Source organism: Verrucomicrobiia bacterium (assembly GCA_036268055.1).
Classification (GTDB): Bacteria; Verrucomicrobiota; Verrucomicrobiia; order Limisphaerales; family Pedosphaeraceae; genus DATAUW01.
The window spans coordinates 57,672-115,342 of record DATAUW010000013.1 but is presented as its reverse complement, the minus strand read 5'-3'; the positions used below and the strand labels follow the sequence as shown (position 1 = coordinate 115,342).

Genomic DNA, 57,671 nt, shown 5'->3' with positions numbered 1-57,671 from the left:
CTTTGCTTAAGCTTTTAGCAAGTCCTCAAAAAAGCCTGTTTTTCCTGACCGCGTATACCCCTGAGAGCGATAGTTGACGGTGACGTGTACTGGCGTCATGGTGATTCAAACCAACCAAAGGAATACACATGGAAACCGCCGCTGGCACATTAACCGGAATCGTCGGGCTAGTTCTCGCCGCCTTAGCATTTATCCTCGCCATATTTTGGATTCTGCTTCCGCTGCTGCTGCTGGCGAAGATGGATAAGATTTTGAAGGAAATGCAGAAATTAAATGAAGGCCAGTCCGCCCGTCAGTACGATGTGATAAATAATCTCAACAGCATCGTGAGCAACACCGCCGTGACCGCTGCTGCTGTGAGTCCGCAAACAAAGGTCGGGTAAGATCGAGAGCGGAGGGTTACTTGCGACCGCGAAATCCGCCAGTAAGAAAAATGATCAGGATGATCAGGAGAATCAGTCCGGCGCCGCTTCCGCCAACCACCGGGCCACCGAAATAAAAACCGCCGCCGCCGAACAAGAGCAGTAGAATGATTAGGATTAGCAAAATGTCCATGTGGCATTATGACCGCTTTCGGTGAAGCGCCAAAAAATATTTTGTTCGGCTTGCTTGCCGAGATGCAGCGCGAGGGGAAGTGGCATGAATTAAGTATGAGGGGGTGCGGAAATTGGCTACTGGCTTTCGCCTTTAAGAGTCCCATCAAAATGTCGCAAGTGAATGGAGAGTTTTGTAAAAGCTCACAAAAAGGCTATAAATCAGGCTTGATATGGCGTTTAGCGGGTTTGGTGGAGGCATCGAAATGGGGTTTGATTCTCATTAGGGTCGCCAATCGTTTTCGCTGCGTCCCACGTCCTTTTAGGTGATCCATACAAATACCAGAATATCGGATTTGACATTTTTTTATAGTTGGGGTAAAGGTTTTAGACCTTCCCATTAAGGTTTACCCAAGAAAGCTTCTTTTTATTTCGCGTGTGTGTTGGTTTGGTTCAACCCACCCTTGACGGTTTTGCCGGTTAAAACACGCAACAATCTTGGTTATGATGACAGGTGCAGCCATTGGGGTGACCGTTTTGCTCGCGGGTGTGTATTTCGTTTTGCCGTATCATCAGGCGCATCGGCGGCGAAAGGAACTCGCGCGCAAAATTCAGGAGCGGCAAGGTCGCGCGGCGGGCAAAGACGTTCTCTGAATACCGGCCTTGCATTTTCGTTTGACAAAAACGCGCATGGGGCGAATCTAGCTTTGCCTCAAACTTCATTCGCAAGAGTGATGTAATCCTACGAGGCAGTGGGGAGCCTGGAGGCTCCCCTCCTTTTTTTGGGTGAGAGTTTCAAAACTGCTATTGCCCGAACATTTTATCCGCTTCACTTTTGCAATGCGTTTTCTTATTGTTTGGCCACTATGAAATTTGCCACAGTTGCCTCCCGGCGGTTCCTCGGTTTGATTATTTTGCTGGCTTCGTTGACGGCGGTGCGCGCGGATGCGCCGGCGACGTTCACGGTTGGTGAATTCACTTTCACGCGCCCGGCAAAATTTGAATGGGTCGAGGTCACTTCGGAAATGCGCAAGGCGCAACTAAAAGTTTCCGATCCTGATACCAAGGCGGTCGCGGAAATCGTGTTCTTCCAATTCGGCCCGGGCGCGGCGGGCGGCGTGCAGGCGAATGTGGATCGTTGGATGCGGCAATTCGCTGAGCCACGTGATCAAATCCACGCGGCGAAAGAGGAGGTCACGGTCGGCAAGACCAAGATTACTTATGCGTCCGCCGAGGGGACTTATAAAAGCGGCATGCCCGGCAGCACGCTCACGCCGATGCCGGATTATGCTTTGCAAGGCGCGATCATTGATTCCGATGATGGCGCGGTATTCGTGCGTATGACCGGCCCAAAGGCGCTGGTCAAGGCGTCCACCGACGATTTCAAGAAGATGGTGGAGAGCGGCCCGAAGAAAAACTGACGGACGGCGTGTTCCTTAATCGGAATCGCCCGGCAGAAGTTTTTCGTTGATGCGTTTGCACTCACTGGGAATCAAGCGTCCCTCGTGATCGTAGTGCAATTCGATCACCCAGTTAAAAATTCCCGAAGGCCATTTGCCACCGGGAAAAAGTTTGTTTGGATCTGCGCCGAGACCTTCAATGAGGTCCGGAATTTTTTCATGATGCCAAGCGATGAGAACGCATTTTCCGTGATGTGTTGTGCGAAGGTCTTCGACTTCGTTCGCAAAATTTTTATTCTTAACGTGGTTATCAATGGTCAAACCGAGATCCTGCGCGAGCGGTAAGAGTGTCAAACGTGGGCGGCGGCTTTTCTCCGAGTCTGCTGTGGCAACCAAATAATCCGGCCGCAGTGGCTTTGAATTCACGGTGAAGTTCTTGAAATAGTTCACGTAGGCGATGGCGCGTTGCTGACCGGTGGGCGATAACTCGGCTCCTTCTTCGGGCTTTTCAGCGTGGCGAATAATCAATACGACGGTGTCCTTTAGTCCGGGCGACGGTTCGCTGGCAATCGCGGCGGCATCGAGCGGAACGGAAAAAGACTTGTGAGCGAACAACGCCATCGCCACAACGGTCGTGAGAAGAATAGCTTTTGGAAATTTCATAGATGACCGGGTTATTCGTGTCGAAGCATGGAGATTCGTCAAGTTGATTCGATTAATGTTTTCGGCGTGACATTGCGCGGGGTTGGACGTATTCATCGGCAGCGAGTCGGGTTGCACAAGCGCGCCCGGCTAATGCCTCGGCCATCCGACCGTCGCGGCACGCAATACAACAAAAATGGACGCATATATTATTGCCGTTCGTTATTTGCCCGCTCATTTTTCATAAAATGCGTTAAGGTAGTTGCAATTATCGAAAGGAACTGCGATGGACGAAAAACCAGCGGCGACAGGAATAAAAACTACTTTGGCTGGAGCCGAGCCAGGCACTTTGCCGCCCGCGCCGCCGCCACGCATAAAAAAGAAAAAGATGCCATTTATTCTTGGCGCCGTCGGCTTGATCGTGATCGTGGCCGTCGTCATTTATTACATTCAATGCGTCGCCCCGTATGAATCCACCGACGATGCGTTCATCGAGAACCACGTCACGATTGTGAGTCCGCGCGTTTCGGGACCGGTCGTGAAACTATTGGTGGACGATAATCAAATTGTCCAGCAGGGAGACTTGCTGGTGGAAATTGATCCGAGCGATTACGAAACGAAAGTCACGCAGGCGCAGGCCGACCTGAAGACCGCGCAGGGCCAGCTCGAACAAGCCAAAGCGCAGATCACGGTGGATCAAGCCAAGGCGGATCAGGATCGCGCGCAGGAAGCGGCGTCCGAGGCCGACGCGATCCGCGCCAAGGCGGATTTACAACGCTATTCAACCGTGGAAGCGCGGGCGATTTCCGGCACACAACTCGACCTCGCGCAAGCCCAGGCCAAGGTGACGATTGCGAACGTGAATGTCGCCACCAATCTAACCAAAGCCGCCGACGCGCAAGTCGCGCTCAGCCGCGTGAACGCCGAGACCGCTGAAGCCGTCGTCAAGCAAGCCGAGGCGAAACTTCACCAGGCCGAACTCGACCTTTCTTACACGAAAATCACTGCACCCGTGAGTGGGCGCGTCACCCGCCGCACGGTGGAGCAGGGGGCTTACCTGCAAGTGAGCCAATCGCTGCTCGCCCTGGTGCCGAAAGAAGTCTGGGTCGTGGCGAATTTCAAGGAAACGCAATTAGCCAACATGCGTCCCGGCCAGCCGGTCACGATGACGATTGATGCCTATCCCAAGCGGAAATTCAAAGGCAAGGTCCAGAGTTTGCAGGCAGGAACCGGCGCGCGCTTCAGCCTTTTGCCGGCGGAAAATGCCGTAGGTAATTATGTGAAAGTGGTTCAACGCATTCCCGTCAAAATTGTTTTCGATGAACCGCTCGACGCGCAATTAGATATTGCGCCCGGCATGTCGGTCGTGCCCGAGGTGAAAGTGAAATGAGCGCGGCTGCCGCCACTGCCGGGGAAATTCACGTACCGGTTGCGGAATGGCGTCCACGCGTCAATCCGTGGTGGATCGCCGCCGCGGTCATGCTCGCGACGTTCATGGAAGTACTGGACACTTCCATCGCCTCTGTCGCGCTGCCCTACATCGCGGGCAACCTTGGCGCGAGCCGCGACGAGGCAACATGGGTGCTGACGAGTTACCTTGTCTCAAACGCGATCGTGCTGCCAGTGAGTGCGTGGTTCTCAAATTATTTCGGGCGTAAACGATTTCTTATCGGCTGCATCATCATTTTTACGCTGTCCTCGTTTGCGTGCGGCGCGGCGACGAACCTCGGAATGCTGATTCTCGCGCGCGTGATCCAAGGGGCGGGCGGCGGCGCGTTGCAACCGCTTGCGCAGGCTATTTTGCTCGAGAGTTTTCCACCGGCAAAACGCGGTGTGGCGATGGCTGTGTATGGCCTCGGTGTGATTTGCGCGCCGATCATCGGCCCGACGCTGGGTGGCTGGCTTACGGACAGCTATTCGTGGCGCTGGTCCTTTTATATTAATATTCCGGTGGGCGCGCTGGCGGTATTTCTCATCTCCATGTTTGTGGAAGATCCGCCTTACATCCGCAATGCGAAGCGAACACGCTTTGATGCCATTGGCTTCGGGTTGCTCAGCATTTGGCTGGCGACGTTGCAAATCATTCTCGACAAGGGGCAGCAGGACGATTGGTTTGGAGCACTGTGGATACGCTGGTTTGCGGCGATCTCGGTGATCTCGATGTTTACGTTCGTATGGAGATCGCTGAGCACGTCCTCTCCGATTGTGGATTTGCATGTGCTAAAAAATCGAAATTTCGCGATCGGTTGTCTACTGTTTGGAATGTTCGGCGCATGCTTGTACGCATTGATCACACTGCAACCTTTGTTTCTTCAAACACTCTTGGGATATACAGCGCTGGACTCCGGGCTCACTGTAAGCCCGCGCGGGCTGGGCGCGGTCGTGGCTTTGTTCCTGGTGGGTGCGCTGGTGCAAAAGGTCAATCCACGTTTTTTGGTGGCGTTCGGTTTTCTGATTTTCGGGATCGCGAGCTTTTTGTTCAGCCGATTCACGCTGGATGTTTCAATGCGAAATATCGTGCCGGCGAATGTGCTGAATGGGTTCGGCACCGGTTTTATTTTCGTGCCGCTCACCGGACTGGCTTTGGGAACGCTCACCAACGAACAAATCGGCAGCGGCACCGGCATTCAAAACCTCGCGCGCAACATCGGTGGCGGCATCGGCATATCCTTCGTCTCGACCATGCTCGAACGATTTGCGCAGGCGCACCAAGTTTTCATGGTGGGACAGGTGACCCCGCTCAATCCGCTGTATCAACAACGCCTGCTGGCGGCACAGCACGTTTACAGCGCCAGTTACGGTGTGCCCGACGCGCTTCAGCGGGCGCAAGCCTCGATTTATAATTTGGTGCTGCAACAAGCCGACTACTGGGCCTTCATGCAATTATTCTATGTCATCGCGTGGGTGTGCGGCATTTCGATCGTTGGCGTGTTGCTGTTAAAAAACGTGAAAGGCGGACGCCCAGTGGCGGTGCATTAAATTGTGAGCTAAAATCATTTTAACGATAAACCATGAAACGCATTTTGGTCATCGAACGGGAATACGGAGCCGGCGGCAGCGTTATCGCGGAAAAAGCCGCGCAACGGCTCGGCTGGAAATTGCTCGACCAGCAACTGACCGAGTCCATTGCCCGGCTCGCCAAGGTTTCGCCTGAAGATTGCGCGAAACGCCAGGAACGCATGGACCCGTGGCTGTACCGTTTGAGTAAAGTTTTCTGGCGCGGCAGCCACGAGCGCAGCGTGGAATTTGTGGATGCCGATGTGCTCGATTCGGATTGCCTGATTCATTTTACAAAAAAAGTTCTCGAAGAAGCGGCAGAGGCGGGCAACTGCGTGATCGTCGGCCGGGCCGCGCCTTATTATTTGCGCAAACGGCACGACAAATACTGTGTGTTCCTTTACGCGCCACGCGATTACCGGTTTCATCGGGTGATGGGAGACGTAAAAGATGAAGCCAAAGCCGTGGACCTCGTGGACAACGTGGATGCGGAGCGCGCGGAATTCATCAAACATTATTTTGGAGTGCAGTGGCCGTCGCGCCCGCTCTACGATTGCATGCTCAACACTTCCATTGGAGACGATGCCACCGTGGAGACGATCCTGCATTTGATGGATCAAGCCAACCAGCGCGAAGCCGCTATCAAATCATGAAAGCGATTTTATTCATCGTCGCAGCATCATTGATTTTCGCCGCAGGTTGCAGCGTGGGGCCCGATTATCATCCGCCCAAAACGGACACGCACGCGGAATGGGCATCGCCCTTGGCCGGAGGAACCACGAATGCGCCGATGACCGATACCAACTGGTGGAAAACCTTTCACGATCCGGAAATTGATTCGCTCATCGCCCGCGCGGTGCATTCAAACCTGAACTTGCGCGTCGCCACGGCGCGCGTCCACGAAGAGCGGGCGGCGCGCGGCGTAGTCGCGGCGGATTTTTGGCCCACGGCCAATGCCAGCGGCTCCTATACACGCGAGCGCTTGAGTGGAAATGGTTTTCCTGAATTCCCGCCGGGTGAACCGCTCGAAGCAAATGTTTATCAGGCGGGCTTTGACGCGAGGTGGGAAATAGATGTATTCGGCGGCACGCGCCGCGCGGTGGAAGCGGCGACGGCCGAAATTGGCGCGGCGGAATTTGGCCGGCGGGATGTGCTTGTGTCATTGCTCGGCGACGTCGCGCGCAGCTACGTCGAGGCCCGCGGATTTCAAAAGGAAATCGCCATCGTCCAACAAAATATTAAAGCGCAACAGGACGTCCTTGAACTTACCCGCGACCGTTTTAAGTCCGGCCTGACGAGTGATCTCGACGTCCAGCAAGCCGCGGCGTTGCTTTCGACGACTCAGGCACAAGTCCCGACGCTCGAAACCGGATTTCGCCAGTCAACTTACCGTCTCGACGTTCTCATCGGCCAGCGGCCCGGGACCTTGCTCGAAGAATTATCCGCCGAACAACCCATACCCTCCGTGCCGCCGCAAGTGCCGATCGGTTTGCCCGCTGATTTGCTGCGCCGCCGTCCCGACATTCGCCGCGCGGAACGGCAACTCGCGGCCTCAAATGCGCGCATCGGCGTGGCCGTCGCAGATTATTTTCCAAAATTCTCGCTCACCGGCGACGCTGGATTGCAAAGCGTCAGCGCCAGCGATTGGTTCACTGGCGGCAGCCGTTTCTGGTCCATCGGTCCGACGGCGCAATGGCGAATATTCGATGGCGGCCGCATCCGTTCCAATGTGAAAGTTCAAAACGCACGCGAAGAACAAGCGCTCGCCACCTATGAACAAGCCGTCCTCGGCGCGTTCCAGGATGTCGAAGGCGCCTTGGTCGCTTACGCGAAGGAACAAATCCGCCGCCAATCATTGATCGAAGCCGTGACCGCCAATCAAAACGCAGTGGACATCGCCAACCAGCTTTACAAAAATGGATTGGCGGATTTTCTCCGGGTGCTCGACTCGCAACGCTCACTTTACGAAGCCCAGGATGCCCTGGTCCAAAGCGACCGCACCGTCAGCGTAGATTTGATCGCCCTCTACAAAGCCCTGGGCGGCGGCTGGGAAGAAGTCGAACGCGAAGCGATGAAGTAAGATTGCGCGCTGATGAAACCCGTCTTGGTTTTCCTAATGAAATTCCACTGCGTGTCGTAAGATGTTTTCATAATGCGGATTCCAGTCTTCCAAAATGCGATGCTCGCCCGTGACATGCGAATTGAAAAGACCTCAGATCAAGGTTGCATAAACTTATTCATCTGCTGAGCCACGTCCCGCACCAAGGTGTTCAAATCAGCCACCTGAATTTCCTGCCCGGAAATGCACTTTGAGGCCTGGCATTACGCGCTGCGATGCGCTCGTTGGATTCGTCAGCGGGATGGGGCGAATTTGAATTTCTCAAAGCGGTTGTTGACGCACTGGAATTGATTTGGGCGTTCCGGTTGGTACGGCCAAGTGGCAAGGCGCGGATGAGTGTCTACGCAAAGACTAATCATAGTACCCTGATGAAGCGAATGCGTCACCGCACAAATGCCTTCATAGTCGCATAATTTGAGGTAGCCGATTCATGCTGCGGCCGGATGGAATAGGGTCCCACCTGGGCGGGCACAATGAAAGTTTCAGCATAGTGAACTGTGAAAGGAGCAAAAGCGTTATCGGGACTTTCCACCACTGCTTCGTCTCCCTGCACCAGGTTGAGAACATTTACAGTGCCTTTCGTATCGTGGGTTACCTTTCGGTCAAACCAATGCCGCCGCGTTTCAATGAAGTGTCCTTCCTGCAGTCCGGTGGCTTCCTCACGCCAGCCTTCGCCCGACGCCAAAGGCCGGATGTGATTAATCAAATTGCGCTTCACCCAAAGTGGGGTGCGCTCCCAATTAATGTTGTCAATACCATGCTGCAAGTGAATCGGACGGGGGTGGCCATCCAGGCCCATGCGGCCCCAGTCCCACATTTTAAACGTGAAAATATAGGGCGTGGCGCTGATCTCCAACACCATGGAATTCGCGCCGGAACAATGCACGGTCCCCGCCGGAATCAAATAATGATCATGCTTTTTGGCGGGCCACGATTGTGCATATTTCTCGACTGGGAAGGGGCATTGGCCATTTTGGGCCGCCTTTAGATCGCGCAACATGGATGGCGAATCAATCCCGCTGCCAAGGCCGAGATAGACTTTTGCATTCGAACCGGCGTCGAGGAGGTAGTAGCTTTCGTCCTGCGTGTAGGGCATGCCAAAATGTTTTTGGATATATTCAGCCAGCGGATGCACCTGAAACGAAAGATTTCCGCCGCCCATAGTATCCAGCAAATCAAAGCGAATGGGAAATTCTGCGCCGAATCGCGCGTAAACCGCCGCGCCCAATAAACCCAGTGGCTGATCAAAAACCAAATTAAGCGCGGGAGTTTCAAAATGGATGTTGTCAAAGCCAAGCAAAAGGCTGTTCTCCTCCGGCACGCAGTCGAAGCACCAGCCATAGTTTGGATTGCTTGGATCGAGGTCAAATTTTTGTTTCATCCATTGGCCGCCCCACGGTGCCGGGTCAAAAAAAGGCACCACGCGAAATGGCCTCGTCACAGCGTGTCGCAATCCGCTCCGCACGGCTTTCCCGCTGGCAAGTTTCGGCTGGGACGGTTGGTTGGTATCCAGCATGAAGTCGCACGCGCCGATCAGGTCGCGCTTCCAACGATCCGCCACGCGCCAATCCACAAAAAACGCGCGGCGATACTTTATGCTGGCTGGCTCAAGCCGGTTTGGAACACCTAAATTGCCGATTTCATTCCGGCGAAAACGCTGTTGGATCTCCCAGCGCGCCAAATCTGCGTAAACCAAGATGTCACCGTCGGCGAGCAGGCGGGCGCCGCAGCCAACGATTAATATCAACCCCTCGGTCGTTTGCGCCACTTGCCGTTTCAACGCTTGAATTTTTTCACTGTCGAAAAATTTTTCGAGAGTCAGGTCGGCTAGAAAACCGAAAACCGGTTCATTTTCGCGAAGAAACGGGGCAACCAGCGATTCTATCGTAGAGTGAGACAACATGGCCTCGCTGGCGCGCAAAACCAATTTGGCGGACAAAGAAATTGCCAAGCGCTCCAGCAACTCCGTTTCATTCACGCCGGGGTAACAATCAATCAACAAAACCGTCCGGCGCGCGGATCTTTGGGTAATCGCTTGCCGCAATCGTTCGGTGCAGCCGTCCCATCCGGCGACGCATTCGCCTGCGGCGCCCGGTACCGCCACCACCGGGAATTTATCGTAATTGGATTTCATGCCGCCAGGTAATCCTCCAACAACCATTCACCGGCCAGCAGGGCGGCCTTTTCGCCCAGAGACGAAGCGGCCACGGTCACTTTGCCCCACGGCGTGTGGGCGTGGCGATTTACGTAATCCTGGATCTGCGGCAAAATGAGGTCCGCGCTGCCCATGACTCCGCCGCCCATAATCAATAATTCCGGATCGAATACATGGATCAAACTCACCGCCAATGCGGACCAAACCTGGACGCTATGGTCGGCCAGGGCCTTGGCCCGCGGATCACCCTCGGACGCGAGACGAAAAACCGCCGCATAATCCACCAGTGATTCTTCGGGAATTATGTTCGCGTGCGTTGCCTTTTCCCGGAACTTTTTTTCCAGCACGGAAGTGGAGGCCTCCGCTTCCGCACAGCCGATATTTCCGCAAATGCAAGCGCGGCCAAGGTGATTGACGGTAATATGTCCGCCGAGAATTCCGGCCTGGCCATGCGCCCCGCGCATCACTTGGCCTCCCAGCACCGCCGAAACGCCGATCCCGGTGCCAAGGGTGATCATCACGATATCATTGCAGTCGTTCCATTCTCCATAACGCCATTCGCCGATGAGTGCCATGCGGGCATCATTGTCCATTGCCAGGGGCAATCCAAAAGTGCGTTCAGCCCATTCGCGAAAATTAAACGAACTGCCGTCGCTGAATTTGCCAAAGTGATCCAGGATACGCGCGTTGGCCGTGTCAATAATGCTGGGATACGCGATCGCCAGCCCATCGCACTCGCGAGCCGTTGTTCCCGCATCGGCGCAGAGTTGGTGAAGCGCGTCGGCCAATGAATCAAGGCGGTCTCGCAAAGGTTTCTCAGCCTGGGCGGCAATGATTTTTTGCGCCAAAACTGTTCCATTGCAAATCAAGCCAAGTTTGATGCGCCGCCCGCCGAAATCAACGGCCATCGTTTTCATGGTTCGCTGCGGCGCATATCCAGCGAAAGCGTGAAGCGAGAACTGACGTAGCAGACTTCCGCAAATTCAAACGGCCGGTTTCCCGGATCATAAACGGTGTGGCGGCGAAGCAAAAGCGGTGTGCCGCGGTTCACCCGAAGCAACCGGGCGATCCGCGTTTCGGCGCTGACTGCCAGAAATTCCTCCCTGGCATGGTGCGGGCGCACTCCTGTGTGCTTTTCCAGCATTTCGTAAAGGGGCAGGTTGATCTGCTCATCACCGGATAATTTAAGCCGGGGATGGAACCACGAGGTCGAATGGAGAACGGGCTGATCGTTCCATCCGCGCACCCGCTCCAGGCGCAAGATCGGCGTGCCCTCGTCCAGTTGCAGGGCTTGGGCGGCGGCTTCGGTCGCTTTCGCTTGCTGATATTTGATGCTGAAATTCTGCACGGTGATCCCTTTGGAGGCCATTTCGCGTGTAAAGCTGCGCCACTCTTTTATTCCCGATTCAGGCTGCTGGCCGGAAGCGCGCGTGCCGACGCCGGCCTTCCGTTCGAGGATGCCCTCAAAAACCAACTTGCTGATGCCGGACCGGACCGTGCCGCGGCTGACGCCTAATTGCGCCGCGAGAGTAATTTCATCCGGCAGCAAATCGCCTCTTTGATAATTGGCTTGGCGAACCAGGTCGCGCAGCAAAGCTTCAACCTGCGCGCGCAGAGGCAAGGCACTTTTGTGGTCAATCGAAAGCATATTTAATTGTATAGACAATTAAATAAAAATTGTCAATCCGAAAAAAATTGAGATGGAAAGGCAACCTGGGCCACGCGGCAAAAACGCGTCCGAGACCCTCCGGTAAAAATAAAAATACCGGGGGAGGATGGATCTTTGCGCCATTTTCAAGCTCTTGGCGGGATGAAGAAGCGCGCGGCCCGCTTGAGAATATCGCGCATTTCATTTCGTGACGGGCAGGGCAGGCGTTGAATCCTGATCTTTCCCGAGGCGCGGTCCGCCACTGTCCAGGGAGGCAAATGGTCTCGCAAAAAACCCGCCGGATTCCGGGGCCGGAAAAGCGGTGCCAATAAATTTTTAGAAAAAGCTTGATTTTGTAAGTATCAATATATATATGTTTAAACAATTCACTCGTTAAATGTTGTTCGCCTTGGGTGGGCCGCGGTCCCGGCAAGTATTCCGATATGAAATTTGCGCAACCTGATCATGCGAACCCCGCTGAAATAAAACAGGCGGGAGCAGGCACGGGCCTTGGCGTCGGATGGCGGCGGTTCGGTTATAGATTTGGCGCTCGCGCGAATGTGCGCGAATGCGCGCGCTAAATCCTTTAAGGAAGCCAATTGTTAGCGATATCAACCCAAAAAACGAAACCTATGAAACTATCTTTTCCACGCTGGATGCGCCAGGCCGCCTTGCTGGCACTGTTTTCCCTGTTCATTGTCGCGCGGGCAAAAGCCCTCGATCTCATCGGCCCGGATGGCACTATTTATTCCGGCATTTCTGATAACACCCATTATAACGATTCATATTCCAGCGCTAATCTGTTCAATGAGAATTTGACCGGGGTCAGTGTGGGAGCCACCCTGGGCGATGGCAATGAATATGCCACGGCGAGCGTGGCTGATGGTTTTGTCGCGTTTCAACTGGATCAAAATTACACTAATATTGCCTCAGTCTTTTATGCCCAGCGGGGAGGTAACGATCCCAATGCGGATAAGATCCAGGAGATTGACGTTTGGAGCAGCGTGAGCACGCCATTTACGGCTGCGGATCCGGGCACCGCGCCTAATGCCGTGGTGACGGTCACGAACAGTTCTGGCGCCATTTGGTCGGAATATCCCCTGACCAATATTATTTCTGGCCAATATTTTTTAGTGAAGTTTCATCAAAGCACCTTGAACGGCAATCCCGGTGGACGGGAGTTCCGTTTTGGCGCAAACCTTTCGCAGCCACCGGGCGCTCTGATAACTCCGCTTGCGGATAAAAGCGTGTACGTCGGCGGCTCCGCGTTTTTTAGCGGGGTTGTCTCGATCGGAACTGCCCCATTGTTTTATTCGTGGACTCATGGAAGTACGGTTTTGACGAATGGCGGTTCCATTTCAGGGGCGAACACGGGCAACCTCGTCATTTCCAATGCGGCGCTAAGTGACGCCGGCGCTTACACGCTTACAGTTTCAAATAACTTCGGCTCCATTACTGCCTCGGCCAATCTAAGCGTCCTCGCCGCGCCGACTGAAGCCGTGGAAGCATTGATGGTTTCCAAAAAACCGGTGGCCTACTACCAGCTCAATGAGTCCTTCGGGCCGGCCGCTCTTGACCTGGAAGGAAGTTACAATGGCGTCTATGGCGGGGATTCCCTTCTGGGAGTGGCCGGGCCGCAACCCACATCGTTCCCCGGTTTTTCGTCAAGCAATACCGCGGTGCAAACCACCGGCTTTGATATCAACTCGGCGGTGACCTTGCCGCCGCTCAATCTAACGAACGCCAGCACTACGAACGCCGTGTCCATCGTGGCCTGGATTTATCCCGATGATTCAGCCGGCGCGCAACAGCCTTACACTGGCATCGTTTTTTGCCGCGGGTCGGGGACTGCTGCCGGAATGATTTGCTCCGGCGACGGCACCCAACTGGGCTATCAATGGAATGGCAACCGTTATGCCTTTAATTCCGGTTTGGTTCTGCCCGCCAACCAATGGACGCTGGTGGCCCTGGTCTATACGACTAACTTCACCACTCTCTATATGGGGTCGAGCAATGGTGTGGTGCTTTCGGCAGTGGATAATTTTAAACAAGCCGGTCAGACCTTCGCGGGGCCGACTTCGATTGGGCTGGATACTGATGTGGGCGAATCCGCCCGGACGTTCAACGGACGCATTGATGACGTGGCGTTTTTTAATCGCGCTCTCTCCTCGTCTGACATCAATGCGCTCTATGCGACCGCCGTGGGAATCAATCCCACCGTGCAAATTCTAAGCCAAACGACAAATGATTCCGCGGTTTTGGGCGACGCCATAACTCTCTCCGTGACGGTGAGCGGATTGAACCCGGTATTCCAGTGGTACAAGAACAATGCGGTCGTTTCCGGCGCCACGAACGCCTCATTTACCGTTACCACCAATGCCGTGTTGAGCGACGCGGGGAATTATTACGTGCTCGCCTCCAACCAGGTCAATTCCGTTACCAGCGCCGCCATCAACGTGGCCGTGGCAAATTATTCGATCCGCCCGCTGAGCCCCACGGGATCGCTCTATACGAATCTGGTTGAAAGCGGCGAGTATCCCGATTCCAACTTTAGCTACACCTCTACCAACTTGTTTGACAGCGATCTGACCGGCGTTCCGCTGGGTACAATCCTTGGCGGGAATGATTGGGCTATCTCCGGCCCCGGGCCGGCTTATCTGAGCTTTCAGGTTGATAAATCCTATGCGGTGAATGCGGTCTATTACGCTCAACGCAGCGGCAGTGATCCCAACGCCGATAAAATTGACTTCATCAGCTTGTGGGCCAGTGCGACGACTCCATTTGACCCGTTAAACCCTCCGGGAACTCCTCCCGATGCAGAAGTTGCCGTCCCGGATCCCTCCGGAGCCACGCTGGATCGCTACTTATTGCCCGCGACCATCACCGGGCAATATTTTCTGCTGGAACTGAAGCAAAATCCAGTGGATACCGCCGCCCCCAACAACAATATCGGCGGCAAGGAATTCCGTTTGGGCGTCCCGACCACCCCTCCGGTGCAGTTGGGCATCTCTCAATCTGGCGGCAAACTGACGCTGACGTGGCCATCCGGGATATTGCAGCAATCAACAAATGTTTCCGGACCTTTCGCGCCGTCCAGCGGCATTACCAGCGGCGTGCCGTTTACTCCGACCAATTCGCAAATGTTTTATCGCATCCACTAATTGCCGAGCCATCTCAGCCTAATGTCGCCGGGAGCAGGAACTCCCGGCGACAATCCTTTGAAAGGCATTTTATTATGAAAAGCACAACGATTAAACATAGCGAAGCGGGGAATGGTTTTACCCTGATCGAACTACTGGTCGTCATCGCCATCATTGCCATTTTGGCCGGGTTATTGCTGCCGGCGTTGGCGCGGGCCAAAGCCGCCGGCCTGCGCACTCAATGTATCAACAACCAACATCAAATTGGTCTGGCTTGCAATATGTACGCCACCGATAACAGTGAATCCTTTCCGGTGCATTCCGGTTGGGCGACGCTCGGGGGCCAGTGCCCCACTAATCCTTACATAGCAGGACCCGCGAGTTACTATCGGGGGCAGGACTCGGAAGCCAGTCGGCCCCTCAATAAGTATCTCGGCAGTGTAAATGTGTTTCACTGTCCGGCCGACAAGGGAGATCCGATCAATCCTGTCTCGTCTGGTGGTCCAAAAACCTGCTGGGACGGGTGGGGGAACAGTTATTTGGTTGAATGGTCAGGGGACCTTTTCCGAGTCGCAAAAGTGACGGGCTGTGATGGCAAGTATTTCGCCGCTTCCGCCCCGATCAAGGCTACGACCGTGGCGCAGAGGCCTTCGACGAAACTTATTCTTGGCGATTGGTGCTGGCAGGGCAATCGTGATCCTTATAACCAGGGCGCAATCTGGCATAACAACAGCGGCCAGCGAAACGAAGCCGTTTTGTTCGGAGACGCGCACGTCGAGTTCTATAAATTTCCCGCCGACCTGGCGGCCAACATGAACACGGTCCCCGATCAAAATTATCTCTTCTGGTGAAAATCTGAAAATCTTAACTCAACAAAAAATGGCTGTGGCGATTTTCGAGTGTCCAACCGCTCTGCAGTGGCATGGTGACTTTGGCTGTCCTTGTGTTGAATATCGTTTTAGAATGCCGACCGTAAAATGAACACCACGACGACGACCAATTCGATTTGGTTTGTGGCGTTCGTCACGGCCGTCACGGCCATCGGTGGTTTCCTCTTTGGATACGATACGGCCGTCATCAACGGGGCCAACTCCTATCTCAAGGCAAACATGCATCTTTCGCCCAGCCAGGAAGGTTTTGCCGGGGCCAGCGCGATTCTTGGCTGCATCCCGGGAGCCATGTGCGCCGGTTTCCTCAGCGACCGGTTCGGGCGAAAAAAACTGCTGCTGGCCTGCGCCGCGCTCTTTGCCATCAGCGGTTTGTTGTCCGCTGTGCCGCGCACTTTTGAACAATTTCTGACCGCCCGCTTCATCAGTGGGCTCGGCATCGGCTCGTCGTCCATGATATGCCCGGTATATATCGCCGAGATCGCCCCGGAAAAATGGCGTGGGCGGCTTGGCTCACTATTTCAGTTGGGAATCGTCTCCGGTATTTTCCTGACTTTGTTTATCAACAAGGTCGTCCAGGGGATGGGGAACGAAGCCTGGAACATCGCCTCGGGCTGGCGTTGGATGCTCGGAATGGAAGCCGTTCCCGCCATTATTTTCTTCGGCCTGCTTTTTCTAGTTCCGGAAAGCCCGCGCTGGCTGGCGCAAAAAGGCCGCGAACAAGAAGCTCGCCAGGTGCTGTCACACGTGGGTGACGCCGCCTATGCCGAAACCGAGTTGACTGCGATCAAATCCGCGATTTCGAGCGAGACGGGAAAACTTTCCGAATTGTTTTCGCGAACTTATTCCCGGCCGCTGGCCATTGCCGTCCTATTGATGGCTTGCTCCCAATTCTGCGGGATCAACGCCATCATGTATTACTCCTCACGAATTTTCGAATCCGCCGGGTTGGCTAGGAATTCGGCTTTTGCTTCTTCCATCTGGATTGGACTCATCAATTTGCTGTTCACATTCCTGGCGATTTTTTTTATAGATCGAGCCGGTCGCCGGCCTTTGTTGCTGATTGGCACCGCCGTGCAGGCCGTTGCGCTGGGGATGGTCGGCTGGATGTTCCATTCCGGACATCACGAGCTGGCGCTGTTGCTGTGGGTACTGGTATTCATTGCGGCGTTTGCCATGGCCATGGGACCGATTCCCTGGATCATCTGCTCGGAAATATTTCCCGGCAAATTACGGGCGCGAGCCATGTCGGTCGCGACACTGGCGATTTGGAGTTCGTGCTACCTCGTGGCCCAGACGTTTCCGATGCTTAATGATGACCCGATGATTGGCCCGGCGGCGACCTTCTGGATTTACGGCGCGGTGAGCCTGTTTTCCTTTTTTTTCGTGCTGACAATGATCAAGGAAACCAAGGGCAAAAGCCTAGAAGAAATCGAAAGCGAATGGAAACGCGCGGCGGTTTCTACCGTTTAACCTTGTGAACGGACGATTTTGAGATGGCTGATTAAAATGGATTTATCGTCGCGAGTAATATGTATATGTTTATACAAGTAATGATCCGCTCGCGGCGGCTCCATCTCGCCACCACGTGTCTCGGCAGTTCATTTTTTTACTTCGTAACCATCCTCGATCCAATGGAACGCAAGGGGGTGCGCATTGCCGTCATCTTCTTCGGCGCCATGCTTTTTTGTGCCCGGCCGGCGGATGCGTTGTATGTGATTGGCCCGGCGCCTGGACTCTATTCCGCGGTGAGCGATAGCAGCCATTACGATTCAACCTATACTGCGGCCAACCTTTTTAATTTCAACGTCACTGGGCTCCCGCTCAACTCCCAGTTGAATGATAGCGCGGAATTTGCAAAAAATGGCGGTGGCACGAGTTACGTTGCGTTTTCGCTTGATCAGGTATACACCAACGTCGGCTCGCTTTTTTACGCCCAGCGCAGCGGCGGCATTGCCTCGGCGGATAAAGTTTCCCAGATCAGTGTTTGGACCGGCAGCACTCCCTTCGCCGCGATGGATCCCGGCACTCCCCCCAATACCGTCGTGACCATTACCAACGCGCAAAGCGCCATTTGGAACGAATATTTGATGACCAATCTTATCGCGGGCCGATACTTTCTATTGAAATTGGATCAGGCCGTTGACGATGGCAATCCGGGTGGGCGCGAATTGCGCCTGGGTTCCACAACTCCCAACACAAACACCGTCCCTCCGGCGGCGGAACTCTGGACCACGCTGGGCATTTCGGAATTCATGGCCGACAATGAGCACACGGTGACCGATGTGGATGGCGATTACTCTGGTTGGGTGGAAATTTTTAACCCCACCCCAAATGATTTAAGCCTCGGCAACTGGTTTCTAACCAGCAGCTCCAATAATCTCACCCAATGGCAGATTCCCAATGTCACCGTGCCGGCCAACGATTACATCGTCATTTTTGCTTCCGGCAAAAATCGAACCAATATTACAGCGGAACTGCACACGAATTTTGAACTCCTCGTGGGCGGCGGTTATCTGGCACTGGTGGATGCAAACACCAACCTCGTTTCGGCGTTCGACCATTATCCCGCGCAAACTGCCGATGTTTCTTACGGCCGCGATGCGATCAGCGTAAATGCCACCGGTTACTTCGCCAATCCCACTCCGGCGAATGCGAACTCAACCACGGGCTCCAATGCCGCGCCCGCAGTGGTGTTCTCCCAAGCCGGCGGCACGTTCACGAATTCGTTTCAATTACAGATCACCGATTCCGTTACAAACGCGGCGATTTATTACACGCTCGATGGCACACCGCCGACAGTCGCTTCACAGCTTTACACCCAGCCCATCACGATAAACAATTCAGTGCAGGTTCGTGCGCGCGCGTTTGCGACAGGATTGATGCCCGGCGCTCCGCACAGTGAAACCTATCTTTTGCTGGCGGGCGATCTGGTGAACACCAATTCGGATTTGCCCGCGATTGTCATTTATAATTTTGCCGCCGGCAGCGTCCCGCAGGGCGGAAATCAATTTGCCAACATTGCTGTCTATGAGCCGAGTAATGGGGTCACGTCACTGACCAATCCGCCGACTTTCAACACGCGCGCGTTGATCGAGGTGCACGGCTCATCCACGGCGGCTTTTCCCAAACAGGCATTTTCCGTTGATTTTGTTGACGATTTGAACAATGACGCGAATTACACGCCGCTGGGATTGCCGGCACAATCCGATTTTATTTTGTATGCCCCTGATCCTTTCGAACCGGTTTTGATTCACAATCCGCTCATCTACCAGTTGAGCACTGATATCGGCCGATATGCGCCCCGCACCCGCATGTGCGAAGTATATCTGAATACCACGGGCGGCAGCCTGAGCGCCGCAAATTATAACGGTATCTATGTTTTGGAGGAGAAAATCACCTGGGACCAAAATCGGGTGAACATCAACAAAATTCATAACGTGGATCAACTGCATCCCAACGATAATACCGGCACAAATGTGACCGGCGGTTACCTCATGAAGATTGACCGCCTGGACCAAGGCGAATCGGGATTTAATTCCGCCGGCCAGTTGATTGTTTATGACAAACCGAGCGAGGATAATATCACGATGCCGGAGCGCATTCCGCAGCAGCAATATCTCCAGACTTACATGGATTCCTTCGGCGACGCCTTGATCAGTTCTTCCTATACTAATTTGCTCACCGGTTATCCGGCCTATGTGGATGTGCCGTCGGCTCTTGATCATCACATCCTCAATGTGATGGCATTCAATGTGGATGCGTTGCGATTGAGCGCGTTTTTTTATAAAGACCGGAATGACAAAATTTTCTTTGGGCCGATTTGGGATTTTGACCGTTCCCAAGGTTCGACCGATGGACGCGATTTCAGCCCGCTCTATTGGAGTTCGCTGTCGCCGCCGCCGGATTTCGGGACAGATTTTTTTAATTACAGTTGGTGGGGGCGGATGTTCACCGACATTGATTTTTGGCAAGCCTGGATAGATCGCTACCAGGATTTAAGGACTGGGCCGCTCTCGACCAATCATATCTATTCGGTCATTGATTCGCTGGTGGTCCAGATACAACACGAACAACCCCGCGAAGTAGCGCGCTGGCCATCCTTGACCACGCCCCGGTCAGGAACGGTGACGATCTACAACTATACCTATAATTTTCCCGGAACCTATCAAGGCGAAGTGAGCTTTTTGAAGAAATGGTACGCCGACCGTTTGAATTTCATGGATACCAATTTTCTGGCGCGCCCGCTGCTCAACCGCAGCGGCGGCGGTTTCGCGCCGGGATTTTCCCTGGTCATGACTTCACCGGGTGGCGGCAGCATTTATTACACGACTAATGGACTTGATCCCCGCATTTCTGGCGGAACGATCCGGCCCGGAGCACTGGCTTATACCGGGCCGATTCCGCTCGCTACAAATACCACGGTCATGGCACGCGCTTTCAATCCGGCGCATCAAAATCTGACCGGCACGAATAATCCGCCTTTAAACAGTCCGTGGTCGGGACTTGTTCAGGCCGTTTTTGTTCCCGCAACCGCGCCAACGATAACTCAAAGTCCGGCGAGTTTGGATGCCTACATCGGCCAAAGCCCAACCTTCACCATTCAAGCAGCCGGCAGCCCGGCTCCCGGTTACCATTGGGAATTCAACAATGTTAGTTTGGCCGGTCAAACCAATTCGCTATTGACGCTGCCAAACGTACAAACAAATCAAACGGGAGTTTATTCGATTGTGGCCAGCAATAACTATGGAAGCGCGACCGCATCATTCACGCTCAATGTGACGATCAAGCCAAACCTGGTTATAACCGAGGCGATGTCCAGCGAGTCCAAGGGGACAAATAATTCCACTCTTGATCACGAAGATTGGTGGGAGTTAAGCAACCTCGGCGCCTTCGCGGTAAACTTGCAGGGATATCGCTTTGATGACAGCCATGATTCCCTGACTAACGGAGATGTCATCACGAATGCGGTCAGTATCGCTCCGAGCGAATCCATTGTGCTGGCTGAAGACATGACGGCGGCGCAATTCCAACTCTGGTGGGGCTTGGCCCAACTTCCCGCCCATCTGCAAATCATCACCTATCCCTCCATTGGTTTCAGTGCCAGCGGCGATAATATTTATTTATGGAATGCCGCCGCCACGTCGGTGACGGATACCGTGGCCATGGCTGCCTTTCCAGCCGCAGTTCGCGGTGTGTCCTTTGGCTATAATCCCGACACGCAAATGTTTGGCCAACTAAGCACCGTTGGAACCCGTGGCGCTTTTCCGGCGGCGGTGAATGGCGACATCGGGTCGCCCGGTTACTTCATCAACTCGCCCCAGTTCACCCAATTAAGTTTCAACTTGGCCAGTGGCCTTAGGTTGAGTTTCTCCGCCCAGCCGGAACGCAGCTATACTCTGCAATACAAAACCAATCTGGCCGATCCGGTCTGGTTAACCGCGACTAACATTACCGCGATTTCAAACTCCGTCACCCTTCGCGACCCGGCCACCAATTCCTCCCGCTATTATCGTTTGGAAACAAATCCCTGACGAACTCAAGCTGCGCAACTCGATCACAAAATATTATATGAAAAAATGGATTCAATACTTTCTGGCAATCATGGCGTTCCCGGTGTTGTGCACTTCAGCCGCAGACGCACATTTACTCTGGCAAATTGGCAAGCCGGACCGCGACGGCTCCGAATTCGCGCTGGCGCCAAAAGGCTATGGGCAATTCAAGGCGGACGGCTTGTTCATCGTCGGCGCATCTGACGCCAAACGTGATTGGCCATACGTGCAGCCGGGACCTGACGATGCCTGGGCCGGCAGTTCCAGGCATCGTTTCAAAGTGATTTTCGGCGTCCGGCAGCCGGTTCAAACGGGCAACTGCGAATTGACCGTGGACTTGCTGGATACGCAATCGCAGACGCCGCCGAAATTGCATATTGAAATTAATGGCCACGCATTCGAGCGGCAGATGCCCCCGGGAGGAGGAGATGCCTCGATCGAGGGCGATTTTGCGAGCGGCAAGCCGTATCAATTCAAGGTGGAATTTCCGGCCGCGCTGCTTAACTCCACCAACATCATCAGCATCGCCAGCGTTTCGGGAAGCTGGATGCTTTACGATTCTTTGTCGCTCACAGTACCGGCGGAAGTTGAGTCCGTCCCAGTGACCAGGTTTGCATCGCTGGCTTCGTTTGATATCGAAAACGCGTTGGTTGAGCAGGACGGAAAACTTTTTCGACCGATGACAGCATCGCTGGTTTACGCCGGGCCGGAGCATGAAGTGTCAGTGCGCTTGGGTGGGACGGAAATCAGCCGGCAACCGCTGGTCAAGGGGCTTCAGGAAATCAAGGTTTTATCTCCCGAAGTCACTAGCGAAACCAAAACAGTTTTCTCGCTCGTTGCCGGTGAGGAAACTTTGGCCAGCCAGTCGGTGACCTTTGAGCCAGTGGGGCATTTCACAATTTATCTATTGATGCACTCGCACAATGACAATGGTTACACCGACGTGCAACCCAACATCGCCAAAAAACAGGCCGGCAATGTGAAACGCGCACTGGAACTCATCCGCCAGACAAAAGATTATCCGGCCGGTTCCCGCTTTAAATGGAATCTGGAAGTTTTTTTGCCCGCGGACGATTTTTATGCGACCGCCACCCCCGAACAAAAAAAGGAATTTGAGGAAGCGGTTCATGATGGTGACATCGGCGTTGACGGCATGTATGGCAACCTGCTGACCGGGTTATGCCGCCCGGAAGAATTGTTGGAACAGTTCACCTTTGCCGCCGAACTAAACCGCCGCTGCGACGTGACCATGGACTCGATGATGTTAAGCGATGTCCCGGGTTTGACCTGGGGCGTTGTCCCGGCGATGGCGCAAAATGGAATAAAATATCTTTCAGCCGGGCCCAATGAAGGCGACCGGATTGGTTACATCCGCGAACAGTGGGAAAATCGGCCATTCTATTGGCTTTCCCAGTCAGGGCAGGAGAAAGTGCTTTATTGGGGTTCCCAGGGGGGATATTCCATGGGCCACCATTACTCCTCGCTGCTGAAGGCGCTTCCGGTCTTGTTGCGAAACCTTGAAACAAAACATTACCCTTACGAATTTGTGCAATTGCGCTGGACCCGCGGCGACAACGGCGGTCCTGACGAAGCTGCGATGGACGAAGTGCGCCAATGGAACGCGGATCATGCCTGGCCTAAGCTTGTCATTGCCACTACCAGCGAGGCGTTCCACGCTTTCGAGCGGCGTTATGGCGCCACGCTGCCGACCTACCAGGGCGATCTCACGCCATATTGGGAGGATGGCGCGCCTTCGAGCGCCAGCGAAACCGCGCTGAACCGTCATTCCGCGGATCGCCTGGTGCAGGCCGAAACGCTTTGGGCTTTGTTGGATCCTACTCCTTTTCCCGCCACTACTTTTGGCGCCGCGTGGAAAAATGTCGTCCTGTGGAGCGAGCATACGTGGGGCGCTTACAATAGCATTTCCGAACCCGATAAACAAAGCGTGAAGGACGAATGGCGCTACAAACAAGGTTATGCCTTGGATGCCAGCGAGGAATCGCTGAAACTATTGGCGGAAGCATCCTCCCGGCGCGGCGCGGCGGTGAAAGACGCTGTGGATGTTTTCAACACCGCTTCGTGGCTCCGCACGGATTTGGTGACGCTGCCGAAGGAAACAAAGGGTGACGGCGTAAAAGAGGAGAACGGTCAAGCCGTCCCGGCGCAACGGCTTTCAACCGGTGAATTGGTTTTTTTGGCCCGCGACGTGCCACCATTTGGTTCCAAGCGTTTTGTCATCGGCGCCGATACAGCTCCGGCCGGGATGGCGCGCGCGGAAGGTGCGACTTTATCCACGCCATCATTGACGGTGAAGTTGGACACCGCAACCGGCGCGATCAGCAGTGTGCGCCAGGCGGATCTGGATGTTGAATTGGCCGGCGGCCAGATCAATCGTTACCTCTATTTGCCTGGCCGCAATGTGAATGATGCCCAACCCAACGGCCCTTCAAAAATCACCGTCAAAGAATCCGGCCCCTTGGTGGCGTCATTGCTCGTCGAATCCACCGCTCCCGGCTGCCGCGGGCTCGCCCGTGAAGTGCGATTGGTTGATGGCCTGGACCGGGTTGAAATCAGTGACGTGGTGGACAAGGAAGCGGTACGGGCGGTGGAGGGCGTGCATTTGGGATTTGAGTTTAACGTGCCCAATCCAGTTGTGCGCATCAATAGCCCGGGCGCCATCGAGCAAACTGAAAAAGACCAGCTTCCCGGCGCGTGCAAAAACTGGTTTTCGGTCGAGCGCTGGGTGGATATTTCCAACGATGACTATGGCGTGACCTGGGCCACGGCGGATGCGCCACTCGTGGAAGTCGGCGGATTGACGGCCAACCTGCCGCGCGGCCAGGGAAATCCCAACGCCTATCTCAAAACGATCCAACCCTCGTCCAAAATCTATTCCTGGGTGATGAACAATCATTGGCATACGAATTATCGGGCCGAGCAGGAAGGGCCGGTCCGTTTCAATTATGCTTTTTTCGTGCACGCGAGGTATAATCCAGCCGCCGCCATGAGATTCGGCATCGAAAGCACCGAGCCTTTGATCGTAATTCCCGCCGCCGGCAATAAGCCCCAGCCTTCCCGATTGCGCATCGAACCGGACAGTGTTTTGGCCACGGTTCTGAAGCCAAGCGACGACGGCAAAGCTCTTATCATCCGCCTCTTCAATGTCTCCGCCAAGCCTGAGCAGGCAAAGCTGATTTGGGGCGAGCAGCCGAAGTCCATCTTTTTGAGCAACGCCAGCGAACAATCCCTGCGACCGGTAAATGGCGCTGTGAAAATTGCCGGTTGGGACACCGTCACTTTGCGTGCCGAGGGTTTTTAAAAGGTCTTTACTGCTGGTGTTATAGCGACGTGATTGGAAACTGATTCGGCTTGCGCTACGTCGGCCGCCTGTTCATTTTTCTAACTCACGGAACGGTGCCGCGGAAGAATCGTCCCGGCTCACCTTTATTGGTCAGAATAATTGTCTGTGAACTATTCGTGAGCGTGATTTGACTAAGTGGAGACCACACGGCGTTGGTTCCCAGAGCGGATGAAGTTTCAAGACCATAAAGTGTTCCGGGGAAACCGCTCAGTTGCAAACTCAGCAGCGTATTGCTGGTGCGATTGATGGACAGCATCGGCGGCGGCGCTTTCACTTCCAGTATGTTGAAGAAGGCTTCCGGCAAACTCGAGTTGGACAGTGACAACGTCATCGCACGGCCCGATTGCACGAATTGTTGAATTTCTGTCCAATGGTTCGTCGCCAGATTCGTACTCATGAGCAATCCGTAAATCGCGCCGGGACGTCCGTAAAGTGTCAGTGATGGCGGCGGCGCATTGCTGTTAAGATCGAGCAATGAAAGTTTCGGCGGCGTTCCTGCTTTGATGCCGAGGACAGGTTCACGGCCCACAATGATGACTTGGCCGTTGATGCCGGTTGTGTTCGTGATTAATTTTCCCGTCGTATCTTCTCCCATGACCTGATTAGCGCCCAGTTTGGCGACGGAAGAATGATAATTCGTTATCGTCTGAAAATTAAGCGTGGCGAGCGAACGCGTGCTCGCCGTTTGCAAGGCGGGATTAAGATTGAAACCCACCGTATAAGTATTGGTTCCATTCGGGATGAGGCTGATGCCGCTGACTTCCGCGCTGATTCCCCGCAGCGCGAGATTCGTCAACTGCGATCCCGGCGCGGTCAGTTGCAGATTCACGTTGGTCAGTTGCAAACTGTCCGCCAGCACGACGGGCACGTTGTTACTCTCGCCGGCGAACACATTCGTCGAACCGATCGAAAGCGTAATGTCGCTTAGCGTATCCAGCACGATTACGGAGAATGTCTGCGTGGCGCTCAATGACGGAACCCCGTTGTCGGTCACAACCACTTTGATGAGGTTGGTGCTGGGGCCTTGCGTGTCCGTCGGACGCCACGAGAAAATGCCAGTGTGTGAATCAATACTCGCGCCAGTGGGCACTGGATTTCCGAGACTGAAGGTGAGCGCGTTGGTGGGAATGTCATAATCCACCGCGCTATTTGTTATTCGCAGGAGAAAACCTTCAGCAATGGTGTAATTGCCAATCGGCGAAAGTATCGGCGACTGGTTCACTTCATTTACGATCACCGTGACGCTGCCCGTCGAACTTAGTGGTGGAAAACCATTGTCAGTGACAATCACATTGATGGTGTTCGTGCTTGGCCCATCAAGTTCCGTCGTCGGCCACATGAGGATGCCGGTGGAGGAGTTGATCGTCACATTCGCCGGCGCCCCGGAACCAAGCTTGAATGTAAAGGTTTGTTGCGGCACGTCGGAATCGCTTACGCGCGGCGTCAGCGAAAGTGTATCGCCTTCATTGATCGTCACGCGGTTGCTGGCGAACGAAATGGTAGGCGGCGTGTTCGAGAGCGAGACGGTGGTGGTGGCATCAGGTGTTGCCGGCGGCGCTTCGACATTGCCAGCAGTGTCGGTGGCGATGCTGTAGAATGAATACGTATGGCCCGGCTGGCCCGAGTAAAGCGCGCCAGTCTGCGTCGTGTGCGGCTGCCAGACGGTGAACGGTGAATTATTATCGGACGCGTAAATATCATAGAAGGCGAGGGGAGCTTGGCCTTCCAGATTAGCGCCGCTCCAAACCACGCCGAAAGTGCTTGGACTGAACGGTGGCAGCGCAAACACGGCGCTGATCGGGGCATTCGTCTGCGGGATGCTTGATGGCAACGCATAGACGAGAATGTAAGTGTACGGGCCGGCGTTGGTGTGATAATCCATCAGGTGCAATAGATTTTCGTGAATCGGCGGTTGACCCAAACCGATGAAGGTACGGTCGGTCGTCCAGAAATTATTCGTGTTCATGTTGGTGCCATTTGAGTGAATGACACCGACGAGCGGGAATTGTCCATTCGCGGGGTCAGGCACTTGCACATAGGTGAAACCTGACGGAAACGTCGCGTTGAGTTGCACCTGCAAATGGTTGTTGCCCGCGGGCGCGTCAGGCGTGGCTGTCTCCACGACGCTCACCGGTTCGATGCGACCATCGCTCAGATAAAGTGTGTCGGGCAAATAATTGAAGTCGGCAATGTCGTTGACGAGAAAATCCGGGAGGCCATCGTCGAACGCGCCTTCCGCCTGCACAAGATGATTCATCTCGTGAATCTCGACACCGTCAATCAGTGAGAGACGAGGATTTCCCAGCGGGTCCACATGCTCGAACGTCGCGCTGTAATTGATGAACAAACCTTGCAAGGTCGAAGTCAACAGCCAGCGTCCAACCACGGTGTCGTTCGGAAGAATGTCGCCAAAATCCACCGTGAGCGAAGGCGATACCGGCTGGTTGCCAACTTGCGCCCCGATGATCTGGAAGTTCACCAACAACCCTTTTTCGTTATCCACGATCTGCGGCTGCGCGGAGGTGATATGGAAATCATACGCCGTGCCGTAACCGCGGTTTTGAACCATCACTGCGAGCGAGTAGGGGATCGAAGGCTCGATCTGCGGAGTCGTCGGATCATCCGCATAGACATCACGTTGATGGAAATATTTCACATAAAGCTGCGGATTCGGCTGCACAGAAATGGAGGCGGGCGAAAGCGGCAAACTGACCGCGACACCATTGAGCGTATAATTTAACGAGCCGCTGACGAAATAATTTGTCGGTGCTTGCGGCGCCGCGTCAATCGTTGGGATCAATGTCCACTGGGCCGTGCCTGCGCTGTTGGGCAGAAGTTCGCCCGTGCCGTTCACGGCATTCAACTCGCCAGTCAGCGTAGGCGCTTCAATGCCGAACAGGCTGGACACATCCTGCCCGGCGGCGTTTTGGACGACAAGATTGACCTTCACATTTTCCAACGGCGTGCCGCCGCTGTTGTTCAGTTGCAGCGTGGCGCTGAAAGCATCGCGCGTCAGCACGGCGTCCTGGTCAAGTTGCAGCACGACTTTCGCGCAAGTGCCTTCGCCGCCGAGCATGGATTCGGCGCTTTGCAGCGCGCCAAAAAATCCCGCCACCGGATCGGCATAGCCCGCCGCTTGCGACGCCTGATATTGCTGACCGATGTCCAAGGCCAGCGCGGACATGTCGTAGAGTGAAATAAAATTGGTGTTTCCACCGGGAGCCACATTCGTCGGTGAATAGACGCCCGCCACCCAGTTACTGATGCTGAGATTCCAGCGGTTGAGCATGTTCACGACGTCCGCGCCGCTGACCGTGCTGGGAACCTGCATCGCCATAAGGCTGTTGAACTCGTCCGGCGAAATGAAGATGCCGGAGGGACTGTCAGATTGTATGGCCTGATTGAAGGCACTGAAAAACGCGCCGAACGCGCCACCGGAACCGGGCGCGAACCAATGCCCATCCGTGTCATTGATGATCATCTGGATCATCTGAATGCTCGAATAACTTCGTGCAATATAAACATCCATCGGATCCACCGGCGACAATCCTTCGCCCGTCGTCAGATCCAGCGGGCGCGAACCGCCGCCCAACGCATGCGAAACACATGACGGGACGGTGGACAGCGCGCCGCCACATTTGCAACGGAGAATGCTCCACAAACAAGCGACGGTATTGCCGATTGGTCCCAGGCAACCGACGCCTTGCACGACACAATTCTCACCCGTGGTTGCATTAAAACCTTGCGTGGCCAATCCCGCAAAGCAACTCCAGCCACCGTAAGCGCAACCAGCCGGGGTATAGCCGATGCCGCATTCGACAATGGCCTTGGCCAGGCATTGATCGCACGTCGAAGGCGACGATTGTCCTGGTGGAATATTGATTGGGCCGCCAGTGCAGCCGTCGCATCCTACGAAGACAATGGTGCCACCAGCGCCGCCGGTCGGCGTGCCGCAATCGCCAGTCACATTGAACACTGGAATCGGAATGCCCGTGCTGATATCATATTGGCCGCAAAGGAAAAGGTAGCCGATGCTGATGGACACTTCGCAATCATCGTCCGTGGGACGAAGGCCGGTATTGGCGACGCGCGTGATGCGCATGGGAACCGTCACCGTGCCGTGCGCGGGCAAGTCGCCGATATTCTTCGTCAGTAAATCGAATTGGTAATTCGGATTGTCCGAGATGTTGATTGTGACGCTGTGGACCGCGATCAAGCCATAGTTGGCCAACGTCAGCGGCACGTCCATGAATTGTCCCGGCTGTTGCAATGAAGCGAGATCGAGCGATGCCGGTGTGGGCACGACCACTGGCGCGGGAACATTCGCCTCGAATTCTGCCTGCACGGTGATATGAGTCACGTCCTGAATCTGGGTCGGCACAACGGTCCACGTGTAAGTCACCGTTTGCATCGAGAGGAAAGTTTCAACGTCCGTGGTCGTTCCCGCCGTCACCGTCGCCGAGCCTTTGAATGAAGCATGCTGCGTGGCCGTGACATCGAGTTCATAAACGCCTTCCATAACATTCGACGCGATGAATTGGCCGGTAGCATCCGTGACGCCCGTGGCAACGACGCTTCGGCTCAACGGATCAATGAGCGTGACGCTCGCGTTGGTTAGCGGCGGCGAATTCGTGGCGAAGAAAGTCAATTCATCCACCGAATGCACGCGCAAATTTCCGTGGCCGTCGGACACGCAATTAAAGGTGAATGGCACCGTGACGCCAATGCCGCTCCCGCTGACTGTGAGCGCACCGGTATAAGGTCCGAGCGCGAGATCGGTCGTGGGCGTCAAGAGTACCGTGACCATGTTGGAGCCGCCGGGCGGCAGCGAGGGCAGGGGATTGGTCGTCGCAATAGTCAGCCAGGGCGCGGCGGGCGCGCTGACGGTCAACGGCCCCGAAGCCGCGCCGCCAAGATTGAGGATTTCAAATTGAACCGAAGTTTGCGCGCCGCGAAGCATGGCCGAATTGAGTTGCGAAGGGACGACGGAAAGTTGTGCCACCAGCGGCACCACCGTCACATTCACCGGCAAGTCCAGCGCCACGCCTTCCGTCGAGGTGATATGCACATTGAATGAGCTTTGCCGAATAGTCGAATCGCTGGCTGAGACGTGAATGATAAGCGTCGCCGATCCTTGACCTGTCAGGAAATTCGGAGTGAACATGGTGCTAGCCGTGATATTCTGCGCCGTGCCCGAAATGCTCGCCGTCAAACCGGTCAACGGCACCTCACTCAAATTCTGCACCGTGACCGCGCTGCTTGCGCCGCCGCCTTCCGTCACTGATAGCGTCACCGGATTCGGGGTGAGCGACACACCAAGAATTGTGAACGAATCTTGCGCGGGCGCGCTGGTGATTCCTGGCGCGACTGCCGCGATGGTGTACATGCCCGCCTCAGTCTGGAGCGGCGTGAAGATCGTGCTGAAATCGCCATTGGCATCGGTGGTGACGCTGATGGTGCGTTCAAAGCCGCGGACGGTGAGGAGAATATTTACCGGTTTGTTCGCCGCCGGACCGCCCGCGACCAGCGTGGCCGAACCGGACAACGGAACCGGCGTGCCCGCAGCCACGTTGGTGACACCCGCTTTCACGGTCGCGGTATATTCGCTTGTGATCACCACCGGCGTGGAACTGATTGTTTGATTATTCAACTCGTTTAACTCCGTGGCGTTATTGCCGGCGTCAGCAGCTACGACCACGTAGTAAGTTCCCGGCGGCGGAACGGCAGTTCCAGGAACGACGACAAATTGATCCACAAATTGTCCCGATTGCAATTGGCTGCCGTAAGTCGCCGCGCCCACGAGCAGGTTGGTTCCAGAATTCACGGCGGGAGTGAGATAAACATTTTGCGCGACTGAATTCGTCAATGTCCCAAGCCCCTGGTTCAACAGGCGGAAACTTACGGTAAGTGGTTCGCCCGTGAACGCCGTGGCGGGCGCGGTGACGCTGTTGATAACCAGATCTGGCAAGCCGAGGTCAGTGACCATCATCACGGCCGTCGCGCTCGCGACATTGGTCGCGCTGGCGTTGATGGCAACGGATTGGTTCGTGTTCGAGAGGCCGTCGTCAAGTGAAGCGATGGGGAAGGTGGCGCTCGATTGGCCATTTGAAATAACAACCGTGGCGGGAAGAGACACTTCGTTGCTCACACTCAAAGACAAGTGAACAACCAGATTGCTCGTCGCTGGAGTATTGCGTGAGACGGTTGCCGTCGTCGCCGGGTTAAGGCCTTTGCTCACGACTCGATTGGCGATGGTCAATCCGAGTGCGGGACCATTGGTATCCTGCACCACGAGTTCCTCCGTGGCGATAAAACCAGTGGGATTGCTCGCAACGTCCAGTGATTGTGCCGAAAGCAAAGTCAACTTCGGCCCGGTCACAATATTATCCGCGACTGCCACCACATAAAATGTCCCCTGGCTTTGCAATGCAGGAATGGTCACGGTGGCGGGCACTGTCGCAGCCGCAGTATTGCTGCTTGCCAGCGCTACGGTGACTGGCTGATCGGTCACGGGTATGCGCGTGATGGTTCCAACCGCAGCGAACGGCCCGTCACCTTCGCTGATGTTCGTGCGATCCAAAGCCAGCATGAGCATCGGCGCGTCGTTATCCACCACGCTCAAATTGGCCACGGCACTTATGAATCCCGGAGCCGCTGCGGACAACGTCGCCGAGGTTGGCGGATCAATCGTCGTATTATCCACTGCAAGCAACGTGAAGCTGACTGAATTTGAACCCGCAGGAATCGTCGCTGAAGCCGGTGTGCTCAGGCGGCTCGGATTGGAACTCGAAATAGCCACGACCACCGGTTGTGTCATGGTGGTATCACTTGAAATCGTGACATTGATGGTTTGGCCTTCGGTGATTTGTGAGACCGGTGAGAGAGACAAATGCGGCGCATCGGTATTCATCACGAGCACTTGCGAATTGGCTTGGACGAAACCGGAAGCTTGCGCGGAAATCGTCACCAATGCATCGGGATCAGCGATGCCATTGTCGAGCACCGTCGTATTGAATGAAACCGAGGTTGCGCCCGCCGCAATCGTCACAATCGCAGGCACGCTAAGATGGCCGGGCGCGCTGCTCGAAAGTGAAACGACCAGGGCGGACGCCGTCGAGCCGTTGCGTTCCACCAGCGATGTCAGATTGGGTGAGGAAGTATTTTCAGCTACGTTCGTGACGGGCAACATCAGCGACAACGCTGCCGGCACGGTGATGATATTTTGCGCGAGCGCGATGTTGTTGGATTCGTTCTGTTCGGGAATCACATTTTCGCTATCCACAAATACGGCAACGCGCAAACCTCCCGCCGGTCCAGCCTGCGGAATCGCCGCTTGCTCATTTCTCGTGACGCTTCCGTTCGCAGCAAGGTCATTCGTGTAGGTAAACGAACCCAGCAAGGGGTATGCCGAGAGATTCGTCGAGAATTGTCCGAGCGTGAGACTCGACGGAACCAAATAAACACTTTCGCGCCACGAATTGCTCAACGTGGCCACGCCGATATTCGTAACGGACCACGAAATCGGAATCGTCGCGCCGATTGAAGCCTGCGACGGCGCGGTCACTTGTCCCACAACCAGATCCGGCAGCGGCGGAACGGTCAGCGTAAGGGCCGAGGCGAGAATGTTATTTGCCTCCACCGATTCCGTGATGGAGTTGTCCGCGTCCGCTTGCACGATCAGCCAATAACTGCCCGCCTGCGATTGCGGCGTGAACGGAACCGTCACACTGGCTGAATTGGTGTAACTGCCGCCCGCCGCCAAAGTGTTTACCGGCGAAGCCACGGTTTGCAACGCCACCGCCCCCGGTACCAGACTGCTGCTGGGCGAAAGGAAGATACGGTCATTCCAGCCCGAGAGCGCCGTTCCGTTGCCTTTATTCGTGATCACGTACGATACGTTGAAGGTCTGACCAAGCAATGCGGTGCCGGGCGTGGTGAATTTCGCCACGCTCAAATCCGGTGATTGAATCAACACTGGTGTTGGAGCGACAAAGTAGTTGTTGCCTTCATTTCCTTCCGTCACCTGGTTCGCGCTATCCACCAGCACGGCCAGCCAATAATTTCCCGATAGCCCCGCAGGAAGAATCACCGTTGGTGAGCGCGTGACGGCATTATTCGCAGCCAGGGAGTTTGAGGAAGTGATCGTGAGCACTACGGTTGCATTCGTGCCCGCAGGATTATTGGCGACCAATAATTCCTCCTGCCACGGCGCATTCGCCATAGAGAAACCGCCATTGGTAATCATCCACGAAACTGCGACCGGTTGGCCCGCGAGAATGGTTGAGGGCGATTGGATACCGGTCACGAACAAATCCGGCGGCGGCACGTTGACGGTGAGCGAGGCCGGCATGCTGTTGTTCAACCCGGCGATATTGCTGACCTGCACGAAATAATTTCCCGCATCGGAAAATTGCACATTCGTCAGGATGAGGGATGAGTTCGTGGTAAACGGCAAACTCATCGTTCCGTGGAACCATTGGAAGGCCAGCGGCTGCGAACCTTGAGCGGTCACGCTGAATGAAGTCGTCGCGCCTTCAAAGACGGTTTCGTTCAGCGGTTGCTGAGTGATCGAAGGCGGCACGGGCGCGCTCACTTCAATCTGATGCAACGCCTCGGCGATGTTCGTGCCCTGATCCAGATTTTCAAAAACGGCGTCACCGGCATCGGTCATCACGAAGACATTAAAATCTCCCGTCAGGTTTGCCGGTATTTGAACCGCTGTGATTCCAATATAACCATGGGCAAAGCTTAACGCGCCGGAATGCGTGACGTTCGTTAAGATCACATCATCCGCATCGCCAAAAGTATTATCTGAGGAGAGCACTACGCGATCATTCCAGGCGCTTACCGGTGAGCCATTCTGTGTCGAAGTCGAGCCCGCGCCGATGTTCGTCACCGCCCAACTAATCGTGATGACCTGGCCGCTGTAAGCTGTCGCGGGCACGATGACATTGGTAATCGCGAGATCGGCAAACGTGCCTGCAACAGCATTTGGCGCGGCGGACACGGATTGAACCACTTTATTTTCTCCGCCATCAATGTTCACCGCCGTCACCGCGAAGAAATAAGAAGTGCCATTCACCAGACCGCTGACATCACCGCGTGTGCCGCGAGTCGTGACGACGGGCGATAGACCCGTGACGTTCGTGAAGGCGGTCGGGGATTCATAGACATTGTAGGCCTGCACGAGATTGTTCGGTTCAACTTGCAGCCACGTCACTCGCACGAGATTGCCCAATGATTCGGTCACAACGGGCGAAGGATTGTTGAGCAGGGTCGCACCGAGCACCGAGACGCCTGCGCTCTCCGTGCCGAAAGTATCCACGGTCGTGATGCGGAAAGGATAGCCGGTGGCAAATTGCAGATTCGTCGCATCGTAAGAAGTGGTGGTCGCGGGCAGCGACAATGGGTTTGTTGCACTGTTGAAATAAATATTGTAATGGGCGAGAAACGCATCCACTTGCACCGGCACAATCCAGGTGAAGTGCAATGAATTCGAAAACGAAGTCGCGCTGACATTTTGCACATCACCCAGTGCGCCAACCGATGCCTGAGCCGAAACCGCTCGAACCGTAGGATTAAAATTCCCCACGGCGCTCTCCGCCACGACCGCCACATAATAAATATCGCCGCCGTGTAAACCCGTCACCGTGAAGTGAGGATTTCCCGCTGGCGCGAATTCATACGGCGTCATGTCCGACACATTGGTAAAAAAGGAATCAGCCACATACACGCGATAACGCACGACATCGTTTTCAATCGCTTCATCGTAACTCGACCAGTCCAGATCAATCGCGCTGAAAGCTGACACGGAAGTATTCGCCATGAAACCACTGCTGATGCCCGTCACCGGGTCCGGCACGGAATTATCCGGCACGACTATTGAGGTTTCCCTTGAAATGGCTTGCGGATATGGATCGGCCCCATTGCCACCGACGAAGACATTATACTCTCGCGAAAAAGTCTGCGCTGTCAGCACGTAAGCCGCAGAATAATTAACCGCTGAAATCAGTCCGCCCTGCGCATCCACCGCGACCACTGCAAAATAATGATCTTGAAACGCCGTGAGATTGCTGACCATCACCGCAAACGTGCCCGCCGACACAGTGGTATAAGGCGTCAGCCCGGATACGTTGGTGAACGGCTGCGAAGAAATATAAATGTTATAGCGTACCACATCTTCCTGCAGGTCTTCGTCGTAAGTGCTCCAATTCAAGGAAGCGCCGTCGCCAGTCGGTGTGGCTGTGACGGTGATCGGCACGACCGCCGGGGGAGCAGGAGTAGATATGACGGCGCTGACTTCACGAGAAACAGTTTGTGGATAAAGATTGCTCTGGTTGCCTCCCACGAACACGCAATATTCGCGCGAGAACGCCTGCGCGGTTAATATATATGCAGCCGCGTAGCTCACCACCGGGTTGTAATTCCCCAACTCGTCCTCCGCCACCACGGCGAAATAATGGTCCTGAAACACCGGCAGGTTTGTGATCGTCAATAGCTGCGTTCCCGCGGGCACTCGCAGATAAGGCGTCATCCCGGTCACATTGGTGAACGGCCCGTTGGATAGATAAATCAAATAGGTGACAACGTCGTTTTGCGAAACTTCATTGTAACTGCTCCAATTTAGCGTGGCGGAATCGCCTGTCGGACTGACCGTGACGAGCAGTTGCGAAATCGTGGCGGGAGTTGCCGGAGTGGTGACGACCAAACTTGTCTCCCGAGAAATCGCCTGGGGATAAACACCGACAGGGTCAGTGCCAATAAATAGCGAAGTATCACGCGATGTGATTTGTTTGTCCGGCGTCGTCAAATCATCGCCCACAAAAACCGCATACTCGCGCGTGAATGTTTCTTTCAGCAAAAGCTGGGTTTGGGCAAACGACGAAAGTGTCGTCATGAGAAGCAAAAACAGTGCAACCAGACCCGGCATCTTCCCGGCGTCAAAAAGACAGCCGGTGAACCGCTCGCCAGGGCGGAGTGATTGCGTCTGCGCTTTGCCTGAAGGCTTGGTCATGGTAGCAAGACCACGAAAGTTATTTTGCGCCGTTGATGTTTCCCTCGCGGGTAAAAACCAGCCGTCCTACGGGCGCACCACGCGCACGATGACCGACGAATATCCGTCCTGCACCGGTACATTGGTGGCAAGCCACCGGATAACCATTGGGTTCGTGCTGATGATTTGATTCAACCCGGCCACGACTTCCGTATATTGTGCGTTTGCGCGCGGCGAAACCCGCACATTGACGATCGCGGCGGTTTCGACATTGGTCGTCTCGACAAGCACCTGCGTATTGGTGACTTCAGGCAGCGCAACATCCGGTCCGAACGTGCCAAATGACGCGCGCGGATCGGCTGGCGCAGTCACATTGCCGATGGAAATAATTTTTGCGGAAGGACCCGTGCTCGGAGGCCAGATCACCGGAGTAGATCCAGCTTGCAGCGCAAGAATGCTCGGGTCGGGATTGACCTGGCTATTATTGTTATTTGTCACGCGCTCAATTCTGATGCGACCCAACCCGCCAGGATGGTCGCCAGCACCACCGAGAGCTTGAATGATTCCGCTGCCGCTAAATGTATTCGCCACCAAACGTATGCCGCCGCCGCTGCCGCCGCTGGCGCCTTGTTGTCCGTAACCGCCGTTCGCTGAAACTGTTCCCGCGACTGTAAGATTGCCGCCGCAGGCCACCAAGACCGCGCCGCCGCCGGCGCCGCCGCCGTTTGGAAAATTATAATATCTTCCCGCGCCGCCCGAACCACCTATCAACGGTATCAGCGAGGCATTTCCATACGCGGGCGAACCAAGGCTTCCCACCGTGCCGTAGCTGCCGCCCGAACCCTCGTCGCCACTGGTATAAGGTTGCCCACCACCCGGTCCAAATCCCGGCCCGCGATCCACACCCGGCGTATAGTATCCCGTGCCGCCCCTAAAACCGCCCGGCCCCGGCTCGGCGAGTCCTGGCGCAGCCAGGCCCGGCTGGCCGTCCAACACCAGTGACCCGTTGATCGTCACATCACCAGTGACGAGCCACACCAAAGGCGCGTGGCTGCCATGATTGGTGAACGTGAGCGCCGCGCCATTTGAAATCGTGACGGACGAATATTTGAATACGACCGCCCACATGTTGGAATCGTAAATACCCTTGCCGGCATTGGCGGAATCATTGTCATTCCAATTTCCCGTCACCGCGCGGGACAGGTCAATGACGGTGTTGGAGGCGATAACGAGCGCGCCATCCGAACCGTCGCTGGGGATGGTCAGTTGCGCGAACGCAGCGGGCGCGCACGCCGCGATGATGGCGGCAAACGCAGCCGAAATAAGTCTGCTAGTTTTCATGGTTTGTGGTTGGTTGGTTTTGCAACAATACGAACGATACGTTTACGAATTGATCATGGATGCATCGCACCGTAAATTTTTTTTCGGACATTTTCCCCGCCGAAATCTGTAAGAATGATTCAGCCCCCGCCGCAGGATTTCAATGAAGCCAGGATTGCCAGGACCGCTGTACGAAATGGGAGTCCGGTTTCAGTTTGGAACGACGGCAAATGAGAACATGCTCATTAAAAAATGTCAATCCAAGTTTGGCTGGATCAGCAATTTTTATGCGACAATTTCACTGAAATCGAGAAAGTGCTCCAGCGCAAAAACTAACACGTTCTATGTCAGCGCTGTGTCATTGAATCCCAAATCTTTTCGATGCGTCGAAAGCGTGACGACCGTGTGATACTTTGGTGACGATGCGCTCGAACTATTGACTTCAAGTATTATCTTGGCCCAGTTTGAAAGAATATGAGTATGAAACAGACCCGACGTGAATTTGTCCGCACCCTTTTTATTGCCACCGCCGCCAGCCAGCTTGCGCCTGGCAAACTTTTTGCCGAATCCACGCCGCCGATTTCTCCCGATGATTTTAATTTCCAGATCTTCGGTGATTGGGGACGCCGTGGCGAACGCGACCAAACTGAAGTCGCCGCGCAGATGGCCGTTTCCGCCAAAGCCACCAATCCGCGCTTCATCATATCCGTGGGCGATAATTTTTACGAAAACGGCGTTGCTGATGTGAACGACCCGCTCTGGAAAGTTTCCTTTGAAGATGTTTATAGCGATCCCGCCCTCCAAATTCCCTGGCATGTGATCCTTGGTAACCACGATTATAACGGCAATAGCGCCGCCCAGTTGGAATACGGCCACTCGCATCCGCGCTGGAACATGCCCGCCCGTTACTATTTACAGACGCATCAGATTGACGAGAAGACGACCGCCGATTTCTTTTATCTGGATACGTCGCCCATGATTCACTCGTACCGCGTCTCGCACAGCAAGCTCGGCGTTCACGTTGCCGAACAGGACGTGCCTAAACAACTCGCGTGGTTCAAGGAAGCATTGGCCGCTTCCAAAGCGCAATGGAAAATCGCCATCGGCCATCACCCGATTTATTCCGGCGGCGAACATGGCGACAGCAAGGATCTGGTGCGCGATATTCTGCCACTCCTTCACAAATATAAAGTCCAAGCCTGGTTTAACGGTCACGACCACGACTTGCAACATCTCATCGCCGGGGACTTGAATCTTTTCTGCTCCGGCGCCGGTTCGCAAGTCCGTCCGACCGAAAAAACTGTTCACACGAAGTTTGCCGAATCCCGTTCAGGTTTCACCACGGTTTCGATGCAATCCGATCGCATGTTCATTCACATGACGGATAATCACGGCAAATTGGTTTACACAAAGACCGTCCCGATCAAGGTTGCTTAGTTTTCCGTTGTGCGGGCGCTTTTTCAAACGGCGCCCATCTCAAGGCGACGATTGGCAGCACAAGTAAACTGAGGATTGTTGAAGTCACCAGCCCGCCCAGAATGACGACGGCCATCGGGCCTTCTATCTCACGTCCCGCCTCGCCAGCGGTGATCGCCAGCGGCAGCAAGCCCAGCCCCGTGACCAATGCCGTCATCAGAATCGGCAACAATCGCTCCGTCGCGCCGCGTTCCGCCGCTTCGGCTCCCCACGTCATATTTTCCTCGGCGATCAAATGTTGATAATGCGAAATCAGCAGAATGGAATTGCGCATGGTGATGCCAAACAAAGTTACAAAGCCAACCAGTGTTCCCAACGAGAGCGTCGCCTCCGCGCCAAACCATTTGCTGATGACGAGCGCAAAAACTCCGCCCACCAGCGCAAACGGCACGTTGATGATTACCAAAATTAAATTTCTCACATTGCCAAAAAACAAAATCAGCAGCAGGGCGATGCCGATGGCGGCGATGATCGCGTGGAGCAGAAATTCGTGATTGGCCTTTGCCTGCTGCTCCGCCGCCCCGGTGAATTCCAGATAGGTCCCGCCGGGCAATTTTACCGTCGCGGCGATTTTGCTTTTCGCTTCGGCAACAAATGAAGCCACGTCCCGGCCTTGCGGGTTGCACGTCACCGTTTGCCGGCGGCGCGCGCCATCGTGAAAAATGGACTCGCGCCCTTCGGTGAGGTAAACATCCGCGATCTGATTCAGCGGCAATCGCATGCCTTGTGAATTCGATATGAACATCGCCCCGACTTTTTCCGGGTCCTGCCGTTCCGCTGGCGGCAAAATTAAATTTACATCGAACACCCGGTTCCCCTCGTAAGTCTGCCCAACCACATGGCCCTGATAGGCGGTTTCCAGTGTGTCCAGGATTTCTCCCGGGCGAAATCCTAACTGAGTCACGCGGTCCTTCCTGAGCCGGATGGCCAGTCGCGGGGCGGTCGAGAATTCCCCCAACTGCACATCCGCCGCGCCAGGAACCGCCGACAACGTGCGGGCAATGTCCTTTGCCGCTGCATCCAGATCATCCAGATCATCGCCATACACGCTAACGACTACTTGCGCCGTCTCGCCAGAAACGGTTTCGCCGATGCGATCTCCCAAAAATGTCAGCACTTCCGATTGCAATCCGGGAAACGACGACAGCACCTCGCGAATTTCATCCTGCACCTTCGCCTGATCTTTGCTTGCCCCCGGTTTCAATTCGATGTGGAATTCGCAAATGCTGGGCGGCCAGGTATCTTCGCCCCGTTCGGCGCGGCCAATTTGCTGGGAGACGGATTGGATCGTGGGATTTTTCAATAATTCGCTGGCGATGATTCTTCCGACGCGGCGCATTTCCGGCAACGACGTGCCCGCCGTCATGGAAACCTGCGCCACGAAATGGCCTTCGCGAAAATCCGGCAACAATTCACGGCCGAGAAATGGCAGCACGGCAACCGACGCTGCAAACGCGAGCGCGGCAAGGGCAATGGTCATTTTCAGATGGCGGTTCACCAGTCGCAATGCACGCACATGAAACTCACGCATTCGCAAAATGAAACGCGGTTCCTCATGTTGTTTGATTCGCGAAAGCACTAGCAGGCACAGGGCAGGGGTAACGGTGAGCGCAACGGCCAGCGACGCGAGAATCGCCAAAATAAAAGCCAATCCCATTGGCGCAAAAAATTTTCCCTGCAACCCGGACATCGTTATCACCGGCAAAAATACCAGCACCAGAATCAGCGACGCATAAACCACCGGGCTTCGCACTTCGAGCGACGCGTCGAGCACAACGGCAAACAAAGGACGGGGATTGGCGGCCGTCAAATTCTGCCGCGCGCGCCGCAAAATATTTTCCACGTCAATGATGGCGTCGTCCACGACCATGCCGATTGCCACGACCAATCCGCCGAGTGTCATGGTGTTGATCGTCATCCCAAAATGGTCCAGAACCATGATCGCCGTGAGCAGTGAAAGTGGAATTGCCGTGAACGAAATGAATGCCGTTCGCAAATCCATCAAAAATAAAAACAAGACCACGACGATCAGAATCGTTCCGGTGAGCAGCGAGCCTTTTAGATTATGCAGCGCCGTTTCGATGAAGGTCGCGGGGCGATGCAGCGCGGGAATATATTCGATACCCTGGCTCGCCAACACCGGCTTCAATCCGTCCAGCGCTTGCTCGACCCGCCGCGTCACTTCGAGTGTATTGGCGCCATACTGGGATGCCGTCGTCATGAGGATGCCCGGTTTTCCATTAATCAATGCGTCGCCAAATTTGGGCGCGCCCGCCTCCACCACCTCCGCAACATCCCGCAGACGCACCGTCGCGTCCTCATGTTGAGTCACCACCGTTTCGCCTAATTGTACGGGCGTGAGTGATTGGCCGTCCGGCTGAATTACAATGCGTTGCGCGGGAGTTTCGATGAAGCCTGCGCCGCGAATTCCCGTCGCGCCATTAGCCGCCGCCAGCACATCCTGAAGCGACAGATTCAACGCGACCAGACGTTCGGGTCTCACTTGAATTTGGGTTTGCTTCACTTCGCCGCCAAATACTTTGACGCCCGCCACTCCCGCAACGGCGAGCAATCGCGGTTTGACGACCCAATCGCAAAAAGTCCGAAGTTCCATCGGCGATAATTTGTCCGAACGCAAACCGAACTTGAGCAGGTCCATCGTTGAGGACGTCAGCGGCGACATCGTCGGTTCTTTAACGCCCGCGGGAAGTTGACCGCCCAGTTGCGAAAGATTTTCAGAAAGCGATTGGCGGGCAATGTAAACATCCGTGCCTTCATTGAATACCGCCGTGACAACGGACAATCCCTGGATGCTTTCCGAGCGAATGGATTGCAGATTGCCTACGCCGCTCAACACATTTTCAATGGGGCTCGTCACCAGCGCTTCAACTTGCTCGGGCGCGAGCCCGGGTGCTTCCGCTTGGACCGTGACTTGCGGTTGGACGAATTCAGGGAATACGTCGAACTTCGCGTTCGCCGTCACGTAACATCCGTAACCAGTAAGCAGCAACGCCAGTGCGCACAGTACGCCTCGATGCCGCAAGGAAAGTTCGACGATTCGCTTTAACATGCTTAATCGCCGCCTCGCGCGGGATTGTTCTGGTTCATCTCGTCGGAAAAAAGAATCTGCGCGCCAGTGACCACGATTTGATCATTTGTCTTCAAATCGCCTGCCACGAACCACCCGTTTTCGAGTGGTGTATCGAGGGTTATACGTTGGCGGAAAAAATTGGTGCCGCCGGTTTGCAAATAAACCCACGGCTCGCCTTCCTGCCGAATCACCGCCGAACGCGGAACGACACATCCATCCCGTTCGCTGGAATCTTTCGCCAGATAAACCGTGACCGCCTGCCCGGGAGTAAGCGCGATGGAATTGGAGCGAACGATAAAAAGATAGCTCCGACTTTGGATCAGCGGATCGGTGGAGGTCGCGGGGCCAAGATTTTCGGCTTCCACACTTTCATCGTTCAAAGTCACGACTCGCGCCGTTGTGGGTTTGGCATCCAGACGCTCATTGATTGGAACTTCGGCCCGCACGACTGCGGAGTTCAACGCCGCCAATGACTCGGCCAATTCAGTCAGGTTGGTCCGATTGGCAATCGCTGTTCCCCAATCAGAAAGAATTTTCAAGCGCGTGGCCGAAAGTTGGGCCATGTCATGCGCGGCAGTGGCTTCGGCGGTTTGTACGGCGCGGGCCGAGGCGTTGTCCTGCGCGGCCAGTGATTGCAATCGCTTCAGTTCGGCCTGTGAGGCGTCGCTCATCGCTTTCGCTGCGATGAGATCGCCCGCCATTGAAACCAGCGAAGACGGATCAACCACCTTTCCATAGCATTTTAACTCGGGCGCAATCTGAATGCCCTTCACACTTTCCACCACCAAACCAATCCGTTTTTGTGTCTCAAGATCGAGGCTGATTTTGCCCGAAACATCGTTCGTGGTTTCCGCTTTATCCGGCGCGGCAGGTTTATCATCCGAGTCGGGTTTCTTGCATCCGAGAATGAGAAGGCTCGTGATGATCACGAGAAAAATAGATTTCATGGCGTTCTTTTATTTGCGGAAAGATTTCTGACACGCTCCGATTCCTTAAGCACAAGCGAGAAGTTGAGATTGGCGTCCAAACTGGTTTGCAACGCGGTTTCCAAAGCGCCGAGCGCCTGCTGCAATTTTAATTCCTCATCGAGCTTCACCAATTCCGCACCCGCGACATCCGCTTGCGCCATGAATAATTCAGTCCGTTCTGCTGCGCCGGCTTTGACTTGCGCCTGAATGGTGTTCTCCTGTTTCCTCGCAGTGTTCGATAAATTTCGCCCCGTCTCCAACTGTTCGAGCGCGATTTGGTAATCCGTCGTCGCGCCGTCAATTTGATTGATCACCTGCGCCTGAAGTTCCTCGAATTTCGCCGCTGCCGTTTTGCGGCGCGCGGCAGTTTCAGCGACCGGACCTTCGTTGTGATTAAGAATCGGCAGTTCCACGATCAACCCAAGCGACCATTTATTATCGCCGAGATCGAATTGGTAACCCGGGTCGAGGTGAACGTCGGGGTATTGTTTGGCGATCTCGAGATGATAACCTTGTTCGGCGGCTTGGTAATCCGCCAGCGCGCTGAGAATGTCGGACCGATGCGTCAAGGCAATGCGCCGAATGTCGGCGGATAAAATATTGGCGTCACCTTGGCGCGAAAAATCAAATGCCAGCGTGGCCTGATTCAACGCCACGATCGGAATGCCAATCGCCAGCGCAAGTTTCGCTCGCGCATCCGTCTCGCGCAAATGGGCATCGTCCAAATCAACGCGCGCGCGATCAGCCGACAGCCGTGGAGTGATGAGTTCGTTGCGCGAAATCTCGCCCGCATCCGCGCGTTGCTCCAATAATTTGTAAGCCTGCTCTTGCGCATTCGCCTGCTGTTTTAAAAGCTCGCTGCGTTTTTGCGCGGCGACGCTTTCCAATAAACTCGCTCGCACTTGTTCGCGCACTTGCCACGCGGCGGTGATGACGGCCGAGCGGCCTGAGAGCGAAAGATTAGTCGCTTGTGCCACGCGAATTTTACGTTTGCCGGCGGTTTCCAAAGGAACATCCAAAAACTCCAGCGGAAACCACGGCGTCATGCCGGCGGGCACGCTCGTGTCATAACCCGGCGTGACATTGAGCGTGGGATTCGGCCGCTCGTTCGCCGTCTTGATGCCCGCACTCGCTTCGAGCCATTGCGCGCGCGCCACTTCAAGACTCGGTTGAAAATAAAATGCGGCTGCCGTCAGCAATTCCTCATTCCAAACTTTCGGCGGCCATTCGGGAAATTTCTGATTGAGAGCTTTCTCGGCAAAATTTTGCAGTCCGGCATCATTCAACCGGCGCGAATCAAAACGATCAGCGCTCTCCATCGGTGCGATTGGCCGCGGGTGATAATGCACGCAGCCGGCCAACAGCAAGGTCATGAAAACAAAAAATATTTTCACGTCGCTTCCCCATTGTTGGCAGCTAGCGGCAACCGCACGGTAACGATCGTTGACGATTTGCTGGATTCGATTTTAATCGTTCCCTTATGAGAGGACACGATCCACTCCGAAATTGCCAGGCCAAGTCCCGAGCCTTCGATTTCCGCGTTATGAGAGGGATCGCCGCGAAAAAATCTTTCAAACACGCGCGGCAGGACTTCCGCCGGAATGCCCGCGCCGGAATTGGAAATCGTGTACTCGGCAAAACCATCCACGCGGCGAAGCGCGATCTGAATCCCGCCTTCGGCCTGGTTGTATTTGACGGCGTTGTCGGAAAGATTCAGCAATAACTGGCGAAGGCGATGCTTGTTGCCAGCGACTTTGACCGGATCGCATTGCAACAATTTGACATCAAGGCCGGCGCTGGCGGCAAGCACGCTCGTGTCCTCAAGATTTTCATGAACGATCTCGTCAAATTGCAACGACTTCAATGCCAGCGGAACCAGCCCGGCATCGGCCTTGGCGAGCAGCGTCAGGCCGTCAACAATTTTGCTGAGACGCCGCAACTCTTCCAATCGGCTCGTGGCATGCTCGCGTTGCGCGGGCGTCAGCATGTCATCGCGCAAATAAATTTCTGTCTCGCCGCACATGATGGTGAGCGGGGTCTTCAGTTCATGAGAAGCGTGCAAAGTGAAATCGCGCACCCGCACAAAAGAATCGTTGAGCCGCCGGTTCATCGCGTTCAGGACTTCAGCCAAACGATCAAGTTCATCCCCGTTTTGGGAACGCGGCAACGCGGTTCCTAAGGTGTGTTCATTGATGCGTTCGGCCGCCTCGGTGAGTTCGGCCACCGGCGCCAACGCGCGCCGGGTGAGAAACCATCCGCCGGCCAGCCCGAGCAAAACCGCGGGTACGCCGACGGGAAATAAGAGTTCGCTGGTTTCTTTCAGTGCATGCCAGATTGGCTTTTGGCTGTGGTCGTGCTGGAGTTGCTCGATAAGTTCCTGGAATGTGCCGCCGCTGATGATCAGCAGCGACACCATCAGCACACCCGCATACCAAAGGGCCAATCGCGTGCGGATCTTCATGGCGCGCTTTCCCGCAAGACATAGCCCGCGCCGCGAACCGTGTGGATCAATTTGCAGTCGAAATTGGAATCTATTTTTTCGCGCAGACGTTTCACGTAAACATCTACGATGTTCGTCCCCGGATCGAAATCATAATCCCAAACTTTTTCCAACAGGATCATGCGGCCACAGAGCCGATCGTGCGAGAGCATGAGGAATTCGAGCAGGCGAAATTCGCGCGTGGTAAGTTCGATGTCGCGCCCGCCCCGGCGCGCCTGGCGGGTCATCTGGTCGAGCGTCAAATCGGCGACGCGCAGGACGGTGGATTTATTTTCGCCACCCCGGCGAGTCAAGGCACGGATGCGCGCCACGAGTTCGACCAATTCAAATGGCTTGGGCAAATAATCATCAGCGCCGGCATTGAGGCCTTCCACGCGCTCATTCACTTCGCCGCGAGCGGACAGCAGCAGCACCGGCATGGTGTGATTTTTCTTCCGCAAAATTTGCAAGGCACTCAACCCGTCGCGGCCGGGTAGCATGATATCCATCACCAGGATGTCGAACGGCGTACTCGTAACGGTGGCAAGCACATCGTCGCCATTGGCGATCGTGTCCACGGCGAACCCTTCCTCCTGCAGGGCCTTGCGGATGAAGGAGGCGGTTTTCTTTTCGTCTTCTACTAAAAGGACGCGCATTTGTTTTATGAATTAAGCTGCGAAGCTAGCCGCGCCAAATGAATCTGTCATAAATCCTAAATGACAATTTTGTAATCTTATCGCAATTCCTTGAATTCACCTTGCTCGCATTGTTTCGCTATTTTCGCGCGACAGTTGGAACTGTTTATGCTATAACGCGCGTAGAGGCTCGGCCAGAGCCGGGCAGGGTGCTTGATCGCGCGCAACCATCATGCGCGGTCTGGAAAGAAAAGTCATGAAAATGATTCAACCCAACTGCCGCGTTCAGTTCACGGCCCAGGATGTGGACTTCATTTTGCAAGTCCTCGGGCGCAAAATCGGCACCGCCGATTGCCTGGTCAAACTTCTTGCCGATGAGGACTCCCGCGACCTGATTCTGGACGACGAAACCCTTTTTCACGCATTGATCGAACAGCGCGGATGCCTTCGCGTATCGTCGCGATTTTATTTTTACATGCTCGTGCGGCACGTCTTCAAACGCTCAGACCTCAACGACCGCGCGTTGGCAGATTACGTCGCCGAAGTCCTCACCGCATTTTCCGAATCGCGGCAGAGCGAATGTATCCTTCCTGGTCAAATCAATCCACTCGACTACTTCTTTGAAATGGTTTCGGCGTTGCAAACGGCGGACGAACGCACCAGTTTTCAACTTCGTTTGCACATCGGAAACCATTCGTTGTTTCTCGCGGGCGTTTTCCCCGAGCGCATTCGCGCGCGCGCTGAGACCCGTGGTTTCCCGAGCTTGCGATATTACGAACAACTTGGCCGCACGCATTATCGCATTGCCGGCGAGCATCGGTTGGCCCAGCGTTACCAGCTCGACAATGTCCTCTGCACGCTTTCCGAGCGTTTTCAATCCGCCCGCCGCGCGCTCAATGACATGGCTGACCGGCTCTTCTCCATCGGCGAAGGCGATTATCCGCTGCACCTGCTTTTCAATCCCAACAAGCCGGAGTAACTGGTTCCACATTTGGCAGACGCTCCAATCCGTGCTAGGATGCGTTAATCAGTCTTCCAATCCATTATGTTAGTCCATTACATCGTGAACTTTTTTGCCGGTGTTTTTATTTGCAACTGCATTCCGCACCTTGCCGCCGGTTTGCGGGGAGAAGCGTTTCCTACGCCGTTCGCGAGTCCGCCCGGGCGCGGGCTTTCCTCGCCCCTGGTTAATTTTCTTTGGGGAACGATTAATGCGGTGATTGGAGTAGCGTTACTGGCATTTCGCCCGATCGTGCTGCGCATAAATCTGGAAACAGGTTCCTTTCTCATCGGCTTTATCTTGTTGGGAATTTTGCTTTCCGTTCACTTTGGAAAAGTCCGGCGGGATAATCCTGGAAGATAATCCACCACGTTTTCCGGGATTTTCGCGCACGGTTAAATCTTGATTTTTTTCATCAACTTCGGCATCGTTTGTCCCGGAGCGGCTTGGAACCGTTCCAGATTGATACACTTGGACAATGTCCGTTCACTGATTTGACTTATGGATACTCCAGTTTCTTACGTGCCGTCGCGATTGCTCACCGGGGACACCGAAATTCTTCGCCAGCATAGCTTCACCCGCTGGATGTCGCGCGACCTGATGCAGGCCGCCGGCGACTTCAACCGCAATCTTGGCTTGGTTCCGGTTTATTCCGAAACTTCGCCCGATCATCTCACGCGTTATCTATTTTGGAAATTGCCGCATGGCGCGCTCATCGAAGTGCGTTCGGGCCGCGCGCGCGAAAAGTTCGAGGAATTCGACCGGGTGAATCACGAGCGCAAATGGAAATTGCTCACGTTGCATGTCAACGAGAGCGATATTTATTCCGCCGTGTGGATCTCGCAGGATTACTTTGAAGTCGCCAAGACTTTTCTGCTGTCGCATGGCATCTCCGTGGCCGAGCGCAAAGTTTCTTGAAACAGTTCTCGATTAATCAGCGCGGCAACGAGCGATCGTTGCCGCGTTTTTTATTTTCGGTCGCAAACTAATTCGCGGGCAAGCCCAGCGCGCTTAAAGCCGCCATCGTTTTCTCCGGCGACTCCTGCAAAACCACCTGCCATCCCCGGCCCGCGCCGGCTTCGATATTCTCCGGCCGGTCGTCAATATAAACAATCTGCGAGCCGTGCCGGTTGGTGATGCGTTCAACCACTTCGTAAAGTTTCGTGTGCGGCTTCATCGCGCCGTGTTCATAGGAAAAAATATAGCCATCGAACCCGGCGAAAAATGGATGCGCCCCGCGGATATGGCGGATTCCCAGTTCATTCGTATTTGAAAAAATGAACGTGGGAATCTTGCTCTGCTTCAGCCTCGCGTGCAGCGCGATCATCGGCTCCATCGGAGTAAAAATATTTCCGAACAGTTCAGCGAAGCGTTCAGCCGTACCGCTGAATTTTGTTTCCGCGCGAAACTCCTCGAAGAATTCGTCTGTGGTCATCAACCCCGTTTCGTAGCGAAAGAGCAGGGGAGATTGGTTGATGAATTTATGGATGACTTCGGCCTTGCTGCCGCTGTGCGACGCCAAATTTTTCGCGGCGATGGCATAATCAAAATCCAACAGCACTTTGCCCAAATCAAAAACCACCGCCTCGGGTCGAATCATAAAAATTCCGTGTCCAATCTACATTTCGCGACGGCCCGCGAGCGCGTGGGTCAAAGTTAATTCATCCGCGAACTCAAGCCCGGCCCCGGCGGGCAACCCGTGTGCGATGCGCGTAATTTTTAGACCCGGTCGCGCGAGCCGTTTCGCCAGATAATTACTGGTGGCATCGCCTTCGACATCCGTGCCGAGCGCGATGACGATTTCCCGCACCGGCTCTTTTTCCAGACGCGATTCTAGTTGCCCAATCCGTAAATCCTCGGGACCAACCCCGTTCAACGGCGAAATCTTTCCGCCCAGCACATGATATTTCCCCCAAAAGGTTCCCGACTTCTCGATGGTGATGATGTCCACGGCGCGCTCAATGAGACATATCAGGCTGCTATCGCGGCGAGTATCGCTGCAAATCGCGCACGGTTCGACCTCCGTCAATGAGCCGCAAATCGCGCAAGTGCGGATGCGTTCACGCGATTGCAAAAGCGCCTGGGCAAGTTGCTTCACTTCACCGGCGTCGCTTTGGACGAGATGCAGCGCGAGCCGTTCAGCCGAACGCGGCCCGATACCCGGCAGTTTGCCCAGCGCGCTGATCAGGGACGTAATCGGTTCGGGAAGGGAAGACATGGGCGCTAATTTTAACCGCGGAGACGCGGAGACGCGGAGGTCCTTGCGGACGGCGAATCGGAGAAAGAGTCACGGATGGAACACGGATTAAACACGAAAAAAAGTTTTTCAATCGGTGTTTTATCCGTGTTCCATCCGTGGCTAAAAATTCCTATCATCCGCGCCTCCGCGGTTAAATCAGTCTGCATAATTACATCAACCCCGGCATGCTGAGGCCGGAAGTGACTTTGCCCATTTCCGTATTTGAGATGTCGCGGGCCTGCGCCAGCGCCTGATTGGTTGCGGTCAGCACCATGTCTTCGACAATTTGCGCATCCGATGGATTCAATGCCTGCGGATCAATCTTGATCGAGGCGATGGTTCCGTCGCACTTCGCCACGACCTTCACCGCGCCGCCGCCGCTGGTGGCTTCGACCGTTTGCGCCGCGAGCCGCGCTTGGACTTCTTCCATTTGCTGCTGCATCCGCGCCGCCTGTTTCATCAATTTGCCAATGCTCGACATAATTTAATTTAGTTTGAGTTGAGGGTGTTCGTCACGCCCGCACGTCCACGATTTTGCCTTTAAAAACCTCAAGGGCTTTTTGGATGAGCGGATCGTTTTTAAAATCGTCTTTGCTGAATGCCACCGACGCCGGTTTTTCTTTCGCGGGTGGCGGAGCTGCGGCGGCTGGGGCAGCTTGCTTTTGCGTGGCGACTGGCGCCGGGGCGGGTTTCGGCGGTTCCGGTTTTGTTTCGATCACCGGTTGCGCCATGTTTGTGGGCCGTTCCGCCTTGATAAATTTGATCTGCGTATTCGGATGCCCGAGTTCGCTCAACTTCGTTTGCAGCAACGCATGATTCTTGGAATTGTCCACCAGTCCGATGTGGTCCTCGAATTCCGGGTCGAACCCAATGATGAATAAATTTTTCGCCAGCGAAACCGGATGCGCTTCGAGCAAATACGTGCGCGTAAACGGGCTCGCGCGCCCAACCGATTCCACCAGCTGCGCCCAAAGTTCCTGCAAGCTGCCATTCGCGTTCACGGGTGAACCCATCATCGCAGTGCGAGGCGGCGGTTCGGACTCGACCGGCGCTGAATCGCTCGTGATTTTAGGCTTTGGAGCGGGCGCGGCGCTCGCCGCTGGAGTTGAGCGCGCTGGGGCAGGGGATGGCGACGCCGGAGTTGGCGTGCCAGTGCCGCTTCGCAGATTTTGTAATTGCTGCAACACCGCATCCAGGCTCACCGCCCGCCGGGCTTCGATGGCTTTCAGCAACGCGACCTCAATCAGAATTTTTTTCGAAGCCGCATCGCGCAGGCGCATCTCGCAATCGCTCATCACTTCCATCATGCGCGTCAACGCATCTGTGCCCACGCTGGTCGCCTGTTCTTTCAACGATGCCGCTTCCGATTCTGAAACTTCGAGCATCCGCAAATCGCCGCGCGAAACCTGGTAGATTAACAGATTTCTAAAATGCCCCAGCAAATCTGAAACGAGCCGTCCCAAATCTTTCCCATTTTTCGCCAGGTCATTCAATTCGCGCAAAGTAGTCTCTGCTTCGCCGGCGAGAACCGCGCGCGCCAATTCCAGAATCTGGCTTTGCGCCGTCAGGCCGAACATGGACAGCACATCCGCCTCCTCGATTTTCGCGCCGCAAAAACTGATCAACTGGTCGAGCGTGGACTCGGCATCGCGCATGCCGCCTTCGGCACCGCGCGCGATGGCTTCCAGCGCGGCCGTTTCGATCTCTACATTCTCTAATTTTGCGATGTGCGCCAGATGCTTGATGATCAGCGCTGAGGGAATGCGCCGCAAATCGAAACGCTGGCAGCGCGAAAGAATTGTCGGCAGGATTTTCTCCGGCTCGGTCGTTGCAAACATGAACTTCACGTGCGCGGGCGGTTCCTCAAGCGTCTTCAACAGCGCATTGAACGCCGCGGTCGAAAGCATGTGAACTTCGTCAATGATGTAGATCTTGAATTTCGACGACGCGGGAACGTATTGCACCGTCTCGCGCAATTCGCGCACTTGCTCCACACCGTTGTTGCTCGCGCCGTCAATTTCAAGGACGTCCATCGAGCGGCCTTCAGTGATCTCGCGGGCTTTCGGATCGTCCTCGGGAAAATCCACCTTGGGGCCGCCGGTGCAATTAAGGCACTTCGCAAAAATGCGCGCGATGGTCGTCTTGCCCGTGCCGCGCGGACCGACGAATAGATAAGCGTGCGCGATGCGATTTTGCGTGATGGCGTTGCCGAGGGTTTGCGTGACGTGCTCCTGTCCGACGACATCCGAAAACCGTTGCGGGCGATACTTCCGGGCTATGACCTGATAAGACATGCTGGTAATTGGCGATTCTGTCTGCGGCTACGAGCCGCGAGTAAATCAAAAATGCCAGGGTGACCACGGCGGATGCAGAGCAAACTGCCGTTGCTGCATTCCTGCCCTGGCGGGGTTCGTAAGTCCACATTCCATGGGCCCTGGCACTCGTCAATTTGCCGCACCTCATCCCGGGCTTCAAGGAGAAACCGTCTCATTTCTCGTTTGCAAAAAACCTGGCTCGCCCGGCCAAATTTGACGAATGACTTTCGACGGGCTAAGCTCAATTCACTCGAACCAAATCATCACGACCGCCCCACGCTGAATTGAAGTGAAAACCCCATCTGTCTTCGTTCGCGCTTCCTGTGTTTTCGTCGCTGGCTTCTTTTTACTGTTCGCTCTTGTTCCCGCGTTCGCTGCCCAGCCTGAACCGCTCGATACCAACGCCATTGCCCAAATCGCCGCCATCTATCGTGAGAAACTTTCCTGGACACCGGCGCAATGCAAGCTCGAGTCGCAACTGATTCACGCGATGAAAAATCACCGCGGAGAAACTTATGCGCCCGGCGCGCCTGATTTGGAAATGGACGTTAAGCTACGCACCGACGGTCGGGTGCTGGTGGATATCAATGCAACCGTCACTCCCACGCTCCTCCAACTGATTACTAATGGCGGCGGCACGGTTATCAATCAATTTCCCAATTTCCATGCGATCCGTGCCATCGTTACACTCGACGAATTGGAGACACTGGTCAGTTCTGCCGACGTTCGCACGATCCGCCGCGCCACTCAGGCGCGGCATCATACTGGCGCGGTGAATTCCGAAGGCGATACCACCCATCAGGCCATCGAAGCTCGCGCGACTTTCGGTGTGACTGGCGCGGGCGTAAAAGTCGGCGTGCTTTCCGACAGTGTGACCACCAGCACGAATGATTTTCTCACCGATGCCCAGGCCACCGGCGATCTTGGCCCCGTCACCGTCCTGCAGGATATCGCCGATGGAACCGGTGAGGGCGCGGCAATGCTCGAAATCGTTCACGACCTCGCGCCGGGCGCGCAATTATATTTTGCCACCTCCGACGAAAGCGAGGCGGGCTTCGCGGAAAATATTCTCAACCTTCGCAACGCCGGTTGCGACATCATCCTGGACGACACCGGATATTTTGACGAATCACCATTTGAGGATGGAATCATCGCGCAAGCGGTGAACACGGTCACGGACAACGGCGCGCTATATTTTTCCGCCGCGGGTAATGCGGGCAATCTCGATTCCGGCACATCGGGAACTTGGGAAGGTGACTTCGTTGACGGAGGCGCGGCCGCCTCGCCGATTACTGAAGCGGGACGGGTTCAGAGTTTTGGGGCGCAGACATTCGACACCATCAGTTTCGCCGACAGTGATTCACACTTGGACCTTTTCTGGTCCGATCCGCTGGGCGCATCCACCAACGACTACGATGTTTTTGTGCTCAATTCCTCCGGAACTCGCGTGCAGCATAGTTCCACCACGCGCCAGAACGGCACGCAAGACCCTTACGAATCTATTCCCACGCTTAGTTCCGGCCAGCGCATCGTGATCGTAAAATTTTCCGGCGCGGCGCGTTTTTTGCATTTGGATACGGGCGATGGTGAACTCAGTATCGCCACGTCGGGCGCGACTTTGGGCCACGCGTGTGCGGCCAATGCTTTTTGTGTCGCGGCGGTGGATGAGGCCAATTCATTTCCAAAAGCGTTCACCGCTGGCACAAACGATCCGGTGGAATTTTTTAGCTCCGATGGCCCGCGCCACATATTTTATAATTCGGACGGCGTTCCCATCACTCCCGGAAATGTTTCTTCAACCGGCGGTGCGATACGGCAAAAGCCTGACGTCGCCGCCGCGGATGGAGTCTCCACGACGTTCGCTGATTTCACGCCTTTTTTCGGAACCTCCGCCGCGACACCGCACGCCGCCGCGATCGCCGCACTGTTGAAATCCTACTCCACGAACATCACAACCGCACAAGTGCGCGCCATCCTGACCGGCACCGCGCTCGACATCATGGCGGCAGGCGTGGATCGCGATTCAGGTTATGGCATAGTGATGGCGTTCGTCGCATTGGACGCGGCGAGTCCTGACACAATGATGATTACGCCCCGCATGGGCTTCGTCGCGAGTGGATCCATCGGCGGTCCATTTGACGTTGCCACTCAAAATCTTTTCCTCACAAATTCCGGAAGCAGTTCACTCGACTGGACGCTCGTGAACACCTCTGCGTGGCTGAATGTTTCTTCAACCAATGGCACGCTTGCGCCCGGCGGGCCGACAACCACCGTGACGGTTAGTTTGAATGCCGCGACCAGTAATCTCGCGGCGGGCAATTACACGGCAACTATTGTGTTCTCAAACTTGGCGACACAAATCGCCCAAACGCGCACTTACACATTGTCCGTCACCGGCCCATCGAGTTATGGCAACGCGGCGCTCGCTCTGCGTCCACTGGCTTATTGGCGTCTCGACGAAACCAACCAGCCTCCTCGCGCAGCCATAGCCACAAACGCCGGGTCACTCGGCAATTCAGGAACGGGATTTGTCATAAATAATGTAACGCCTGCACAGCCTGGAATCGTCGGCACGAGTTTTCATTTTTCAAATCCGGAATTACTGATTGAGCTTCTTGGCGGCCATGTGGACATTCCCTACACGCCCGCGCTGAACCCCAACGGCCCGTTCACCATAGAGCTTTGGGCCAACCCCGCGCAGATCACTTCCGATTTCTTTTCACCCGCCGCCGCATTGGACGCTAATCAAAATGACTCCAACGCCCGCATCGGCTGGATTCTCTATGAAGCCGCCGGTTCGACCTGGCAATTTCGTGTCGGCGGCATCAACGGCTACGCCGCGACGCTAGTGGGCGGCACTGTCACTACCGGCGCGTGGCATCATCTCGTCGGTGTTTACGACGGAACGAATGCCTCGTTCTATGTGAATGGAGTTTTAGTCGCTGGGCCTTCGTCAGCCGCGGGTTTTAATCCAAACACCACCATGCCCCTTCGCATCGGCGCCACGACCATTCCCAATCGCACCTTCGACGGTGATGTGGATGAAGTCGCATTTTACACCAACGCCCTGAGCCCGGACGTGATCGCCTCGCATTACAACACCGCCATTTCCGCCGCGGCAAATTACAGCTCGCTCATTCTCACAAGTCATCCGGTCGGTTACTGGCATCTCGATGATCCTGCGCCCATCGTGCCGAACCTTTTGCAACTTCCGCTGGCCGTGAATCTCGGTTCGCTCGCACCGACCGCCAATGGAATTTATGAGCCCGGAACTTTTCCTGGCGCGCTCGGTGTGCCGACGATCGGACTCGGCGCAAGCAATCTCGCCTGCATGTTTGATGGCTTCGGAAACATTGACGTGCCGGCAACCAATTCGCTCAATCTGACCGGTGCGCTGTCGTTGGTCGCATGGACTAAAGCATTGCCAGCAAGCGGTAGCGCGCAATCGATATTGGATCATGGAATCGGATCGTATCGTTTGTTTCTCGATAGTGCTGGCCTGCCGCATTTTTCAGACGGCCTCCAACCAAGTGGCGATGTCGTTGGCCCAACTCGATTAGACAATAACCAATGGCATCAACTGATCGGCGTGTATGACGGCGCGAGCCAACAGACATTGTATGTAGATGGCCAGGTTTCCGCTTCCATCAATAACGCGACCACGGCGGTCTCCGGCAACAGCGACGACTTATGGATTGGCGGCGACCCGGACACAAACGCGTTTCAATTTTTCAACGGCGAGATTGATGAAGTGGCAATTTTTGGCGCGGCGCTTTCACCGATGCAAGTGCAGCAAATATATTTGACCTCAACAAATAATCCGCCACTGCGATTCACAGCGATTGGTTCGCCGACCGCCAGTTCGCAAACGATCGCTTTGACCTTCAGCACCATTCCCGGACAAAAGTATCAACTCCAATTCAAAACCGATTTGACGCAGCCGTTGTGGACGAATCTCGGCAATCCCATCATCGCGGTGAATTCCACCACCACGATCTCCGATCCACTCGGAACGAACGTGCGTCGATTTTACCGGCTGCTGCTGCTGTGATTACTCGGGCTTGACCACCGAAATGACCATTGCGCCCGGCGTGAGATATTTCTTCGCCGCCGCTTTGATTTCTTCCAGCGTGATGTTTTCATAACGCGCATCGTCGGTATCGCTGTGGGCGTAACCCAAGCCGTAGAGTTCATCCAGCGCCATCGTCATCGCGAGACCGCCCAAGTCCTGTCGGGCAATTTTTTTCTGGCCAACGATCTTCGCCTTGGCGCGTTTGAGTTCCTCCGCCGTCAAGCCCTCGGCGCGCAATAATTCCGCCTCGCGCAAAATTTCCTGTTCCACCTGCTCAACCTTCTCCGGCGCCGTGCCAACGTAAAACGCGAAATATCCCGGCACCAACCCGAGAAAATTTTGCGCGCCGACATAATAGGCAAGCCCAAGATTATCGCGAATTCTCAGAAACAATCGCGACCCCAGGTCACTGCACGCTTCCTGCAACAATTCCAAGGCATAGCGGTCAGTCCCCGAAACCGTCGCCCCCGGAAATCCGACCAGCAGCACCGCCTGTTTTTTATCGCGAATCTCCACCACCCGTTTGATTTCTTTCAACGGTTTCGTTTCGGGCAACTGCGCCAAGGCCTTCTCGCCGGTCTTCCAACTGCCAAAAACTTTTTCGACCGCGGCCTTTGCGTCATCAGCTTTCACGTCTCCGAAAATCGCAAGCACGCAATTATTCGGCACCGTGAATTTTTTGTGAAACCCCTGCACTTCCGCCTTGGTCAGCGCACTCACGCTGGCCTCCGTGCCAAGCGTGTCGAGACCATAACCCCCGTCGCCGAAAAGCGCGCGCCGCATGCCGATGCCCGCGCTCTTGAGCAACTGGTCGCGCTGCGATCTGATTCCGGCCAACTGAATCTGCCGCTCGCGCTCCAGCGCCGCTTCGGGAAAAGTCGGATTCAACAAAACATCCGCCACCAAATCGAGGCCGATATTGAAATCCTCGCGCAACACTTCGGCATGCACCCCAAAACTATTATTGCCGCCAAAACTATCGAGACTGCCTCCCAGCGATTCTATCTCCAGCGCGATTTGTTCCGCACTCCGCGTCTTCGTGCCCTTCAGCAACAGACGCCCGGCTAATTGCGTCATACCATTGTTCGCTGCCGTTTCCGCCAGCACGCCGCCTTTCAACACCAGTCGAAATTCTACGAATGGCAGCCGATGACTCTCTTTCACGAGCAGCCGAAGCCCATTCGCCAGCTCGAATTTTTGGACCGTCTTATCTTCATCCGCAACCACCGCGTGCGTGGACTGCGGCGAGGCGCCTTTGGGCAGCAGCGCATAAGCCGTGCGATTGCTCGCCGTGAGATATTCGCGCGCGACGCGTTGCAAATCCGCCGGCGTCACCCGCTTCACCGCTTCAAGATAACGCTCGGAAAAATTTAAATCATTCGCGACGAGCCAACTTCCGCCGAGGTCATGCGCCTGGCCTTGCATGGTCTTGCGCGTGGCGAGCGTGGCCGAGGTAAATTGTTTGACCACCTTCGCGACTTCGGCGGGCGAAATAGTTTCGTTCTTCACCCGTTCCACTTCCGCCAACGCAGCGGCGCGCGCCGCTTCAAATTTATCCGCATCCACCAGCAGACTAATGCCGATCAAACCGGGATTGCCCGGATTGTAAGTCCACGCATCAATCGAATTGACCAGCCCTTTCTTCTCGCGAATTTCCTGATACAACCGCGAACTGCGCCCGCTGCCGAGCATTGCCGCCAGCACGTCGAGAATCGGAACATCCGCATGGCGCAAACCCGGTATGTGCCAGCTTAAATGCACATGGCCCATTTCAATCGGGCCTTCCTCGATGATTTCACGCGCCGCCGTCTGTCGCGGTTCCTCCGGCAAAACCACCGGAGCAATGGCGCGCGCTTTCGTCGTGGCGTAAGCCGTCTTGATTTGTTCGACCACCTCCGCCGCCTTCACATCGCCCACCACGACAAAGAAAACATTATTCGGCGCGTAACGCTCGCGGTAATACGCCGCGATGTCTTCCGCCTGCAATTCATTATAAATATCGGGATAACCGATGATCGTGAAGCGATACGGACTGCGCGTGTAAGCGGTTTCAAACAGCCGGCGACCCGAACGGCGGCCGGGATCGTCCTGGTTCATGTCCATCTCGCGCAGGATGACTTGCTTTTCCTTCGCCATTTCGTCGGCGGGCAAAGTCGCGTGCTGCATGATGTCGCATAAAATATCAATCGCGACTTTCGCGCCAGTGTTGGGCGCATCAATATAATACACCGTGCGATCAAATGAAGTGTACGCGTTCATGTAACCACCCGCGTCCTGCACCTCCTGGTCAATGCGACCCGCGCCGCGCGTGGTCGTGCCCTTGAAAAGCATGTGCTCAAGCACGTGCGACATGCCGGCGCCTATCCATTTGCCCTCGTTGATGCTGCCGGTCATTGCCCATGCCTGCGCGGAAACGACCGGCGCGCTGTGGTCTTCGCGCACGATGATCGCCAGGCCATTTTCAAGTTGGGTCAAGGTCACGCCCGGCGGCAGCGCGGGAATTTCGGCGGAAGCGGATAAATGTTGGTCGTTCGACATCGTCATACAATGGGAGAGTAATCTAATTGGCGATTTTGCCAAACGCGAAACAAAATGTTTTCTACGAAAGACACTCAGTTTCACACGGTTGGGCGGCGCCACTGTGCCGTC

At 55.2% G+C, this 57,671-nt stretch carries 34 protein-coding genes and 1 other RNA gene; 16 read left to right on the top strand and 19 right to left on the bottom strand.

Annotation, left to right across the window (positions count from 1 at the left end; all coding sequences use genetic code 11):
• Positions 1-128: 128 nt before the first annotated feature.
• The gene (locus VH413_07455; protein HEX3798521.1) at positions 129-383 is read left to right on the top strand and encodes a hypothetical protein; all 255 of its coding nucleotides are present in this window, start codon (positions 129-131) and stop codon (positions 381-383) included.
• Positions 384-399: 16 nt separating this feature from the next.
• On the opposite strand, the gene VH413_07450 is transcribed toward VH413_07455, so the two are convergent.
• On the bottom strand, positions 400-555 hold the full coding sequence (locus tag VH413_07450) for a DUF3309 domain-containing protein (GenBank protein ID HEX3798520.1): 156 nt from the start codon (positions 553-555) through the stop codon (positions 400-402).
• Positions 556-1,037: 482 nt separating this feature from the next.
• Between VH413_07450 and VH413_07445 the strand changes: the two genes are divergently transcribed.
• Complete coding sequence (locus VH413_07445; GenBank protein ID HEX3798519.1) at positions 1,038-1,187, top strand: hypothetical protein; 150 nt, start codon at positions 1,038-1,040, stop codon at positions 1,185-1,187.
• Between the two features lie 212 nt (positions 1,188-1,399).
• On the top strand, positions 1,400-1,954 hold the full coding sequence (locus tag VH413_07440) for a hypothetical protein (protein ID HEX3798518.1): 555 nt from the start codon (positions 1,400-1,402) through the stop codon (positions 1,952-1,954).
• Positions 1,955-1,969: 15 nt separating this feature from the next.
• Here VH413_07440 and VH413_07435 read toward each other — a convergent pair whose 3' ends face one another.
• Positions 1,970-2,596 (bottom strand): flagellar basal body-associated protein FliL, encoded by a 627-nt coding sequence (locus VH413_07435; GenBank protein ID HEX3798517.1) that lies wholly within the window; start codon positions 2,594-2,596, stop codon positions 1,970-1,972.
• 265 nt (positions 2,597-2,861) lie between these two features.
• Between VH413_07435 and VH413_07430 the strand changes: the two genes are divergently transcribed.
• The 4 genes from VH413_07430 to VH413_07415 are packed head-to-tail and all read left to right on the top strand — an operon-like array spanning position 2,862 to position 7,652.
• On the top strand, positions 2,862-3,965 hold the full coding sequence (locus tag VH413_07430) for an HlyD family secretion protein (GenBank protein ID HEX3798516.1): 1,104 nt from the start codon (positions 2,862-2,864) through the stop codon (positions 3,963-3,965).
• Entirely contained in the window at positions 3,962-5,554 is a 1,593-nt protein-coding gene (locus tag VH413_07425) for a DHA2 family efflux MFS transporter permease subunit (protein ID HEX3798515.1), read from the top strand. The genes VH413_07430 and VH413_07425 overlap by 4 nt, the downstream gene beginning before the upstream one ends.
• Positions 5,555-5,586: 32 nt before the next feature.
• The gene (locus VH413_07420) at positions 5,587-6,225 is read left to right on the top strand and encodes a cytidylate kinase-like family protein (protein ID HEX3798514.1); all 639 of its coding nucleotides are present in this window, start codon (positions 5,587-5,589) and stop codon (positions 6,223-6,225) included.
• Complete coding sequence (locus tag VH413_07415) at positions 6,222-7,652, top strand: efflux transporter outer membrane subunit (GenBank protein ID HEX3798513.1); 1,431 nt, start codon at positions 6,222-6,224, stop codon at positions 7,650-7,652. Before VH413_07420 ends, VH413_07415 begins: the two co-directional genes overlap by 4 nt.
• 421 nt (positions 7,653-8,073) lie before the next feature.
• On the opposite strand, the gene VH413_07410 is transcribed toward VH413_07415, so the two are convergent.
• From VH413_07410 to VH413_07400, 3 genes are read right to left on the bottom strand one after another with little or no spacing between them, the layout of a single operon-like run.
• Positions 8,074-9,825 carry a class I mannose-6-phosphate isomerase gene (locus tag VH413_07410; protein ID HEX3798512.1) on the bottom strand — a complete coding sequence of 584 codons (1,752 nt, stop codon included), beginning with the start codon at positions 9,823-9,825 and terminating at the stop codon, positions 8,074-8,076.
• A complete protein-coding gene (locus VH413_07405) occupies positions 9,822-10,763 on the bottom strand; it encodes an ROK family protein (GenBank protein ID HEX3798511.1) in 942 nt (313 codons plus the stop codon). The genes VH413_07410 and VH413_07405 overlap by 4 nt, the downstream gene beginning before the upstream one ends.
• Positions 10,760-11,494 carry a GntR family transcriptional regulator gene (locus VH413_07400; GenBank protein ID HEX3798510.1) on the bottom strand — a complete coding sequence of 245 codons (735 nt, stop codon included), beginning with the start codon at positions 11,492-11,494 and terminating at the stop codon, positions 10,760-10,762. Before VH413_07400 ends, VH413_07405 begins: the two co-directional genes overlap by 4 nt.
• A 632-nt stretch (positions 11,495-12,126) precedes the next feature.
• Between VH413_07400 and VH413_07395 the strand changes: the two genes are divergently transcribed.
• From VH413_07395 to VH413_07375, 5 genes are all read left to right on the top strand, one after another.
• The gene (locus VH413_07395) at positions 12,127-14,655 is read left to right on the top strand and encodes a LamG-like jellyroll fold domain-containing protein (GenBank protein HEX3798509.1); all 2,529 of its coding nucleotides are present in this window, start codon (positions 12,127-12,129) and stop codon (positions 14,653-14,655) included.
• 74 nt (positions 14,656-14,729) lie between these two features.
• Positions 14,730-15,485, top strand: a complete 756-nt coding sequence (locus VH413_07390; GenBank protein ID HEX3798508.1) for a prepilin-type N-terminal cleavage/methylation domain-containing protein — start codon at positions 14,730-14,732, stop codon at positions 15,483-15,485.
• A 126-nt stretch (positions 15,486-15,611) separates the two neighbouring features.
• Complete coding sequence (locus VH413_07385; GenBank protein HEX3798507.1) at positions 15,612-16,994, top strand: sugar porter family MFS transporter; 1,383 nt, start codon at positions 15,612-15,614, stop codon at positions 16,992-16,994.
• Positions 16,995-17,059: 65 nt separating this feature from the next.
• Positions 17,060-21,055: a CotH kinase family protein gene (locus tag VH413_07380; protein HEX3798506.1), complete on the top strand. Its 3,996-nt coding sequence runs from the start codon at positions 17,060-17,062 to the stop codon at positions 21,053-21,055.
• Positions 21,056-21,092: 37 nt separating this feature from the next.
• Positions 21,093-24,392: a polysaccharide lyase family protein gene (locus VH413_07375; GenBank protein ID HEX3798505.1), complete on the top strand. Its 3,300-nt coding sequence runs from the start codon at positions 21,093-21,095 to the stop codon at positions 24,390-24,392.
• A gap of 85 nt (positions 24,393-24,477) precedes the next feature.
• On the opposite strand, the gene VH413_07370 is transcribed toward VH413_07375, so the two are convergent.
• Positions 24,478-35,448: a CARDB domain-containing protein gene (locus VH413_07370; protein HEX3798504.1), complete on the bottom strand. Its 10,971-nt coding sequence runs from the start codon at positions 35,446-35,448 to the stop codon at positions 24,478-24,480.
• 66 nt (positions 35,449-35,514) lie between these two features.
• The gene (locus VH413_07365) at positions 35,515-36,768 is read right to left on the bottom strand and encodes a hypothetical protein (protein ID HEX3798503.1); all 1,254 of its coding nucleotides are present in this window, start codon (positions 36,766-36,768) and stop codon (positions 35,515-35,517) included.
• 459 nt (positions 36,769-37,227) lie between these two features.
• Here VH413_07365 and VH413_07360 point away from each other — a divergent pair, with 459 nt between their 5' ends.
• On the top strand, positions 37,228-38,184 hold the full coding sequence (locus VH413_07360; GenBank protein HEX3798502.1) for a tartrate-resistant acid phosphatase type 5 family protein: 957 nt from the start codon (positions 37,228-37,230) through the stop codon (positions 38,182-38,184).
• On the opposite strand, the gene VH413_07355 is transcribed toward VH413_07360, so the two are convergent.
• From VH413_07355 to VH413_07335, 5 genes are read right to left on the bottom strand one after another with little or no spacing between them, the layout of a single operon-like run.
• Positions 38,171-41,293 carry an efflux RND transporter permease subunit gene (locus tag VH413_07355; GenBank protein ID HEX3798501.1) on the bottom strand — a complete coding sequence of 1,041 codons (3,123 nt, stop codon included), beginning with the start codon at positions 41,291-41,293 and terminating at the stop codon, positions 38,171-38,173. The genes VH413_07360 and VH413_07355 overlap by 14 nt on opposite strands.
• A 2-nt stretch (positions 41,294-41,295) precedes the next feature.
• Positions 41,296-42,261: a hypothetical protein gene (locus VH413_07350; GenBank protein ID HEX3798500.1), complete on the bottom strand. Its 966-nt coding sequence runs from the start codon at positions 42,259-42,261 to the stop codon at positions 41,296-41,298.
• Positions 42,258-43,655 carry a TolC family protein gene (locus tag VH413_07345; protein ID HEX3798499.1) on the bottom strand — a complete coding sequence of 466 codons (1,398 nt, stop codon included), beginning with the start codon at positions 43,653-43,655 and terminating at the stop codon, positions 42,258-42,260. The genes VH413_07350 and VH413_07345 overlap by 4 nt, the downstream gene beginning before the upstream one ends.
• Before the next feature lie 17 nt (positions 43,656-43,672).
• Positions 43,673-44,743, bottom strand: a complete 1,071-nt coding sequence (locus tag VH413_07340; GenBank protein ID HEX3798498.1) for an ATP-binding protein — start codon at positions 44,741-44,743, stop codon at positions 43,673-43,675.
• A complete protein-coding gene (locus VH413_07335; GenBank protein ID HEX3798497.1) occupies positions 44,740-45,417 on the bottom strand; it encodes a response regulator transcription factor in 678 nt (225 codons plus the stop codon). Before VH413_07335 ends, VH413_07340 begins: the two co-directional genes overlap by 4 nt.
• Positions 45,418-45,652: 235 nt before the next feature.
• Here VH413_07335 and VH413_07330 point away from each other — a divergent pair, with 235 nt between their 5' ends.
• Positions 45,653-46,375 (top strand): hypothetical protein, encoded by a 723-nt coding sequence (locus tag VH413_07330; protein HEX3798496.1) that lies wholly within the window; start codon positions 45,653-45,655, stop codon positions 46,373-46,375.
• A 252-nt stretch (positions 46,376-46,627) separates the two neighbouring features.
• On the opposite strand, the gene VH413_07325 is transcribed toward VH413_07330, so the two are convergent.
• Positions 46,628-46,867 (bottom strand): hypothetical protein, encoded by a 240-nt coding sequence (locus VH413_07325; protein HEX3798495.1) that lies wholly within the window; start codon positions 46,865-46,867, stop codon positions 46,628-46,630.
• A gap of 30 nt (positions 46,868-46,897) precedes the next feature.
• On the opposite strand from VH413_07325, the gene VH413_07320 reads away from it, so the two are divergent.
• Positions 46,898-47,314, top strand: coding sequence for a hypothetical protein (locus VH413_07320; protein ID HEX3798494.1), 417 nt, complete (start codon positions 46,898-46,900; stop codon positions 47,312-47,314).
• Positions 47,315-47,381: 67 nt separating this feature from the next.
• Here VH413_07320 and VH413_07315 read toward each other — a convergent pair whose 3' ends face one another.
• The 5 genes from VH413_07315 to ffs all read right to left on the bottom strand — a co-directional run bounded on the left by VH413_07315 (position 47,382) and on the right by ffs (position 51,075).
• Positions 47,382-47,996 carry an HAD family phosphatase gene (locus VH413_07315; protein ID HEX3798493.1) on the bottom strand — a complete coding sequence of 205 codons (615 nt, stop codon included), beginning with the start codon at positions 47,994-47,996 and terminating at the stop codon, positions 47,382-47,384.
• Positions 47,997-48,014: 18 nt separating this feature from the next.
• The gene (gene recR, locus VH413_07310; protein ID HEX3798492.1) at positions 48,015-48,614 is read right to left on the bottom strand and encodes a recombination mediator RecR; all 600 of its coding nucleotides are present in this window, start codon (positions 48,612-48,614) and stop codon (positions 48,015-48,017) included.
• A gap of 190 nt (positions 48,615-48,804) precedes the next feature.
• Positions 48,805-49,116, bottom strand: a complete 312-nt coding sequence (locus tag VH413_07305) for a YbaB/EbfC family nucleoid-associated protein (protein HEX3798491.1) — start codon at positions 49,114-49,116, stop codon at positions 48,805-48,807.
• A 31-nt stretch (positions 49,117-49,147) separates the two neighbouring features.
• Positions 49,148-50,929, bottom strand: a complete 1,782-nt coding sequence (dnaX, locus tag VH413_07300) for a DNA polymerase III subunit gamma/tau (GenBank protein ID HEX3798490.1) — start codon at positions 50,927-50,929, stop codon at positions 49,148-49,150.
• A 49-nt stretch (positions 50,930-50,978) separates the two neighbouring features.
• An RNA gene (gene ffs / locus VH413_07295) (signal recognition particle sRNA small type) lies at positions 50,979-51,075 on the bottom strand.
• Between the two features lie 164 nt (positions 51,076-51,239).
• Here ffs and VH413_07290 point away from each other — a divergent pair.
• Positions 51,240-55,001 (top strand): LamG-like jellyroll fold domain-containing protein, encoded by a 3,762-nt coding sequence (locus VH413_07290; protein HEX3798489.1) that lies wholly within the window; start codon positions 51,240-51,242, stop codon positions 54,999-55,001.
• On the opposite strand, the gene VH413_07285 is transcribed toward VH413_07290, so the two are convergent.
• On the bottom strand, positions 55,002-57,566 hold the full coding sequence (locus VH413_07285) for a pitrilysin family protein (protein ID HEX3798488.1): 2,565 nt from the start codon (positions 57,564-57,566) through the stop codon (positions 55,002-55,004).
• Positions 57,567-57,671: the final 105 nt, after the last annotated feature.

Bases quoted from the DNA above. Each gene is read 5' to 3' on its own strand.
- VH413_07360 (HEX3798502.1), top strand. From the start codon at position 37,228: ATGAAACAGACCCGACGTGAATTTGTCCGCACCCTTTTTATTGCCACC.
- VH413_07285 (HEX3798488.1), bottom strand. From the start codon at position 57,566: ATGACGATGTCGAACGACCAACATTTATCCGCTTCCGCCGAAATTCCC.
- VH413_07370 (HEX3798504.1), bottom strand. From the start codon at position 35,448: ATGACCAAGCCTTCAGGCAAAGCGCAGACGCAATCACTCCGCCCTGGC.
- VH413_07420 (HEX3798514.1), top strand. From the start codon at position 5,587: ATGAAACGCATTTTGGTCATCGAACGGGAATACGGAGCCGGCGGCAGC.
- VH413_07390 (HEX3798508.1), top strand. From the start codon at position 14,730: ATGAAAAGCACAACGATTAAACATAGCGAAGCGGGGAATGGTTTTACC.
- VH413_07455 (HEX3798521.1), top strand. From the start codon at position 129: ATGGAAACCGCCGCTGGCACATTAACCGGAATCGTCGGGCTAGTTCTC.
- VH413_07305 (HEX3798491.1), bottom strand. From the start codon at position 49,116: ATGTCGAGCATTGGCAAATTGATGAAACAGGCGGCGCGGATGCAGCAG.
- VH413_07320 (HEX3798494.1), top strand. From the start codon at position 46,898: ATGGATACTCCAGTTTCTTACGTGCCGTCGCGATTGCTCACCGGGGAC.
- VH413_07445 (HEX3798519.1), top strand. From the start codon at position 1,038: ATGATGACAGGTGCAGCCATTGGGGTGACCGTTTTGCTCGCGGGTGTG.
- VH413_07380 (HEX3798506.1), top strand. From the start codon at position 17,060: ATGTTTATACAAGTAATGATCCGCTCGCGGCGGCTCCATCTCGCCACC.
- VH413_07345 (HEX3798499.1), bottom strand. From the start codon at position 43,655: ATGACCTTGCTGTTGGCCGGCTGCGTGCATTATCACCCGCGGCCAATC.
- VH413_07330 (HEX3798496.1), top strand. From the start codon at position 45,653: ATGAAAATGATTCAACCCAACTGCCGCGTTCAGTTCACGGCCCAGGAT.
- VH413_07430 (HEX3798516.1), top strand. From the start codon at position 2,862: ATGGACGAAAAACCAGCGGCGACAGGAATAAAAACTACTTTGGCTGGA.
- VH413_07405 (HEX3798511.1), bottom strand. From the start codon at position 10,763: ATGAAAACGATGGCCGTTGATTTCGGCGGGCGGCGCATCAAACTTGGC.
- VH413_07355 (HEX3798501.1), bottom strand. From the start codon at position 41,293: ATGTTAAAGCGAATCGTCGAACTTTCCTTGCGGCATCGAGGCGTACTG.
- VH413_07340 (HEX3798498.1), bottom strand. From the start codon at position 44,743: ATGAAGATCCGCACGCGATTGGCCCTTTGGTATGCGGGTGTGCTGATG.
- recR (HEX3798492.1), bottom strand. From the start codon at position 48,614: ATGTCTTCCCTTCCCGAACCGATTACGTCCCTGATCAGCGCGCTGGGC.
- VH413_07435 (HEX3798517.1), bottom strand. From the start codon at position 2,596: ATGAAATTTCCAAAAGCTATTCTTCTCACGACCGTTGTGGCGATGGCG.
- VH413_07425 (HEX3798515.1), top strand. From the start codon at position 3,962: ATGAGCGCGGCTGCCGCCACTGCCGGGGAAATTCACGTACCGGTTGCG.
- VH413_07365 (HEX3798503.1), bottom strand. From the start codon at position 36,768: ATGAAAACTAGCAGACTTATTTCGGCTGCGTTTGCCGCCATCATCGCG.
- VH413_07450 (HEX3798520.1), bottom strand. From the start codon at position 555: ATGGACATTTTGCTAATCCTAATCATTCTACTGCTCTTGTTCGGCGGC.
- VH413_07440 (HEX3798518.1), top strand. From the start codon at position 1,400: ATGAAATTTGCCACAGTTGCCTCCCGGCGGTTCCTCGGTTTGATTATT.
- VH413_07335 (HEX3798497.1), bottom strand. From the start codon at position 45,417: ATGCGCGTCCTTTTAGTAGAAGACGAAAAGAAAACCGCCTCCTTCATC.
- VH413_07315 (HEX3798493.1), bottom strand. From the start codon at position 47,996: ATGATTCGACCCGAGGCGGTGGTTTTTGATTTGGGCAAAGTGCTGTTG.
- VH413_07415 (HEX3798513.1), top strand. From the start codon at position 6,222: ATGAAAGCGATTTTATTCATCGTCGCAGCATCATTGATTTTCGCCGCA.
- VH413_07410 (HEX3798512.1), bottom strand. From the start codon at position 9,825: ATGAAATCCAATTACGATAAATTCCCGGTGGTGGCGGTACCGGGCGCC.
- dnaX (HEX3798490.1), bottom strand. From the start codon at position 50,929: ATGTCTTATCAGGTCATAGCCCGGAAGTATCGCCCGCAACGGTTTTCG.
- VH413_07375 (HEX3798505.1), top strand. From the start codon at position 21,093: ATGAAAAAATGGATTCAATACTTTCTGGCAATCATGGCGTTCCCGGTG.
- VH413_07385 (HEX3798507.1), top strand. From the start codon at position 15,612: ATGAACACCACGACGACGACCAATTCGATTTGGTTTGTGGCGTTCGTC.
- VH413_07350 (HEX3798500.1), bottom strand. From the start codon at position 42,261: ATGAAATCTATTTTTCTCGTGATCATCACGAGCCTTCTCATTCTCGGA.
- VH413_07400 (HEX3798510.1), bottom strand. From the start codon at position 11,494: ATGCTTTCGATTGACCACAAAAGTGCCTTGCCTCTGCGCGCGCAGGTT.
- VH413_07395 (HEX3798509.1), top strand. From the start codon at position 12,127: ATGAAACTATCTTTTCCACGCTGGATGCGCCAGGCCGCCTTGCTGGCA.